The organism is Streptomyces sp. NBC_00005, assembly GCF_045160215.1.
In the GTDB taxonomy this organism is placed as follows: Bacteria; Actinomycetota; Actinomycetes; order Streptomycetales; family Streptomycetaceae; genus Streptomyces.
The window spans coordinates 9,764,878-9,821,105 of the sequence record NZ_CP108316.1; the positions used below are offsets into that span (position 1 = coordinate 9,764,878).

A 56,228-nucleotide genomic window follows, 5' to 3' on the forward strand; every position below is an offset into this window, starting at 1 on the left:
GCCTTCGTGGGCGTCAGCTCGGCGAGCAGCAGCGTGCGGTCGTCCGCGGCGACCGCGGTGGGAGGGGTGTGCAGCAGCCGTTGGCACAGGGATTGCAGCGGGTCCTGGCCGCCGGCGGCCGCGGGCTCGACCACGGCCGTGTCCAGGGTGTGCGCGAGGCGGATGATCTCCTGGTCGATGTCGGCGTCGCGGGACTCGACCAGACCGTCGCTGTAGAGCACCAGCAGGGCCGGTTCGTCCACGGTCAGCACGGTGGCCTCGTAGCTGCCCGTGCCCAGTCCGAGGGGCAGGCCCGGACTGGTGAGCGTGACCGGCGCGGTCCGGCCGTCGGAGCCGCGCAGCAGTGGGGGAGGATGGCCTGCTCCCACCAGGGTGCAGGTGTGCCGCCGGGCGTCCCACTCGGCGTATATGCAGGTCGCGAAGGAGGCTCCCGGGGTGTCGTACGCGAGCGCGTCGAGGCGCCGTACGAGATCCGCGGGAGGGATGTCGAGCCCCGCCAGGGTGCGGACGGCGGTGCGCAGTTGGATCATCGCGACGGCGGACTCCGGGCCGTGCCCCATGGCGTCGCCGACGACGAGGCTGACCCGGTCACCCGGCCGTTTCAGCACGTCGAACCAGTCGCCGCCGATGATGTTGCCCTGCCCGGCGGGGAGGCAGCCGTGGGCGATGCGGCACCCCTCGACCTCGTGGGCGGTGCCGGGCAGCAGGCTGTTGCGGATGGCCAGGGCGGTGCGGCGCTCGTGCTCGTAGCGGCGCGCGTTGTCCAGCGCTATGGCGGCCCGTGCGGCCAGCGCCTCCACGGCCACCACGTCCGCGGGCCGGAAGGGTGCCCGGTCCGGGCCGCGGGTGCAGGCGACGAAGCCGACCGCGGTGCCCCGCAGATGCAGCGGCACGACGAGAAAGGACGTCATGCGCAGCAGGTCCTCGATCCGCGCGTCGCCGCCCCCGGAGGCGACCAGATGGTCGGACGTGTACGGGTCGACCGCGTCGAGCAACTGCGCGTGCCCGGTGGTGAGAGCACGCGCGTACGGCGTCTCGCGCGGGAAGACGATCACCTCGCCGACCGGCAGCACGCCCTCCCAGTCCTCGGCCGCGTCCGTCCCCACGCGCAGCGCCAGGCGGCGCGCCTCTATCTGGGGCGCGTCCGCGGCGGTGTACGCGGTTTCCTCGCGCAGCCAGCGTTCCAGCAGGTAGACCGACGCCGCATCGCAGAATCCGGGGGTCAGCGCGTGCACGACATGGCTGCCGGTCAGCCGCAGGTCGAGCTCCGAGCCGATGACGTCCGCCGCGGGAGAGAAGGCCGACCGACGGGGTGAAGGCAGTGCGGCGGGGGTGGCGTCGGTGCGGCTGCGCGGTTCGTTCCGCAGGGGTCGTGCCTTTCCGGGTGGGGGCTCCGGGCGCACGGCGAAGAGGGTGGCTCGCCGCGCGTCCTCGGCAACTATATGATGACGCGTCAAGGCCCCTGGTCGGAAAGGGAGTTGTAGTGACCGACAACGAAGGAATTCCGCCCAGGACCGATCCGGACAAGGCCAGTGTCGCGCGCATGTACGACGCGATGCTGGGCGGACAGCACAACTTCGCCATCGACCGCGAGGCCCTGGCGGCCTTCACGGCCATCGACCCGCAGGTGCGCACCCTGGCCCGCGCCAACCGTGCCTTCCTCGGACGGGCCGTGCGCTTCCTGGTCGAGTCCGGGGTGCGGCAGTTCATCGATCTCGGCTCGGGCATCCCCACTCAGGGCAACGTCCACGAGGTGGCGCAGGCGGCGAGCCCGGGCGCCCGGGTGGTCTACGTGGACAACGACCCCGTGGCCGTGGCCCACAGCGCCTCGCTGCTCGCCGACAACCCGGACGCGGACATCGTCGACGCCGACATCCGGCGGCCGGCCGACGTCCTGGCCGCCCCGCAGGTGCACAAGCTGATCGACTTCGATCAGCCCGTCGCCGTACTGATGATCACGATCCTGCACTTCGTCACGCCCGAGGAGAATCCGGCCGGCATCGTGGCCGCCTTCCGGGACGCCCTGCCCGACGACAGCTGGCTGGCGCTGACCCACGCCACCAACCAGGACCGCCCGGACACGGCCGACGCCGTCGGCAAGCTGTACCGGTCCCGCGCCACCTCACCGGTCACCGCCCGCTCGCACGACGAGATCCACTCCCTCTTCGCCGGCTTCGACATGGTGGACCCGGGCCTGGTCTACGTACCCCTGTGGCGCCCGGACCCGGACGACCTCATCCCGGACAACCCGTCGGAGTACTGGGTGTACGCGGGAGTGGGCCGCAAGAACCCGTGAACGGGCGGCGCGGCCGCGCCACTTGCCCTGCGCTGAACTCCCGTCGGGGATCAGTCGGTCGAGTCGAGGAACGTGCCCACGACCCGGAGGTAGAGCTCCTCCTCCTCGACGTGCGGCATGTGGCTGGAGTGCTCGAACATGTGCCAGCGCACGTCGGGGATGTGGTCGGTGTAGGGACGGACGCTCTCGGGAGTCGCCTCGTCGTACCGGCCTGACACCAGCAGGGTCGGTACGTCGATGAGGTGCAGTCGGTCGACGACCGACCAGTCCTTGAGGGTTCCGACGACGTGGAACTCGTTCGGCCCGTTCATCGTGTGATACACGGTCGGATCCGCCGCGATGTTGTCCCAAGTGGCCTGGACCTCCGGGGGGTTGGGGGTCACACGGCACACATGGCGCTCATTGAAGACCTGTTCGGCCGCGCGGTAGTCGGGGTGGTCGGTGGTCCCGGCCGCCTCATGGGTGAGCAGGGTGTGCTGGACCTCCGGAGGCAGCGCGGCCCGCAGTTCGGTGCAGCCCGCCAGCCACAGCTTCATGGATGCGGGGGAGTTGGCGATGACCAGGCCGCGCAGCCCGGACGGACGCCGTACGGCGTGCTCGGCGGCGAGCATGCCGCCCCAGGACTGGCCGAGGATGTGGTACGAGTCGGCGATGCCCAACGCCTTGAGCAGGTTGTCGAGTTCGTCGAGGAAGAGCTGGACGGTCCAGAAGTCGGCGCCCTTGTCCGGCAGATGGGTGGACAGTCCGGTGCCGAGCTGGTCGTAGTGCACCACGGGGCGGCCCTGTCCGGCGATGCCCGCGATGCTCAGTGTGTAGTTGTGAGCGGCGCCGGGTCCACCGTGCAGGACGACCAAGGGGGTTCTGCCCTCTTCACCGGTGATCCGGTACCAGGTGGACCCGCCGTTGAAGTCGATGGTCCCGGTGTGGGTCGGTTCGGGGATCGCCACGGGTGAGCCTCCCAGACCGGCCGGAACGAGCCGACCGCTGTCTGCCGCGAGATTGGGTGTGTGCCGGATGGGGAGATAGTGATCGGCGAAATGATCAGGCACAAGACCCTTTGGCGGGGGCGGGGCAAGACGTAACGGCGCTTTTACGTGGCCCGCGCGCGTTAACAGAAGCTGCCTGAACGCGGGGGCCGTCGGTCACAGGAACGGCGTACCCGCGTCGAGGCCCGACAGGACCCGGCCGTACAGTTCCAGGTTGGTCGTGGGGTTGACGAAGGAGTGCAGGTTCAGGGCGTGCAGATCGCGTACGGCCCGTTGGACCGGTACCTCGCGGTGCAGGGAGGACGCTCCGGAGGCGGACGCGAGCAGGTCGACTGCCTCCTTGCACAGTCGCGCCACATAGCCGGTCTGCGCCCGGATGCGGGCCCGGTCCTCCTGGGTGTACGGGTCGCCGGTCCGCGCCCGTGACTCGATCCGGTCCACGAACTCCGCGGTCAGCAGCTCGGCGCACGAGATCTTCATCGCCGCCTCCGCCGCCTGCAGATGGGTGACCGCCGCTTCGTTCTGCCGCTCGTGGAAGGTGTACGTGATGCCCCGGCGATGGATGCGCTCGGTGAACTCCTCCAGCGTCGCCCGTGCCAGACCGAGTGCGTTGGGCGCCGTCCAGGCGCAGAACAGCAGCGGGACGGGCATCCGGTAGAAGGGGTCGTCAGCGTTGGTCTTCGAGGGGAAGTCACCGCGCAGCAAGGGCCCGACGGGCAGGACACGATGGGCGGGGACGACGACGTCACGGGCGACGACGCTATTGCTTCCGCTGCCCGCCAGCCCGGAGACGTGCCAGTCGTCGAGGATCTCCAACTCGGTCATGGGTACGGCGGTCCACAGCACCTCGGGCGGCCCGTCACCCGATTCGACGCGGGCCGTGAGGAGGTGCCAGTCGGCGTGCCGGCAGCCGGTCGCGAACCCGGAGGTGCCGTTGACGAGGTACCCGTCGGCGGTGGCGACCGCGGTGGCGTCGGGGATGAGGGTGCCGCCGACCCGTACGTCGGGACTGGTGAAGATCTCGTCCTGCGCCTCGTCGGGGAAGAGCGCCGCGATGTAGGAGCAGCCGGCCTGGATCAGGGCCGTGAAGGCGGTCGAGCCGCACCCGGCGGCGATCTCGGCCAGCGTGTCGACCTGGATGCGCAGCCGGGTCTCGTACCCGCCGAACCGCCGGGGCACGTTCATCCGGTAGATCCCGGCGTCCGTCAGCGCCGAGACGACCTCGTCCGGCACCCGCCGCTCCCGCTCGGTACGGAGCGCGTGCTCGCGGACGAATGGACGGATCGCCGTTGCGCGGTCGACGATGCCGGCGTCGGTACGAGGTGCTGAGGACGGAGCCATGGAGGACCTCCGGGCACGACGGGCCCTCACCGTTACCCGGATCGTGCGCAGTGTCAACGCCGTGTGCAGCAGCAGGAGTTGACTGCTGCCCGCCCGTCAACCGCTGCCGAGCCGATCCGCGAGGCAGGCGAGGTAGAGGGCCATGGTGGCGCGGTGCTCGCGCAGCGACCGGCCGGTGATCTGCTCGATCTTGTTCATCCGGTAGACCACGGTGTTGCGGTGGATGTGCAGGGCGGAGGAGGCCCGTACGAGGTTGAATCCGCTCTCGCACCAGGCGGTGATCGTGTCGCGCAGCGCCGGCCAGTCCGGCTGGTCGCGCAGGTCCCCGGTGGTGAGGTCGAGCAGGCGGGTGCGGGCGGACTGGTTCACCGCGGCCAGGACCTGGTGGACCCGCAGATCGGCGATCAGCTGCACGGGCGAGCTGTCCGCGGGACGCCCGCCCAGGCGCAGGGCGTCGCACGCGTCCTTGTACGAGTCGTGCAGGCCGCCCACGGAGGAGGCCGGTTCGCCGATGCCCACGCGGGCGGCGAGACCGTCCTGCGCGGCGATGACGTCGACGACCCGTCGGCAGTCCGTGACCAGGGACGCCGTGCGGCGCCTGGCCGGCAGGCGGTGCAGAACCCCGATCCGTCCCGGAGCCGCACCGGCGACGATGTCCTGCGGGTCGGCGAAGACCTCACGGACGGTGCGCAGCAGTTCCGTGCGGACCAGTGCCACGTCCTGGGTGGGTGCGCCCCGGCGTCGCGCGGCCCCGTCGGGCACGGTCACCTCGATGGCCACCGCGAGCCGGGGCAGCCGCAGGTCGAAGCCGAGCTCGGCGGCACGGAAGACGAGGAAGTCGCCCTCGACCACCTGGGGGTCGTACGAGGCGATGTCGGCGAGCAGCTTTTCAGCCGCGCGCTCCGAGAGCAGGCGGGAGCGCAGCATCACGGATTCCCTCAGCAGGATCTCCGTCTGGCGCTTCACGAGCAGTCCGAAGCGGCGCACCTGGGCGGGGGTGCCGGTGATCCCGACGGTGCCGACCGCCTGGCCGCCCGCGACCAGCGGCAGGGTGACGCCGGGGCGTACCCCGCGCAGCTGCTGGGCCTGCGAGGCGTTGTGCGTGGCGGGTTCCTGGGTGCGGACGACCTCGACCGACGCCTCGTGGAAACTGCCGACGCGGCTGTTGTCACCACTGCCGATGACCATGCCCTGCGCATCAGTGATCAGCACGTTGAAGCCGATGACCGCGGACGTGTCCCCGGCGATCTCCTGCGCGAGTGACGGGCTGAGCACAACTGTTCCTCCCGTCGGACGAACGGGCCGAGGTTGGACGCACCGTACAGGGGGACAAGCCATTCCAGCCACAACTTCGTACGAAGTGAACGGTGACGCATCACTGGACCGATCTCTAGCGTATGGCCCCAATCGATATCCCCGCCGGGGGCACAGTGCGGTGAACGGCGGGCTCCCCAGGCCGATTCGGAAGGCCCATGCCGATGATCCGTGTGCGCTCACTTGCGGTCGCATTGTCCGCGATGCTGATGATTTCCACCGTCGCCGCCTGTAGTTCGGACGGCGACGACGCTCCCAAGAACGTGTCCGCGAAGACCGCCGCCCTGGGCACGCTCACGCCCGGTGTCATCAAGGTGGCCGTCCAGCCGTACGCGCCGTACACCACCGTCCAGGGCGGCAGGATCGTCGGCCTGGACGGCGACATCCTCACCTACGTGGCCAAGAAGCTGGGCCTGCAGATCAAGCCGCAGACCACGGACTTCGCCGGCATGCTCGCCGGGGTGCAGTCCCGCCGTGTCGACATCACCATCGGCGGTGTCGCCTGGTCCGCCGACCGGCAGAAGCAGGGGCTGTTCACCGACCCGCCCTACTACTCGCCCCCGGCGATGGCCGTGCGCAGCGGAAAGACCTACAAGACCGTCAACGACCTCCAGGGCCTCAGCCTGGGCACCGTCGAGGGCTACGTCTGGGTCAAGTCCATCCAGGCGGTGCCCGGTGCCAAGCTGCACGCCTACCCGGACGCCACCGGCGTCTTCGACGACCTCGGCGCCGGCCGCGTCGACGTCGGCTTCCTCGACCCGCTGATCATCATCGCGGCGCAGAAGCAGCGCCCGGAACTGAAGATCAAGACGGAGTACCTGACGCCGCCGACCGCCGCCGAGGTCAAGGCCAAGCCCGCCTACGAGTACTTCCAGCCGTACCAGACGGGCTTCTACCTCCCCAAGAAGGCCACCAAGCTGGAGAAGGCGATCTCCGCGCAGATCGACGCCATGTACACCAACGGCGAGATGGCCAAGCTCGTGAAGAAGTACGGCGGCGACCCGGAACAGTTCCTCAAGCCGGCCGCCGACGTCGCCACCTCGCGCCGCGGCGTGGACCGGCCGAGCGACTGGACCCCGCCGTCCATCGGCCAGTGAATCCGCCAGTCAGCGGCCAGTGAGGAGATGACATGTCCGGCCTCTTCCAAGTCCCTTGGTCCGACTACCGGTCCGACCTGCTCGACGCGCTCTGGCGCACTGTTTCCTACACCCTGGTCAGCTTCGTCGGCGCGGTCCTCCTCGGCCTGGCCGTGGCGCTGCTCCGGCTGAACAGGGCCTGGCCCGCGCGGACCGTCGCCGCCGTCTACACCGAGGTGTTCAAGAACGTCCCGCTGCTGGCCATCATCTTCCTGACCTACTTCGGTCTGGCCTCGGCAGGCATCCGGCTGGACGTGTTCACCGCCGGATGCCTCAGCCTGATCGTCTTCTACGCCGCCTACCTGTCCGAGATCTTCCGCGCCGCGATCAGCGGTGTGCACGCCGGACAGACCGAGGCCGGCGAGGCGCTGGGGCTGGGCAAGGCGGGCATCTTCGCCCATGTCGTCCTGCCGCAGGCCGTCCGGCAGGCCCTGCCCGGCACCAACACCATGCTGGTCGACCTGCTCAAGTCCACCTCGCTGCTGGTCACCGTCTCGGCCGCCGAGCTGATGTCGGAGGGCCGGCTCATCACCTCGTCCACGTTCCGGGCGCTGGAGGTGTACCTGGTCATCTCGGCCATCTACTTCGCCCTGTGCTACCCGCTCTCCCAGCTCCTCCTGCTGCTGGAGCGGAAGGTACGCGCCGGCGTCCCCCTGTCCCCCTGGCGCCGGCGCCGGGTGCGCGCCGCCCGTGCGCTGCTCGCCGCCGACCTCGGTGCGACAGCCAACCCGAAGGAGGCGGCCGTATGACCGAGCCCGTGACCACGGCGAAAACGACGAAGACCGTCCCGACGGACCGCACCGAGGCGGTGGTCCGGATCGAAGGTCTGAGCAAGTCCTTCGACGGCCGCCTGGTCCTCGACGACGTGAACCTCGAGGTCGGCCGCGGCCGCATCGTCAGCGTCATCGGACAGAGCGGCGGCGGCAAGACGACCCTGATGCGCTGCGTCAACCTCCTCGAACGCCCCGACCGGGGAACGGTGGAGGTGGCCGGCGAGGTCGTGCACAGCGACGGCCGCATGGTCTGCCGCGACCTGCCCCGGCTGCGCCGCACCGTCGGCATGGTCTTCCAGCGCTTCAACCTCTTCCCGCACCTCACGGCCGTGGAGAACGTCGTCCTGGCGCAGCGCCGGGCCGGTGTGCCGGAGCCGGAGGCGCTGGAGCGGGCCGTCACGCTGCTGCGCCGGGTCGGCGTGGCGCACCGCGGTCTCGCCCAGCCCGACCAGCTCTCCGGCGGAGAACAGCAACGCGTCGCCATCGCAAGGGCGTTGGCGCTCCGGCCCGAAGTGCTGCTCTTCGACGAGCCCACCTCCTCCCTCGACCCGGAGGCCACCCGTGAGGTGCTCGGAGTGATGCGCGAACTGGCCGCCGACGGCATGACGATGCTGCTGGTCACCCACGAACTGCCCTTCGCCCGCGAGGTGTCCGACCACGTCGTCTTCGTCGACGGAGGCCGGATCGTGGAGGAAGGCCGACCGCGGGACGTCCTCGACCACCCCGCCCAGGTCCGCACCCGGGAGTTCCTCGCCTCGTACGAGTCGGCCTCATGAGCGCCCCCGTGGTGGTGCTGGGCGGCGGCGTCGTGGGCCTGTGCACCGCGTACTACCTGGCCGAGGCGGGCCTCGCGGTGGAGGTCGTCGAACGCCGCGGCCTGGGCTCCGGAGTCTCCCGGGGCAACGCGGGCTGGATCTGCCTCAGCCACTCCACACCCGTCCCGGCCCCGGGCGTCGTACGGTACGCACTGCGCTCGCTGGGCCGGCCCGACTCGCCCCTGTATCTACGACCCCTGCCCGACCCGGCGTTCGTCCGCTGGCTGTGGCGGTTCTGGCGCAGCAGCACACCGGCCGTCTTCCGGCGCGGCTACGCGGCGATCGCCGAGCTGAACCGCACCACCTTCGACCTCTTCGACGGCCTGCGCGAGGCGGGCGTCGACACCACCCTGACCCGTCCCGGCATGGTCCACGCCTTCCTGTCCTCGGCCGAGGCCCGCCACCATCTCGCCGTACAACGGGAGATGGCGGACGGCCGCTACCCGATGCCCGACGACGTCACCACCGGCGACGAGGCCCGACTGCTGGACGCTGCCCTGTCGCCCGGGGTACGCGCGGCCTACCTCGTCGAAGGGGAGGGCGTGGTCGACCCGGAGGCGTTCGCCCAGGGGCTCGGGCAGGCGCTCACCGCGGCCGGGGTGAAGGTCCACGAGAACGCGGAGGCGGTGGGGTTCAGGACCACCGGGGGCCAAGTCACCGCGGTGCGCACCAACTTGGGCGACATACCGTGCGCGTCCGTCGTGATCGCGGCCGGCATGCGCTCCTCCGGCCTGCTCGGGGCGCTGGGACACCGGCTGCCCCTCCAGGCGGGCAAGGGCTACAGCTTCTCGGTGGACCTGGACCCCGCGCCCCGGCACACGCTGTACTTCGGCGAACGCAGGGCCGTCGCCTCGCCGATCGGCGGTACGACACGGATCGGCGGCACGATGGAACTGAGCGGCAACAACAACCGTCTCGACTGGCGCCGCGTGGTCGCCGTCGCCCTCGCCAGCCGGCACTACCTGGGCCGCTGGTTCGACGACCCGGACGACCTGGTCGGCCTGATCCGCGACCCCTGGGTCGGCGGCCGGCCCTTCCTCCCCGACGGGCTCCCGGTCATCGACCGCGTCCCCGGCCACGACAACGCGTTCGTGGCCACCGGACACGGCATGCTCGGCGTCACCCTCGGCCCGGTCACCGGCCACAAACTCTCCGAGTACGTCGTCACCGGCCGACGCCCCGACGCTCTGACACCGTTCCGCTTCGACCGGCTACGGCACTGAGGGCAGCCCGCGCCAGGACACTGAGCGCCCCCGCAGAACGGCTCAGTGTCCCCGCAGCGGGTTGGCGCGGGCTGCCGCGAGCAGGTACCAGGCCGTGGCGCCGGTGTGCCGGTACGGGTAGTAGCCGAAGCCGAAGCCGGTGTCCAAGGGGCTGCTGGCCGACACCACGCCCGACCTTTCGGGCAGGGCTCTGCTGCCCACGGTCTGACCCGGGCCGAGCCGGTCCTGGGCCCGCTCGATGGAGGCGATCAGGCGAGCGGCACGCCGTTCGTCTCCGGCCGCGCGGCGTTCCCGCAGGGCCAGGGCGAGGTGGGCGGTGCCCTCGAACCACACGCCGTTGCGGTCCGGTTTGGGCTGGGAGGGTGCGATGGGGGAGTCCTCGTCGGCCACGAGGGACGCCGAGCTGAAGGTGAAGCCCTCGTACGACTGCCCGGCGGGGACCGTGCTGTTGGGCCGGTCCGCGGTGTCCAGCACCGCGAGCTCGTCCGCCGCCCAGTCCACCGACCCGGCACGGCGGCGGTCGTGGAGGGACAGGTAGCTCCAGGTCTGGGTGTCCTCCGGCACCGGGGAGGTGTTGATCGTGACGCCGTCGTTGGTGCCGGTGTAGAAGAACCCGCCGGACTCGTTCCACATCTTGCCGAGGAACGCCTCCGCGCGTGCCCGCCGCTCCAGCCAGACACCGTCCTTGGTGAGCCGGGCGAGGCGCCCGAAGAGACACGTCAGATCGATGTTGTGCTCGGTGGAGGTGAAGGGAAGCTTCTGATCGGCCCCGTCGACACCGAACTTGTAGCCGCCGAGCGGCTCATCGGTCCGACCGTGCGCCTCCACCCACTCGCCGATCCGAACAGCACCTGCCAGAAAGCGCCTTGCCCCCGTACGGCCGGCCAGCGCGGCCAGCGCGATGCCCGCCCATGCCATGTCCCCGACGGCCGTACCGGTGAAGCCGAACTGGGTGCCGACGTTCACGCTGCCGTCCGCGCGGACGAAGCCGTCCGGCTGCGCCGAGCCGTCGTAGAAGACGTACGGCCCCACGTTGTACGCCTGCCGCAACCTGCCGTCCGCGTATTGCGGGTCGTGGGCCTGCGCGTACAGCAGCGCGTCACCGAGCGCCACGGCTCTGGCGCGTGACGCGCGGCCGGGGTGGGCGAGGTGGGCCAGGATCGCGAGGGCGTTGTCGTAGGTGAACGCGGTGCTGAAGAGTCCGGCCTGATCGGCATAGCTCTGGGCCAGACGGATGCTGCCGTGATCCGGGTATCCGTCCATGGCCGCGTCGAGGAAGGCGTAGCCGCGCGTCCGGGCATCTCCCGTTCCGGCGGCGGGAGTTGAGCCGGTCGCCGCGCGCGCCGCGCCGCCGCCGAAAACGGTCAGGACGGTGGCGGCGGTCCCGGCCCCGATGATCGTCCGACGGTCGACGGCCATGGATGGTCTCCTCGAATCGATGACACCGCTCAATCTGAGAGCGGTCTGAGAGCGCTCTCAAGAGGGCACATTCTGCTGGTGCGGGCGGAGGCGGTCAAGGTCCGCGCGGGTCCCACCCCAGGCCAACTCGGGCCACCCCAGGCCGACCCGGGTCAGCCCAAGCCGACCGAGACCATCACCCAGGTCTTCACGGGCCGGGCACATTCGTGGAGGTGAGAGCGCTCTCAGTCGTAGCCATTGACGGCCCCCACGGCGAGGACCACAGTGACGGACGCGGTTTCTGTTGAAGCCGTTACCTCCTGTTCCCCCCACACGTGGAGGTCGTCCCGTGCTGCAGCGCAAGCATGCGAGGAAGACACACAGGCCGCTCAAGGCCGCGATCGGAGCGCTGAGCGGGCTGGTCCTGCTCGGCGGCGCCCTGTACGGCTTCGCCAGTGCCGACGTTCCGCCGACTCCCAACGGCTGGAACCAGGTTTGGAGCGACGACTTCGCCGGCGCGGCAGGCACCCTGCCGTCCAGCGACAACTGGATCGTCGACACCGGGACCGGTTACCCGGGCGGTGCCGCGCACTGGGGCACCGGCGAGGTGCAGACCTACACCTCGGACCCCGCCAACCTTCAGCAGGACGGCGCCGGGAACCTGAAGATCACCCCGATCAAGGACTCGGCCGGCAACTGGACGTCCGCGCGGATCGAGACCAAGCGCAGCGACTTCGAACCGCCGGCCGGAGGCAAGCTGCGCATCGAGAGCCGGATCCAGGTCCCCGACGTCACGGGCGACGCGGCCGACGGCTACTGGCCCGCGTTCTGGACCCTGGGCGCGGCGTTCCGCGGGAACTACCAGAACTGGCCCGGCATCGGTGAGTTCGACGTCATGGAGAACGTCAACGGAGTCAACAAGGTCTTCGGCACACTCCATTGCGGCACGAACCCCGGCGGCCCCTGCAACGAGACCAATGGCCTGGGCGCGAGCAACGCCTGCCCCGACACCGCCTGCACGGGCAACTTCCACACCTACGCCTTCGAGTGGGACCGCAGCGTCTCCCCACAGCAACTGCGCTGGTACGTCGACGGGGTCCAGTACCACTCCGTCAACTCCTCGCAGATGGACGCCGCCACCTGGAACGCCGCGACCGGACACGGCCACTTCATTCTGCTGAACCTCGCCATGGGCGGCGCCTTCCCCGACCCGCTCGCCGGGCACGCCACACCCAGCGCGAACACCCGGTCCGGCGTGCCGATGCTCGTCGACTACGTGGCCGTCTACAGCGGCTGATCGCGCGGCGCCTCCCGTCGGCCGTCGGGCGAGGGTCACCTCCACGGGCAGCTTCTTTCACGACGTTCTGCACCAAGCCGAACCAGTTCATCGACGACCCGGACGGAGTCGCCGGCAGGGAGCATGCGAACTCTCTTGACGTGTACGCGGCAGGGTGGCTTTATGGGAGCGCTCCCACACGTGCTCGCTTCCTTCCGATGCCTGAGTTTCTTGGCGCTCACTCCCTGGAGTCGCAGTGAGAAGAACAAGAAGCACGACACGCAAGACGCCCTTACCCCGCCTGCTGACGGGTCTGCTGACCCTCCTTGGGCTCGTCGGCTTCGGGGTCCTCGGCCCGGTCGACGCCCGGGCCGCCGAGCCGCCGGGCGCACAGGCCACCGGTCTCCACATCAGCGACGGCCGCCTGCTCGAAGGCAACGGCAACGACTTCATCATGCGTGGCGTCAACCATGCCCACACCTGGTATCCGGGCAGGACGCAGCAGTCCCTCGCCGACATCAAGGCGCTGGGCGCCAACACCGTCCGCGTCGTCCTCGCCGACGGCCACCGCTGGAGCGCGAACAGCGCCGCGGACGTGGCCGACGTCATCGCCCAGTGCAAGGCCAACCGGCTCATCTGCGTGCTGGAGGTGCACGACACCACCGGCTACGGCGAGGACAGCGCGGCCGGCACGCTCGACCAGGCGGCCGACTACTGGATCGGCCTCAAGGACGTGCTGGCCGGACAAGAGAACTACATCATGATCAACATCGGCAACGAGCCCTGGGGCAACACCAATCCGGACGGCTGGACCGCCCCCACCATTGCCGCGATCAAGAAGCTGCGCGACGCCGGGTTCGAGCACACGATCATGGTGGACGCGCCCAACTGGGGCCAGGACTGGCAGGGTGTCATGCGCGCCAACGCCCAGTCCGTCTACGACGCCGACGCCACCGGCAACCTCATCTTCTCGATCCACATGTACAGCGTCTTCGACACGGCCCAGGAGATCACCGACTACCTGAACGCCTTCGTCGACGCCAAACTGCCCCTCCTCATCGGCGAGTTCGGAGGTCCCGCCGATCAGTACGGCGACCCGGACGAGGACACCATGATGGCCACCGCGCAGCAGCTCAAGCTCGGCTATCTGGCCTGGTCCTGGAGCGGCAACACCGACCCCATCCTCGACCTGGCGATCAACTTCGATCCCACGCAGCTCAGTTCCTGGGGCCAGCGCATCTTCAACGGTGCCAACGGCATCGCCCAGACCGCCAAGGAAGCCACCGTCTACGCCGGCGGCTCGGACGACACCCAGGCGCCGACCGCCCCCGGCGCCCCCACCGCCTCCTCCGTGACGGCCACCTCCGCCACCCTCACCTGGACCGCCGCCACGGACAACGTCGGCGTCACCGGCTACGACATCGTCCGCGTCAGCGGCGGCTCCGAGACCAAGCTCGCCAGTTCCACCAGCAACACCGTCACCGTGCCGGGCCTGACCGCCGACACCGCGTACACGTTCGCGGTCTACGCCCACGACGCCGCCGGAAACCGCTCGGCCCGCTCGGCCACGGTGAACGTCACCACCGACAAGGCACCGAGCACCGCCTGCTCCGTCGGTTACCGCGTGGTGGGCGACTGGCCGGGCGGCTTCCAGGGCGAGATCAGCATCGGCAACACGGGCGCCACCGCCGTCAGCGGCTGGAAGCTCGCCTTCACCTTCGCCGACGGCCAGACCATCTCGAACATGTGGGGCGGTACGCCCACGCAGAGCGGCGGCACCGTCGGCGTCGCGCCCGTCTCCTACACCAACACCATTGTCGCCGGCGGTTCGGTCACCGTCGGCTTCATCGCGAACAAGGGCGGCACGAACTCCGCGCCGACCGCGTTCACGCTCAACGGCAGTGCGTGCACGACCACTTGACCCGACCGTCCCTTATGCCGTGCTCGCGCCCGGGCCGCCGTGTCGGTCCGGGTGTGGCATGTGACATAGCACTGGCCGGGGCTACGGGGCTACGGGGCTACGGGGCTACGGGGCTACGGGGCTTCGGGGCTACGGGGCTTCGGGCATACGACATACGGGCCTACCAGGTCACCGGCAGCTCATAGACGCCGTAGACGACCCCGTCGTCCTTGAACGGGATCTTCTCGATCTCGGTGGCCCGGCGCAGAGTGGGCACGCGGCGGAGCAACGTGCCGTAGACGACCTGGAGTTCGAGGCGGGCCAGTGGTTGGCCCAGGCACTGGTGGATGCCGAAGCCGAACGCCATGTGGCGGCGGGTGTCGCGGCGGACGTCGAGGCGTTCGGGGTCCGGGTAGAGGCCAGGCTCCCAATTGCCCGTGGCGCCCGGGATGATGACGCCCTCGCCGGCGCGGACGAGGTGGCCGCCGATCTCGATGTCCTCCAGGGCGACGCGCCGCTGGCCGTTGTGGACGACGGTGAGGTAGCGCAGCATCTCCTCCACCGCGTTGGAAAGCAGGTGCGGGTCGTCGGTGTCGCGGACGGCGGCGAGCTGGTCGGGGTGCTCCAGGAAGGCGAGAACGCCCAGAGCGATCATGTTGGCGGTCGTCTCGTGCCCGGCGCCGAGCAGCAACAGGCCCAGCATGGCGGCCTCGTGGCGGGTGAGGTCGCCCGCCTGCATCCGGGCGGCCAGGTCGGAGAGCAGGTCGTCCGCCGGGTCGGCGACCTTGGCCTGGAGCTGCTCGTCCAGGTACTGCAGAAGGGCGCCGGAGGCCGCCCGGGACTCGTCCAGTGAGGCGTCCCGGCGGACGCCCACCTCGCTCTTGCTCTGGAAGAACTCGTGGTCGTCGTAAGGAACGCCGAGCAACTCGCAGATCACCAGTGACGGGAGCGGCAGGGCGAGGGCCTCCACCAGGTCGACCGGCTTCGGACCGGCGAGCATGGCGTCGATGAACTCGTCGGTCATCCGCTGGACCGCCGGACGCATGGCCTCGATGCGCTTGATGGTGAACGGGGCGGTGACCATGCGGCGGATGCGGGCGTGCCCGGGGTCGTCCATGTTGAGGAAGGACGGCGGGGTCTGCGAGAAGGCCTGCTGGAAGGCCGCGCTGAAGTGGGGGAAGCCCTGCCGCCTGGGGTCGACGCTGAGGCGCTTGTCGCCGTACACGGTCCGCTGGTCCTCGTAGCGGGTGATGAGCCAGGGCGTGCTGCCGTCCCACAACCGGACCCGGGAGACCGGCTGTTCGGCGTGCAGCCTCATCATCTCCGGCGGTGGGGCGAACGGACATCCGGCCGCCCGGGGCATCGGGAACTCGGGAATCGTCTCGTCCGCGGTGCCGGCAAGGGAGTTGTTCATGTCACTCCTTCATGGTGGGGGAGGGGAGCCGCCGCCATGCAAACCCACGAACCTGACAACTCCCCGTCAGCAGGCTGACAAGCGATTGATCTGGCCGGATCCAGATCCAGATCCAGATCCGGATGTCGGCTACTGGTCCGGCGCGTCCAGGCCCGTTGCCGTCGCGGGGTCCGGATTGAACACCGGGTGGTAGCTCTCCGGCGGTGCGAGATACGTGGCGGGCAGGCCGCCGGTGTCGATGACGAGCTGGTCCACGGCGATCGCCGGGTCGACCATGAAGAGCCGTACGACATGCTCGCCGGGCGTGTCGACGGTCACCGTGGCGGTCAGCTTCTCGATGCCCTCCTCCACGTTACGGGCCCAGGCGTCGCCCCGGTTGCCGGTGGCGACGGCCTGTCCCGACAGGACGGTGACCGGGTGGTCGTCGAGGGCGAGGGCCAGGCGGCGGTGGCCGCGTTCGTCGAGCGAGGGCAGACGGAAGACGGTGACCGGAAATGTGCCGGTGCTGGTGAAGCGCACCCGGTAGCTCAACTCCGGGGCTCCGGTGGCGAAGTGCTCGGTGATCGGGGCCGCCATCGACGGCACCGCCTCCATGGCGCCACCGCGGCGACCGAGCCCGCGCACGGTCCGCCAGCGGCAGCCGCCACGCGCCACCTTCCGGTCGGCGTGCCGGGCGTCGATCGACACGTACCCGCCCGCTTCGACGAACCCACGGGCCCGTCTGCGCGCCCGCTCCCCGTCGTTGACCACCCGCAGCGGCACCTCGACACGCCGATCGGCCCCACTGACGGTGACCGTCGCGTCGTACGTCCCCTCCGGCACCCGATCCCAGTCGATCTCGACCCACAGGCGGACCTGCTCGCTGATCGTCCCGCCCGCAGAGCTCAGCCGTACCCACGGCCGGTTGGCCTCGGCCGCCCAAGTCACCGGCAGGAAGCCGCTGTTGAAGACGTCCAGGAATCGACGGTCGCGGGTGTAGGAGGAGAAGGACAGCGGACGGTCGGCTCCGGTCTCGTTCCCTTCCGCGGCCACGTCCAGCCCGGACGTCTCCTGCCGGGTGACCCTGGTGACGCTCGGGCGGCCCGGAGCCTTGGGGATCTGCGAAGGGTACGGGTTGATGAACCCGTCCCATTTCCCGCCCGCCACCTCGGTGTTGTACCGCGCGGTGAGTGCTTGCTCGTCGGTGTGGGCGGCCAGGGCGAGGTCGGCGAAGCGGTTGGTCCCGGCCCCGCGACCCTGACGCGCCGCGAGCGCGTTGCGGTCCGCCCAGTAGTACTTGAGATTCATCAAGTACGCGCCGTGCACCGGGTATTCGACCAGTTCGTAGAAGGCGTCACGGTAGGTCTCGGGTAGTTGGGCTCCCACTGCCTGCGCACGCTCGACCAGCCGGTCGTAGGCGGCCATGCGGCGCCCACCCTCGTCCCCGTGGTGGATCACGGAGAAGACGTCACGGTCGATGAACTCCGGGCGCCGCTCCGCCGCGAGGCGGTAGTACTCGGTGCGGATCGCGGCGATCTCCCGGCGGTGACGGTGCCCGAACTGCCGCCCGGCCCACTCGGCCATGAAGTCCTCGATCTTGTCGGCGCCCCGGCGGTCGACGTCCCAGGCCATGTCCATACAGAAGGACAGCCCGTTCTCGATCGACTTGAGATCACCGACATTGAAGATCCACATCCGGTCGACGCCGTGCTCGTGGACCCGCCGCAACTCCTGCCAGACCTTGGCCAGTTGGGTGGTGTCCAGCCACAGGTAGCTCCTCGGGCGGCCCCAGTAGGAGAGGTGGTAGTAGATCCCGTTGCCGCCCGAGCGCGCACGCTCCCCTTCGGTCGGCAGCTGGCGCATGTTGCCGTGGTTGTCGTCCGGCCAGATCAGCGTGACGTCGTCGGGAACCTGGACGCCCGCGTTGTACAGGTCCAGAACCTCCTTGTACGGGATGAAGATCTGGGGCTCGACGGCGGCGCCGACCTCCTCGGTCAGGATCCGGCGCTGGTCGGCGATGATGTTGTTCATCACCACGACCTTCTCCGGGATGGTGGTGGCGTACTTGGTCTCCAGCGCGGTGTCGTGCAGGCCGCGCATGCCGAGCGTCCAACTGCTTTCGTACGCGGCGTTCTCGCGCGCCCGCGCTCTCCAGTAGTCCGAGATGACACCGGGGTTCACCGTGTAGTCGTACACCGGCAGGCTGCCGTCGGCGTTCGGATGCTCCTGCGCCCACGGGTCCCACTCGTGGACCCCGTTGCGCAGCAGGGCCTCGGGGTGGCTGGAGCCGACGACGATGCCGTAGCGGTCGGCCAGTTCGGGGTTCTCGCGGTATTTGTTGAAGAAGTCGGAGTACGGATGCATGGCCGGCCAGAGGTAGTTGGCCTTGAGGCGGAGCAGCAGCTCGAAGACCCGCTTGTAGGTCTCGGGCCCGATGTTCTTGTCCGGCTCCTGGGTGCGGTGCGACCAAGTGGTCATGTTCTGCTCGTCGTTGATGAAGACGCCCCGGTAGCGGACGGAGGGCTCGTACCGCTTGAAGGGCCCCGCGGGCACCGTCACGGTGTCCTCGTGCTCGACCGGGACGTCGGCCCACCAGTACCAGGGTGAGACCCCTATGCGCTCCGAGGTGTCGTAGACGCCGTAGACCGTGCCGCGCCGGTCACTGCCCGCGATCACCAGGGCCCGGTCGACGCCGGGTGCCGGCCGGTCCACCACCTGGGTGACCGACGCCTCCCAGCGCCCTCGCACCCGGGAGACGTCGAGGCGCCCCTGCGCGACAAGCCGGTCGATGACGGGACTGGACCCGAGGGTGCCCACCAGGACCAGCCCGGCGGCCCGCTCGGGCAGCGCGTGCAGCAGCAACGGCCGTACGCCACTGACCCGTTCGACGTCCGCCTGCAAGTCGCCGGCGGCACGGATCACGGCGGGATCGTCCGCCGCGTCGACGAATACGGCGGCTGCCGTGCCGTCCTGCACCAGCGGGAAGCCGGGCCCGTCCGAGGAGGCGGCGGCATGTGCGGCGGCGGGAAGCATCCCGGGGAGCAACGGGGCCACCCCGACGGCTGCCATTCCCCGTAGGAACGACTTGCGGGACCACTGCTGCGACGAACCGTGTGATGCGCTGTGCGGCACGAGACGCTTCCCTTCCGCGGACGGGACGAGGGGAATGGCATGACCATGCTAGAAAGCGCTTGCCGACGCACCCTAGGACAGGCACGGTGGGACGTCCATATGGCGGCGGATTGTGGGAGTCGAAGCCGGACGGAACGTTTACTGCCGATGACCTCTGCGGCGATTACGACATCGACCCGTTCGTGCCGGAGGACGAGCCCAGGTCGGGATCGGGCACCTGGGAGGCCGAGGACTGGAAGGGGTGGACCAGTCTCACGGTGTCAGCGAGATTCGTACGGCTTGGGGAGGCGCATGCCCCGGTCGGCCATGATCTGGCGGACGTGGTTGGGGTAGTTGGTGATGATGCCGTCGATGCCCATGTCCATCAGTGCTTCCACCGTGGCCGGGTCGTCGCAGGTCCACGGGATGACCTTGAGGCCCCGGGCGTGCGCCTCCCTGACCATGGTCCGGTCGGAGTAGAAGCGGAAGTCCGGGTCGCCGACCTTGCCGCTCTGCGGGAAGCCGTAGTTGGGGGAGAGGGCCTTGACGCCGGGGATGGTGGCGGCCGCCTTCACGAAGTCGCCGCCGTAGTCGTCGGCGTCGATCCCGCCGAGCCACGGGGAGGCGCCGGGTTGGCCGACCTGGAGGAAGTCGTAGTTCGTGAGCGCGACGAGCGGCCACTTCGGGGCCAGCTTGTGCATCGCCTTCAGCGCGCCCCAGTCGAAGGACTGGATGGTGACCTGCCTCTCGATGCCCGAGCGGTGGATCTCCTCGTGGACCCGGCGCACGAACAGCTCGCGCGGCGCGGTCTGTTCGGGGGCGCCGGCCTCGACCTTGGTCTCGATGTTCAGCTTGAGCTGCTTGGCGCGGTAGCTCCTGACCAGGTTCAGGACGTCCTTCAGCTCGACCATCCGGAACCCCTTGACCACCTCCTGCTCGGGGAAACCGGGCAGTTGCTGGTAACCGCAGTCGATGGTCTTGATCTGGGCCAGGGTCAGGTCCTTGATGTACTTGCCGACGTACGGGTACATCGGGTCGCCCGGTGTGACGGGTGCGGTGTCACGGCACTTCTGGGCGTTGATCTGCCGGTCGTGGTTGACGACGACCTTCTCGTCCTTGGTGATCTGGGTGTCCAGTTCCAGGGTGGACACGCCGAGACGCATCGCCTTGCCGAATCCCTCGAGGGACTCCTCGGTCGTCATGCCGATGCCGCCGCGGTGGGCCTGCAGGTCGAAGTGCGCCTTCTGGGGCGGCACTCGGGAGCCGTCGTACGTCGTCGCATGGGCGGTTGCCGGGAAGGCGAGCACCGGAGCCAGCGCCAGGGTGGCGAGGGAGTGTCTTGAGGACATCGGAACCTCACTCGTGTCGGTTCGGGCTTCCCAAGACGCTAGTTGGGCCTCGGCAGGGCTCAACTGCCCCGACATGATGGTGGCGTGAAATGTGCGTGCGGTGCCGGGTGGTGCACCGGTGTGCTCCGAGGTGGGTGGGGACGTCCATGGTGGGCATTTGGTTGACGTAGGCAAGTACATTCGGCCTACTGGAAAGAGTCGATCCATTGTTGCGGCAGGCACTCTTGACAACATGCGTACTGTTTCGCGACGTTTGATCCCCTCCGGACAGTTCGGAACCGGAGGGTCAACCGCGGAACGACCGTGTACACGGCGTGGAATCGGCTGATACTCAAAGAAGTGGTAGGACGCGGACAGTGCGCCGCGGGGGGACGTCACGGGGGGAGCGGTCGCCGATGCGATCAATGAACAGGGATCCACATGCTCTACCGGCCTGTGCCGCGGTCGGGACGTCTCTCGCGGAGCCTGTGGAAGGGCGGTTGATCTGACGTGGACGTCACGATCCACAGAGTCGACGAACTGAGCGCCTCGCTGCGCGCGGCATGGCACGCGGCCATGGACGAGTCGCCGGAATACGCCAACCCTTTCCTGGCGCCGGAGTTCGCGCTCGGGATCGGCAGTTATCGCGCCGGAACGCGGGTCGCGGTCCTGCGTGAGGGCGGGTCGCCGGTCGGCTTCTTCCCGTACGAGCGCAACGCCTTCGGCGTCGGCCGGGCCCTCGGTCTCGGCCTCTCCGACTGCCAGGCGCTCGTGCACCGCCCCGGGGTCACCTGGGATGCCCAGGACCTGCTGAAGGCCTGCGGGCTGTCCATCTTCGAGTTCGATCATCTCGTGGAGGAGCAGAAGCCGTTCGGCAGGCATGTCACGGGGATGTTCTCCTCCCCGGTCGTCGATCTGAAGCCCGACGAGAGCGGCTATGCGCAGTGGCTGCGCGGCGCCTACCCGGGGCTGGCCAAGACGACGCTGAAGAAGGAGCGACGCATCGGGCGCGACGTCGGCGAAGTGCGGTTCGAGTTCGACGAGCGTGATCCGGAGATGCTGCGGCGGCTCATGCAGTGGAAGTCCGCCCAGTACCGCAGGACGGGGCGGATGGACCGGTTCGCGCGCCCGTGGATCGTCGACCTGGTGGACCATCTCTTCCAGGTCCGCGAGGAGCACTTCACCGGTGTGCTCTCGGTGTTGTACGCCGGCGACCGGCCGGTGGCCGCGCACTTCGGGCCCAGATCGCGCACGGTGCTGGCCGCCTGGTTCACCGCGTACGACCCCGACCTGCACTACTACTCGCCCGGGCTGATGATGCATCTGCGAACGGCCGAGGCGGCGGCTCGGCACGGGGTGACGCTGATGGATCTGGGGCGCGGCGACAAGGAGTACAAGGACTGGCTCAAGACCCGTGAGCTGCGCGTGGCGGAAGGATTCGCCAGCCGACCCCACCCGGTCGCGGCGGCCCACCGGCTGTGGCGCAGACCCGTGCGGGGCCTGCGGAACACGGTCAACGCCCATCCCGAGCTGCGCGCACCCGCCGACCGCCTGCTGAAGACGGTCGGCACACTGCGTACGTCGAAGCGGGTGGATTGACGCACCGCCCCGCGCACACTGAACAGGGGGCGGCCGGTCCGCCCGCCGTCGCCGCCCACCCCGGGCGTCAGCCCGCAGCGAAGTCCGGTCCGCCTGCCGATGCAAGGGTGTAAGCATGTAATACATGCCTTTGGGCAAGCGGAAAGGTCGACTCGTGGCCGAGACACTTTCCGAGCCCGACCGCTCCCGCGGGGAGCAGGCCGCGCTCGACTCCTACTCGCAGATCGTCACCTCCGTCGCCGCCGAGCTCACGCCGAAGGTGGCGGCCCTGAACGTCGCGCACCGCAGCTCCAGAGGGCGCTTCGTGAGGGGCACCGGCTCCGCGGTGGTGTTCACCGACGACGGCTTCCTGCTCACCAACGCCCATGTCGTCGGGCGCTCCGACGCCGGTACGGCGTCCTTCGCCGACGGCACGACCACCCCCTTCCACGTCATCGGCGCCGACCCGCTCTCCGACCTCGCGGTGGTCCGCGCCGACGGCCCGACCCCGCCCCCGATCAGGCTCGGCGAGGCCGACGCGCTCAGGGTGGGGCAACTGGTGGTCGCGGTCGGCAACCCGCTCGGGCTGACCGGCAGCGTCACCGCCGGCGTGGTCAGCGCGCTGGGCCGGTCGTTGCCGGCGAGCGCGGGCAGGGCGATCCGTGTCATCGACGACGTCGTCCAGACCGACGCCACCCTCCACCCGGGCAGCTCCGGCGGGGCGCTCGCCACGGCCGACGGCAGGGTCGTCGGCATCAACACCGCCATCGCCGACGTAGGCCTGGGCCTTGCCATCCCGGTGAACGGCACCAGCCGGCAGATCATCGCGACCCTGCTCTCCGAGGGCAGGGTCCGCCGCGCCTATCTCGGTCTCGCCGGCATTCCCGCACCGCTGCCACCGCCGCTCCGGGTGCGCACCGGCCGACGCACTGGCCTGCGGATCATCGAGGTCGTGCCCACGTCCCCGGCCGCCCGTGCCGGGCTCCGGGACGGCGACCTGCTGATCACCGCCCACGGCGATGCGGTGACCAGCGCGCAGGTGTTGCAGCGGCTGATGCTCGGGGACGCCATAGGACGGCCACTCGCACTGACCGCGCTGCGCGGCGACGCCCTGGTGGACGTCATCGCCACACCGGTGGAGCTGGTGGCGGACGACTGAGTCGGTCGGGTCCGTCGGGTCCGTCGAGTCGGTCGAGTAGTGCGAGTCGGTTGGGTTCGTTGGGTTGGTTGAGTCGGCCGGAGAGCGCGGGCATTGCTCAGGCGCCCCGGTAGCGGGCGGAGGGCTCGTACCGATTGAAGGGCCCCGCGGTGTTGCCGAAACGGCAACAGATGTCGCCTGCGTCGTGCCGGCCCCTGCATGATCGTAGCTCACGCCCTTGGCCACGCTCGCCCCGGGAGGGACCATGCCGCAGACCCCCGCCGCCGACCGCACCCACCGCCTGGTGCCCTCACCGGCCGGCCGCACGCACCTCGTGGAGCAGGGCAGCGGGCCCCTGGTACTGCTCGTGCACGGCTTCCCGGAGACCTGGTACTCGTGGCGGCACCAACTGGCGGCCCTGGCCGCCGCCGGCTACCGCGCCGTGGCCCTCGACGTCCGCGGCTACGGGCGCTCCTCCAGACCCGCGGACGTGCCCGCGTACCGGATGCTCGACCTGGTGGCGGACAACGCCGCCGTGGTCGACGACCTGGGCGAGCGGTCAGCGGTGATCGTCGGACATGACTGGGGCGCGACCATCGCCGCAACCTCCGCCCTGCTGCGACCCGACGTGTTCCGCGCGGTCGGGCTGCTGAGCGTGCCCTACACCCCGCCCGGCGGCCCCAGGCCCAGCGAGGTCTTCGCGGGGATGGGAGGCGAGGAGGAGTTCTACGTCTCCTACTTCCAGCAGCCCGGCCGCGCCGAGGCGGAGATCGAACCCGACGTCCGCGGCTGGCTCGCCGGCTTCTACGCGGCCCTGTCCGCCGACACCATGCCCGCGCCCGGCGCGCCCGATCCGCACTTCGTCGGCAGCGGCGGGACGCTGCGCGACAGGTTTCCGGTCGGCCGTCTGCCGGCCTGGCTCGGTGAGCACGAACTCGACGTCTACGCCGAGGAGTTCGAACGGACCGGCCTGACCGGGGCCCTGAACCGCTATCGGAACATGGACCGGGACTGGGAGGACATGGCCGCCCACCAGGGCGCCCCCATCACGCAGCCCTCGTTGTTCGTGGGCGGATCCCTCGACGCGTCCACCACCTGGCTGGCCGATGCGATCGAGGCGTATCCCACCACCCTTCCCGGTCTGACCTCCTCCCGCGTCCTCGACGGCTGCGGCCACTGGATCCAGCAGGAACGCCCGGAGGAGATCAGCCGGCTCCTGATCGACTGGCTCGACTCTCTTGAGCACTGACGTGCGTCAGCGTGCGCCGGTCCAGTTGTGGGCCACGTCCACGATCACGTGGCCGGTCACCAGCTGTACCCGGAACGGCAGCCGTGCCCGGACGCCGAGCCCGAGTTGGGTGTCGCCCTCGAAACTGCCGGCGAACCGGGTGTCCCTGAAGGTGCGGTACCCGGCGAGGTCGACGCCCGGAAGCGGGCGGCCCGCCCGTGCGGGATAGGTCGGTGCCCCGGTCGCGGGGTCGTAGGCGGGCGCGGTCACCCGCACTTCGAGGACGGCCCCGCCGCGCACGGGTATCACGCGACCCGAACCGTCCTGGCGGAGGCGGTCGACGTACCTGACGGAGTAGCCGAGGCTGCCCTTGCTCGCGCCGGGGATGTCGACGACCATCCGGTCATAGCAGGCGTGGCGGCCGGTCCTGACGTTCGTCACCGGCGTCGACGTGGACGCTGCCCGTGTCTTGGCGAGGCTGCTCCAGCCGGTGGGGCAGGCGGTGGTCCGGGCGGTGGCGAGCGGTGCGGCGTCGGCCGGGACCGCGGTCGCCCCCATCGCGGTACCCAGGAGCATGAGCGCTGCCCATGCGGTTCTGCTTCGTGTTGATCTGCTCGGTATTGCTCTGCTTGATCTCATCATGTCCCCCGAAGTGCGTTTAGTGCTGTTATTTAATGAGACACGCAAGATGGCTGGAAGGTTGCGGTTTCTGGCTGGATATCTCGGGGGAGCGGGCGGCCGATGGGGCAGCCGTTGACGGCTACCAGGTGGGTACGAAGCCCCCGTCGATCCGGATGTCGGCGCCCACCGTGTTCGCGGCCCGCGCGCCGGCGAGGAACAGGACGGCGTCCGCGACCTCGGCGGGCTGGGTGAACCGGCCGGTCACCATGGCACCCTCTGCCCCTTCCGTCACCGCCGACCGGTCGGCGCCGGTCGCCCTGCTTACCGTGGCCGCGACGCCGTCGTCGGCCAGCCACAGATCGGTGGCGACCGGGCCGGGACTGACGGTGTTGACCCGGATTCCCCGGGCGCCCACTTCCTTCGACAGGCCCTTGGAGAAGGCGGCGAGTGCCGCCTTGGCCGCGCTGTAGTCGAGCACCAGGGGATCGGGCAGGGCGGCGTTGACCGAGGCGATGTTCACGATGCTGCCGCGGCCCTGTGCGAGCATGACGGGAAGGGCCGCGCGGGTCGTCCGTACGGCTGCCAGAAGGTTGACGGTGAGCGAGGCCAGCCAGTCCTCGTCGGTGATGCTCAGGAATCCTTCGGGGCGCACAGGGGCGGCCCCGACGTTGTTGACGAGGATGTCGATACGGTCACCCGCCCGCGCCACCAGCCGGGCAGGAGCCGACTCCGTGGCGAGGTCGACCTCGACGACCTCGACCGCGCCGGTCTTGGCCAGCTCGTCCAGCTCGTCCGACGAGTGGCGGGCCCCCGCGACCACACGGGCCCCTGCGGCGGTCAGGGCCCGGACGACGGCGAGGCCGATGCCCCGGCTGGCTCCGGTGACGACGGCGACCTGGCTGTCGAGTTCCTGGTCCATGACCTGCTCCTGACGTGTCCGGGAGGGAGCCGGGACGCTCGCCGCCCACCGGCCCGACTCTACGAGGGAGGGCGGGAGAAGGCTTCGGTCAAGCGACTGTTCCACCGGCCACGCACCTGCCGTCACTCCCGCTCCGTGCGGAACACGCAGCGCCGGCACGGCTGCCACAGGATCTGCGGAGCTGAGCCCGCCCACGACACCCCGAGCGCGCCTACGAAACCCGCAACACGACCTTCCCCCGCCGATGCTCGGCCTCCAGTGCCGCATACGCACGCGCCGCGTCCTTCAGCGGTACCACCCGGTCGATGCGTGGTGTCAGGGTGCCGGTCTCGAAGAGTCGGGCCAGTTCGGTGAGGTCCGTGCGGTTCGGTTCGACCACGAAGAACGCTCCGCGCGTCCCGCCCGCCCGGCTCGTGTCGGGTGGGGCGACGATGCTGACGAGCACACCTCCGGGTCGCAGCACCTGCCAGGACCGGGTCTGGCTGTCGCCGCCGACCGTGTCGAAGACCAGGTCGATGCCCTTGACCTGGTCCTCGAACCGCTCACCCGCGTAGTCGACGACGTGTTCAGCGCCCAGCGCACGGACGAACTCCGCATCGGCCGCCGACGCCGTGGCGGTGACGGAGGCGCCGAGGGCTGCCGCGACCTGCACCGCGAAGGAGCCCACTCCGCCGGCCCCGCCGTGCACCAGAACCCGTTGTCCCGCTGTGAGGCCTCCGTGGTGGACGAGGCCCTGCCAGGCCGTCAGCCCCGCCAGAGTCAGCGCGGCCGCACCGTCGTGGTCCAGTTCCGCGGGTTTGACCGCGAGCACATCGGCCGGGACGGCGGTGAACTCGGCCGCCGCACCGTCCCGGGTGAAGGGGATCAGGCCGAACACGTCGTCGCCGACCGACAACCCCGTGACCGCCGGCCCCAGTTGGGCCACCTGGCCCGAGACCTCCTTGGCCGGCACGATCGGGACGCGCGGGCTGCCGCTGCCGTCGAAGCTGTCCGTCCAGGTCGCGTCCCAGCCCAGTTCGCCCGAGGTGATCGACGCGGACCGTACGGCCACGAGCACCTCGCCCGGCCCGGGTACCGGCCGGGGTGCCACTTCGTAGACGAGCTGGTCCGGCCCGCCGCGCTGGTGACCGCGGACCGCGTGCATGGTGTCCATGAGAGGTTCCCTTCGGCGCGGCGCCTGTCGCCGCCCACCCGACCATCGTGGTCCTCGGACTCCCGGCCCGCATCAGTCGTACGACTTCCTTCGTGTCGCCGGTCGCTCAGATCCGGCCCGCCCGCCGCTGTCGGCGCAGCAGCAGTCCCAGGTAGAGGCCTCCTACTACCGCCCACCACGCCGACCGGCAGCTGGGCCGTGTCGTGGATGCGTTGGGAGGCGAAGTCGGCGGTGACGACGAGGAGGGCGCCGGTGCAGGTGGCCGCCGCCAGGTTGGGGCCGGGGGCGCGGGTGAGGCGGCGGGCCAGCTGGGGGCGATGAGGGCGACGAAGGGGATCGGGCCGGCTGCGGCCGTGGCCACCGCGCAGGCCGCCGTGGCCACGACGAGGATCAGCAGCCGGGTGTGCTGGACGGGCACCCCGAGCCCGCCCGCCCCGTCGTCCCCCATTTCGAGGATCTTCAGCCTGCCCGCCACGAGGGCGACCAGCGGCAGGACGACGAGCAGACCGAGCGCGGCAGGGCGGACGTCCTGCCAGTCCCGGCCGTTGAGGCTGCCGTTGAGCCACACCATCGCCTGGGCGGCCTGGGTGAACCTGGCCTTCGCCAGGAGATAGGCGTTCACGCCCTGGAGCAGGGCGCTCACCCCGATGCCGACCAGGACGAGCCGGTAGCCGTGGATGCCGTGCCGCCACGCGAGCACGTACACCAGCAGCGCGGTCGCCAGACCACCGGCCACCGCCCCGAACGCGATCTGCCCGCCGGTGCCGCCGACGACCAGCACGACCAGCAGGCCTCCGGTGGCCGAGCCGTAGGTGAAGCCGACGATGTCGGGGCTGCCCAGCGGATTGCGGGTCAGGCTATGGACAGCGGGAGTGTCCAGCGCTGGTCGGCCCCGGCGATCATGCGGGCCATGTGCGGGACGGCGAGGCCGACGAAGACCAGGGGGCCGACGGCGGAGGTCGCCGCACCGCACAGCAGCGTCACGGTCAGCAGGCCCAGAAAACGGGTCCGGTCCAGGTGGGCGCCGAGGGCGCGGGCGGTGTCGTCGCCCAGGGCCAGCGCGTTCAGCGGCCGGACCAGCGCGAGCGCCAGCACCAGGCCGACCACGACGAACGGCGTGATCGTCGTCAGCGTCTCGCTGTCGGCCCGGGCCAGGGATCCCACACTCCAGAACCGCAGCTGGTCCAGGGCCTGGGCGTCGAGCAGCATCAGGGTCTGGCTGATGCCGGTGAACACGGCGGCGATCACCGCACCGCCGAGCGCGAGCCGTTCCGGCGTGGCACCGCCGCGTCCGCCCGAGGCCAGCGAGTACGCCAGCAGGCCCGCCACCACGGCCCGCGCCATGGCGAACCACACCGAGGCCCACATGCTGGTCAGCCCCAGCACCGTGAGGGACAGGACGACTCCGGTGGCGGCGCCCGCGTTGATCCCGAGCAGGCCCGGATCGGCGAGCGGGTTGCGGGTCAGCGCCTGGATCAGCGCACCCGCGACGCCCAGCGCGGCTCCGGCGGCGATACCGGCGAGGGTGCGGGGCACCCGTACGTCCCACACCACCGAACTCGCGGTCGACCCGTTGTCGTGGAGCAGCGCGTGCACGACCGTGGCCAGGGACCGTGAGCGTGATCCGATCGCCAGGCTGAGTGCGACGGCCGTGAGCAGCAGGAGCAGGGCGCCGAACACGGCCAGCGTGCGCGTCGAGGTCCGCCGCCGGGGTGGCGCCTGGTCGGACTGTTCAAGTGCCGCCGTAGCGGCCTTAGTTGCCACCGCCGGCCTCCGCGCGGAGTCGTTCGGCGATGCTGCGGCCGAGCGCCTTCTTGTCGATCTTTCCGACCGAGGTGCGCGGGAAGACGCCGACGGTCTCCACCCGGTCCGGCAGTTTGTACGCGGCGACGCCCCGTTCGGCCAGGAAGGCGGCGAGTTCCCGCTGCGTCGGGGCCGTCTCGCCGCGCGGCACGAGGTAGGCGCAGGTGCGCTCGCCCATGGTCTCGTCGGGCATGCCGACCACGGCCGCGTCGTGGATGCCGGGGTGGGCCAGGATGTGGTTCTCCAGTTCCTCGGCCGAGATCTTGTCGCCGCCCCGGTTGATCTGGTCCTTGGCCCGTCCCTCGACGACCAGATGGCCGGTGGGCAGGACCTTGACCAGGTCGCCGGTGCGGTAGAAACCGTCCTCGGTGAACGTCCGGGCGTTGTGCTCGGGCGCCTGGTAGTAGCCGCGCAGGGTGTAGGGGCCGCGGGTGAGCAACTCGCCGGTCTCGCCCGGGAGTACGTCGTGGCCGTCCTCGTCGACCACCCTGATCTCGTCGGCGGGGGAGAGCGGGCGGCCCTGGGTGCCGATCACCAGCTCCGAAGGGTCGTCCAGGCGTGTGTGGTTGAGCAGCCCCTCGGCCATCCCGAAGACCTGCTGATCGGTCCCCTCGCGCTCGCCTGGCCCAGGACATGTGGGGGCTGTCGCGTTGCAGGGGTGGCGAGTGGCACGACTCGCTCACGGCACGGCCTCCCGATCGGGCGCAGTGCTTAGGTTAGCCTCACCTAAGCGATGTTGTCGCCTCGGGTTGACCGGGAGTTCCATTCGCCGTCAGTAGGGGCCGTGGGTCCAGCGCCCGCCCAGCAGGGTGGCGTGCACCGGCATCTCGCGCAGCGTGCGCGCGTCGGCCTCCAGCGGATCCACGTCCACGACCACCAGGTCGGCCGCGTCGCCGACCCGGAGCTGCGAGCGTCCCCGTGCCGACGCGGCGAGCGCCGCCCGCACGGGGATCCGCTGTTCCGGATGCCAGGCGGGCCGCTCGTCGTGCGTGCGGTTCACCGCCGCCGCGATGCCCAGCCACGGGTCGAGCGGCGAGACGGGAGCGTCGGAGCCGAACTCCAGCCGGGCACCGGACGCCAGCAGGTCGGCATAGGCGAAGGCGCGCCCGGTGCGCCCGGCCCAGTGCCGGTCCGCCACATCGCGGTCGTCGGTGGCGTGCGCGGGCTGCACCCCCGCCGTGACCCCCAGCTCCGCGAACCGCGGCACGTCGGCGGCGGTCAGCAGCTGGGCGTGCTCGATGCGGCCCGGGCGGCCGACGGTCGCGAAGGCGTCGAGGGCAAGGGTGTTGGCCCGGTCGCCGATCGCGTGCACGGCGGGCTCGATGCCGTGCGCGACGGCCCGTCGCATCAGCCGTACCAGCTCGTCGTACGGCGTCTCCTCGATGCCGTACGCCTCCTTCGTGCCCTCGAGTCCGGGGTACGGGTCGCAGCACAGCGCGGTCCTCGTGTTGAGGGAGCCGTCCGTGAACAGCTTGAGCGGGCCGACCTGGACCAGGCCCCCGGCCCCGGGCAGTACGTCACCCGTGCTGAACCCGCGCTCGATCGCCGCGTCCAGGTGCCGGGGATAGACGGCGGCCTGTACGCGCACCGAGAGGGGCGAACTCGCCGCGCGGCGGCCCCAGTCGGCGAGGTTGTCGGAGAAGTGGAAGTCGATGAGGCCCGTCACGCCCCGCGCGGCCGCGTCCGTGCAGGCCTCCGCGATCCACCGGTCCAGGACGTGCGCGGGCACCTCGGGCAGGGCCTGCATCGCCTCGAAGCACTCGTGCTCGCGCAGCAGGCCCGTCGGGTGGTCGGCCCGGCCGATCAGCGCCAGGCAGGCCGAGTTGAGCCAGGCGGCATGCAGATCGGCGCTGATCAGTGCGACCGGCCGCTGCGAACACACCGAGTCCAGCAGCGACTTGTGGGGCACGTCGGGCCACAGCCCGTCCCGGAAGCCCTGTCCCGTCAGCACCTCGCTGCCGGGCGGGCCGGCCGAGTTCCGTCGTACGGCTTCGGCCACCGCCCGCGCCGAGTCCAGCCCCGACAGGTCCACCCGATGACGGTTTCCGGCCCACTGCCCGGCATGCACATGCGCGTCCCACAGGCCCGGCAACACGGTCCGCCCCTCCAGGTCGACCACCGGGCCGTCGAGGTCTTCGCCCTCCACCGCGACGGCGACGACCCTGCCGTCGGCGACGCGCACACTGCCCAGCGGCCCACCCGCACCCAGCCGAACCCGGGCCAACGTCAGTGCGGGCGTGGCGGGTTCGTCCGCCGAGGGGCCGGGAACGCCGTCGAGGCTCGTCATCGGGGCTCCTGTCGTGAGGGCACGTGCGGCAGGGTGGGACAGCCGATCGCTGCCCCACCCTGCCGGTGATCTGCTCCCGAGGCTACGCGGGGATCGAGCTTCGAACGCGCGTGGAGCTTCGGTAGGTGGAGATACCCACGGCCAGCAGCCAGTAGCTGAGGATCGCCCCCATCAGCGCTGTCGTGCCCCAGCCGTTCGCCGCGTAGAAGTGCGCGGGCGTGTTGCCGAAGAACAGGGACGGGACGAAGGCCAGGTTGAACGCGGCCAGGACGTAGGCCGAGCGGCCGATCCAGCGGGGCAGCAGGCCGGTGCGCGAGACGATGTAGCCGACCGTGGTGAGGAAGAGGCCCAGCATCAGCCGTGAGATCGTCCCGTAGAGGATGTACGTCCCGTTGACCGTGATCGTCGGGTCGATCGGATGGTCGGTGGCGATGACCGCGCCGGCCTCCAGTCCCATGGAGACCAGGGTGATCGTCGCGTAGACCAGTCCCGTGGCGAAGGCCAGCGAACCCGCCCACTCGTATGCGGGACGCGTGTGCTTGACCAGTTCGCGCAGGGCCGTCACGAACACGACCAGGCACGCGAGGGCGATGATCCCGAGGAGGAGCCTGGCCAGCACGTTCGCGTCCGGTGGCGGGCCCGAGTAGACGAAGTACAGGGGCACTTCGACGATGAGCGCGGCCGCGGTGGCGATGCCGGCGACGCCCGTCAGGCGCCTGGCGAAGGTTTCGTTCATGGTGTTCCCCCGAGTCCGTGAGGTGGATTCCGAGTCGGACCGTCTTCCGACGTCTTGAATCCTTCCGGGCGTGGGGCTCCCGGTCGCTGGGCCTGGGCGGCGGATGCGGGGTGGACCTGACAACACCCCCTGCCGGGTCCTGAGCCCAGGTCCTCAGCCCAGGGCCTTGTCCAGGTTGAAGGCCGCGCTGATGAGCGCGAGATGGGTGAACGCCTGGGGGAAGTTGCCCTGTTGCTCGCCGGTGTGGCTGATCTCCTCGGCGTACAGGCCCAGATGGTTGGCGTAGGTGAGCATCTTCTCGAACGCGAGCCGTGCCTCGTCGATGCGTCCGGCGTGAACCATGGCCTCGACGTACCAGAACGAGCAGATGGAGAAGGTGCCTTCGTCGCCGTGCAGTCCGTCGGGGCTGGCTATCGGGTCGTAGCGGTAGACGAGCGAGTCGGACACCAACTCGTGGGTGAGTGCGTCGAGCGTCGACAGCCACTTGGGGTCGGTGGGGGCGATGAACTTCGTCAGCGGCATCATCAGGACGGCCGCGTCCAGTACGTCGCTGTCCTCGTGCTGGACGAAGGCCTGGCGGGACTCGGACCAGCCCCGCTTCATGATCCGCCGGTAGATCGTGTCGCGGGACTCGCGCCAGCGGGTCAGGTCGGCGGGCAGGCCGCGCCGGTTGGCCATGCGGATGGCCCGCTCGATCGCCACCCAGCACATGAGCCGCGAGTACAGGAAGTTCTTGCGGCCGCCGCGCGTCTCCCAGATCCCCTCGTCGGGCTGGTCCCAGTGCTCGCACACCCACTCCACCAGCGTGCACACGTCGTCCCACTGGCCGCTGGAGATGGGCTTGGCCCACTTGTCGTAGAGGTAGATCGAGTCGATGAGCGCGCCGTAGATGTCGAGCTGGAGCTGGTCGGCGGCCGCGTTGCCGATGCGTACCGGCGCGGAGCCGTGATGCCCTTCCAGGTGGTCGAGTTCCAGCTCGGTGAGGTCGGTACGGCCGTCGATGCCGTACATGATCTGCAGGGGAGCGGACTGCCCGTCGTCGGACGGACTGACGTGACTGGTCAGGAACTTCATGAACGCCTCGGCCTCTTCGGTGAAGCCGAGCCGCAGCAGCGCGTACACGGCGAAGGCCGCGTCGCGCACCCACACGTACCGGTAGTCCCAGTTGCGTTCGCCGCCCAGCTGCTCGGGCAGGCTCGTGGTCGGCGCGGCCACGATCGCGCCGGTGGGCGCGTAGGTGAGCAGCTTCAGGGTGAGGGCGGAGCGGTGCACCATCTCCCGCCAGCGGCCACGGTATTTGGAGGCGGACAGCCAGCGCCGCCAGTACGCCACCGTCGTGCCGAACTGCTCCTCGGCCTCGGTCTTGGCACACCGGCGCGGCTGCAGGTCGCCGCCGACCTGGTCGAGTGCGAACACCGCCGTCTCGCCCTCGGAGAGCTTGAAGTCGGCCCGCGCGTCCAGGCCTTCGGCCTCCAGCGGCACGGTCGCCGTCAGCGCCAGTGACAGCCCCTCGGACTCGAAGACCGCCGCCTCCCCGACCATGCGTACGGTGTGCGGCCGGGCGCCGTAGTCGAACCTCGGGGCGACGCGCGTGCGGAACGGGATGGAGCCGCGTACGCACACCACCCGCCGGATCAGCCGATGCCGTTCGGCCTCCACGTCCCCGCCGTTGACGGGCATGAAGTCCTGGACCTCACCGACGCCGTCCTCGGTGAAGAACCGGGTGATCAGGACGTTCGTGTCGGGGAAGTAGAACTGCTTCGTCTTCGCCGGGACGGCCGCCACCAGCGTGAAGGACCCGCCGCGGTCCGCGTCCAGGATCGACGCGAAGACACTCGGCGCGTCGAAGGCCGGGCAGCAGTACCAGTCGATGGTGCCGTCGGTGCCCACGAGGGCCACGCTGCGCAGATCGCCGATCAGACCGTGCTCGGCGATCGGCAGATACCGGGGAGCGTCCGCCGGGACGTCCTCGTCGATCGCTCTCGCGCCCATCGCAGCCTCCCTGCCCCGACACGCATCCGCTCCCAGCCTAGGCCGAACCGGGGACACGAGCGCGAGGATCGCGGAGGCCGGGGCACACCGTCGCCCGTCAGACCGCGCCGACCGCGATCCCCGCCTCTTCGAAGCGGCGCACCGTGTCCGGGCTCGCCGACGTGTCCGTCACGAGAGTGTTCACGTCCTCGGCCGCGCAGATCCGGGCGAAGGCCCGCTGGCCCAGCTTGCTGGAGTCGGCGGCGACGATCACGCGCTCGGCACGCTCGCACAGCAGCCGGTTGATCGCCGCCTCCGCCTCGTCGTGCGCGGCGGCGCCGTGCGTGACGTCGAAGGCGACGACACCGAGCACGGCCACATCGATGGTGATCTGGCCGAGCACGCCGTCCGCGAGCGGTCCGATGAGCTCGTACGACTGCGGGCGCGCGACCCCGCCGGTCACCACGATCTTGAACTGGGGGCGCACGGCAAGCTCGTTGGCGATGTTGAGCGCGTTCGTGACGACGGTGAGCGCCGGAGAACCGGTGGCGAGATCGCTGCGCACGGCCAGGGCGCGCGCCACCTCGGTGGTGGTCGTGCCGCCGGTCAGCCCGACCGCCTCGCCGGGCGCGACCAGGTCGGCGACCGCCTTCGCGATCCGCTGCTTCTCGGAGGCGTGGCGGGCCGTCTTGTAGCGCAGCGGCAGCTCGTACGACACTCCGTGCACGACCGCGCCGCCCCGGGTGCGGACGAGCATCTGCTGCTCGGCGAGCTGGTCGAAGTCGCGCCGGATGGTCGTGGCCGAGACCTCCAGGTCGGCGGCCGCCTCCTCGACGTCCAGCTGGCCGCGCTCGACGAGCAGCTCCAGCAGCGCCTTCCAGCGCGCGTCCCGGGGCATGCCCACCCTCCGTTCCTCGATCTCCCGGCGACCCTAGCGCACCCCGTATGCGCTTGAATGCTTGATTCTGCTCGAAAGCTCGCTATATCTTGCAAGAATTAGCATGCCAGCGAACGGATCAAGGGAGTGGTCGGCATGACCCATGTCGAGGACGAGCTGACCAGCCAGCCCGAGTGCTGGATCCGGGCGGCGTCGGAGGCGGCCCGGCACGGCGGGACACTCCCGGCGCCCGGCGAGCGGGTCGCGATCGTCGGGTGCGGCACCTCGTACTTCATGGCGCAGGCGGTCGCCGCACTGCGCGAGGGCGCCGGGCAGGGCGAGACGGACGCCTTCGCCGCCTCCGAGTTCCCGTACGGCCGCTCGTACGACCGTGTCGTGGCCCTCACCCGCTCCGGCACCACTACCGAAGTCCTCGACCTGCTGGGCCAGTTGAAGGGGTGGACGCCGACGACCGCGATCACCGCCGACCCCGGCACACCGGTCATCTCGGTCGCCGACGAGGTCGTCGTGCTCGACTTCGCGGACGAACGATCCGTCGTCCAGACGCGGTTCGCGACCACCGCGCTGACCCTGCTCCGCGCCCACCTGGGCCTGCACACCGAAGCCGCCGTCGCCGACGCCCGCACCGCCCTCGCGTCCCCTCTGCCCGAAGACCTCGTCGCCTGCACGCAGTTCACCTTCCTGGGCCGGGGCTGGACGGTGGGCCTGGCCAACGAGGCCGGGCTGAAGATGCGCGAGGCCTCACTCGCCTGGACCGAGGCCTACCCGGCGATGGAGTACCGACACGGGCCCATCAGCATCACCACCCACGGCACGGCGACCTGGATGCTCGGCGACGCGCCCGAGGGGCTGGCCGAACAGGTGCGCGCCACCGGCGGGTTGTGGGTGGCCGGCGGACTCGACCCGCTCGCCGAACTGGTCCGCGCCCAGCGCCTCGCGGTCGCCGTCGCCGCGGCCCGCGGCCTCGACCCGGACCAGCCGCGCCACCTCACCCGCTCGGTGATCCTCACGCCCTGACCAGCCCGGAAGTTCTGGCCAGCTCGGAAGTTCTGGCCAGCTCGGAAGTCCGACCAGTCAAGAAGCCCTGACCAGCCAGGAAGGTGAAACCGTGTCCCTCGTAGCCACCGGCGATCTGGTCACCCGCGCCGCCGACGCCCACTCCGCCGTCGCCGCCTTCAACATCATCACCCTGGAGCACGTCGAGGCCGTCGTCGCCGGCGCCGAGGCCGCGCAGTCCGCCGTCGTCCTCCAAGTCAGCGAGAACGCGGTCAAGTTCCGCTACGGCCGACTGCTGCCGCTCGCCCGCGCGGCCGTCACCGCCGCCGAACGCGCCTGCGTGCCCGTCGCGTTGCACCTCGACCACGTCCAGAGCGACGACCTTCTGCGCCAGGCCGCGGACGCAGGATTCAGCTCCGTGATGTACGACGCGTCCCGCCTGCCCTACGACCAGAACCTCGCCGCGACCCGGGCCGCCGTCGACTGGGCACACACCCAAGGCCTGTGGATCGAGGCCGAGTTGGGACAGGTCGGCGGCAAGACGGGGCAGTCCGCGCTGGACGCCCATGCGCCCGGCGCCCGCACCGACCCCGCCGAGGCGCGCGCCTTCGTCGCCGACTCCAAAGTGGACGCCCTCGCCGTCGCCATCGGCAGCACGCACGCCATGACCACCCGCACCGCCACCCTCGACCACGACCTCCTCAAACGGCTCTCCGCCGCCCTGGACGTGCCTCTCGTCCTGCACGGCTCCTCCGGAGTGCCGGACGGCGAACTCGCCGCGGCGGTCGCGGGCGGCATCGCCAAGGTGAACGTCGGCACGGCCCTCAACATCGCGATGACGGGTGCCATCCGCGACTTCCTCGCCGCCCACCCCGAGGCGGTCGACTCGCGCAAGTACCTGAGCGTGGGGAGGGAGGCGATGGTGCGGGCCGTGACCGGCATCATCCGGACCGTGGGCCGCCCGTCCGCGTGATCACTTCTTGACGGCCTTCAGCACCACGAACTTCGGGTCCCCGGCGACCAGTTGACTGTTGCCGAACACCTTGCGCAACTTCACGTGGTACCCCAGGTGCCGGTTCCCGATCACCCACATCTCGCCGCCGGGCCGCAGCACCCGCCTCGCCCCGGTGAACATCCGCCACGCCGTCGAGTCGGTCGTCGCCTGGTGCGAGTGGAACGGCGGATTGGTGAGCACGAGGTCGACACTCCCGTCCGGCACCCCCGCCAGCCCGTCCCCGACCCGGAACTCCGCCTGCCCCGGCACCCCGTTCGCCCGGTACGTCGCCTCCGCCGAGGCCACGGCCTGGAACGACTCGTCCACGAACAGCACCTCGGCCGCCGGGTCGGCCAGCGCCACCGCCGTACCGACCACCCCGTTGCCGCAGCCCAGGTCCACCACCCGCTGTCCGGCGCGCGCGGCCGGCAGGTGCTTGAGGAAGAAGCGGGTGCCGATGTCGAGCCGATCGGCGCAGAACACGCCCGCGTGGTTGACCACGGTGCGCCCCGAGACCGGGCCGACGCCGTCGGGCAGGGCGTAGCTGTACGGCCACGGGTTCGCGGAGCGCTCGAGCGACGGATCCGGCGTGCAGAACACGAGCCGGGCCTTCTTCTCGGCGAGCGAGGTGCGGGTCGGTCCGAGGATCCGCTCGAACAGTTGCAGCGTCGAGGTGTGGATCTCCTTCACCATCCCGGTGCCGACGACGACCGTCCCCTCGCGCACCGCGGGCGCCAGCCGCAGCAACTGGTCCTCCAGGAGGGCAAGGCTCTTGGGCACCCGCACCAGGAGGACGTCGATGCGGTCGGGCGGCGGATCCTGGGTGGTGAGCAGCTGTACGGCACCGGTCTCGACGCCGGCCCGCGCCAGGTTCGCCCGGGTCGCCTCCTGCGCGAGGAACGAGTCGGTGATCTGCACGGGCCGATGCGCCGCGAGCGCGCTGACCAGGGCACCCCAGCGGTCCCCGAGGACCACGACCGTGCCGGACAGCGGGACCTTCTCGTCCGCGAGGTGCCTGAGCAGGTACTCGTCGGAGGCGTCCCAGGCACGCAGCCTCTCGCGCGGGTCCTCGGGGAAACGGGTCGGCGCGAGCTTGCCCCACGGCGTCTTCATACGGTCGTTCATCGTGTGCCAAGGCTAGCCGAGCCCCAGCTCAGGCCCGGTCGGGCGGCCCCGCCGGTAGCGTGCCGCGCCGGGGCCTTCGCTCGCCCCGGCCGTCCCGGGTGTCCCGGCCGTCCGTTCCGCGTGCGTGCAGGCACCGCGCCGCCCGAGTTGGGGATGACAGGACGTCCGAACATCACGCTTCGGGTCGGCGACCGGTCGGCCGACGCATTCGCGGATCATGGGAGACTCGCCCTCATGAGCGGCAAGGCGGACCCCCGGCCGACGGGGGATGGAACCACCTCGAGGACGCGGCTGGACCGGGGGCGCGGCGCGCTCGGGCCCGCGTTGGAGCTCGTGCACACCGGACGCGCACCCACCCGGGCCGTGCTCACCGCCGAACTCGGCGTCACGCGGGCCACGGCCGGTGCGGTCGCCGCCGAGCTGGAGGCGCTCGGGCTGATCCGCGTCGACGCGCGGCCCGGCGCGGCGGCCGGCTCGCAGGGCAGGCCCTCGCACCGGCTCGCGGTCGCCGAGGACGGGCCGGTCGTCCTCGCCGCGCAGGTGCACGCCGACGGGTTCCGGGCGGCGCTGGTCGGACTGGGGGGCCGGATCGTCGCCACCGCCCCGGGCTGCGAGACCGTCGACGCCGACCCGGCCAAGGTCCTCGGCTCGGTCGTGGAAGCGGGCGCCGAACTGCTGCGCTCCACGGGACGGCGCTGCGTCGGTGCCGGACTCGCCGTACCGTCCGCGGTCGCCGAACCGGACGGCCTGGCACTCAACCCCCTGCACCTGGCGTGGCCCGCGGGCGCGCCCGTCCGCCGGATCTTCGCGCAGTGCGTGCGCGAGGCCGGGATCACCGGACCGGCCTTCGCGGGCAACGACGTCAACCTCGCCGCCCTCGCCGAACACCGGCACGGCGCGGGCCGCGGCGCCCGGGACCTGCTGTGCGTGGCCACCGGCCACCGGGGCGTGGGCGGCGCGCTCGTGCTGGACGGCCGCCTGCACACGGGCAGTTCGGGCCTGGCCCTGGAGGTCGGCCACCTCACCGTCAACCCCGAGGGCCGCCCCTGCCACTGCGGCAGCCGCGGCTGCCTCGACGTCGAGGCCGACCCGCTCGCCCTGCTCACCGCGGCCGGCCGCGACCCCGGCCCCGAGGTCTCACTGCTCCAGCAGGCCATGGACCTGATCCGCAACCACTATGACGACCCGGCCATCCGCACGGCCACCGAGACCCTCATCGACCGTCTCGGCCTCGGCCTCGCGGGCCTGGTGAACATTCTCAACCCCGACCGCATCATCCTCGGCGGCCTCCACGGCACCCTCCTCGGCGCCGACCCCGACCGCCTGCGCGCCGTCGTCGCCGACCGCAGCCTGTGGGGCCAGAGCGGCGGCGTCCCCATCCTGGCCTGCACCCTGGACCACAACAGCCTGGTCGGCGCGGCCGAGTTGGCGTGGCAGCCGGTGCTGGACGATCCGCTCGGGGCACTCGGCTAGAACGCCTTCGCCAACTCCTTTGCCAGCGGGTCGAGTACGTGCCGCGTGTAGGGCAACGGCAGGTAGACGACGGCGAGTTCGGCACCCTCTGCGGCGAAGTCGGCCGCCCTCGCGGCGGTCCGCCCCGGATCACCGTCGAACCGCACCTGCGCGGAGAGCCGGATCTCCGCGGGATCGCGTCCGACGCGGCCGCAGTGCTCGTACAGCACCTCGCGCGCTCTGCGGAACTGCTCCGGCGTCCCCGTGTCGAAGTTCCAGTGCTGGGCGAACCGCGCCACGGTCCGCAGGGTGCGTTTCTCGCCGCTGCCGCCGATGCACAGGGGCGGATGGGGGCGTTGCAGCGGCTTGGGGTCGCAGCGTGCGTCGGTCAGCTCGTAGTAGTCGCCCTTGAAGGTGGTGCTCTGCTGCGGTCCGAGCAGTCCCGTCAGCACTTCGCACGCTTCCTCGAAGCGGTCGCTGCGCTGCTTCGGGGTGCCCAACTCGATGCCGTAGGCGCGGGATTCCTCTTCGTTCCAGCCGGCTCCGACGCCGAGTTCCAGGCGGCCGCCGGAGATGACGTCGAGGGTGGCCGCCATGTTGGCGAGCACGGCGGGATGCCGGTAGTGGATGCCGGTGACCAGCGTGCCCAGGCGCAGCCGCCGGGTCGCCTGGGCGAGCGCGGTCAGCGTGACCCACCCTTCGAGACGCGGTGTGGCCGGATCGGTGCCGTGCATGGCCTGGAAGTGATCGGAGGTCCAGCCGGACTCGAAGACCTCCATCTCGTCGGCGGTACGCCAGACGTCGAGCAGCGCGTCCCAGGTGGTGCCCTGTGGCGAGGTTTTGAAGGCGAAGCGCATCGCGCCAAGCTAGTGCCGCGACAGGCAATAGGGCAGCGGCCGCAAGGCTGCCAGACGGTTTCCCCGCCCCGCGCGAGTCCGCTCCTCCACACCTGCGCACTGGGGGCGTGGGCCCCGCGGGGTTACGCTCCGGACCATGCGGATCTCCGTCTCCTCCGACATGGACGAACCCGTGGCGCGCTCGCTCGTCGCGGACCTGCGCAGACGCGGCCACGAGGTCGTGTCCTACGGGGCGCTGAGTCCCGGTGACGATCCCCAGTGGGCCGCGTGCTCCGAGGCCGCCGCCCGCGAGGTCGCCGCAGGGACCGCGGACCAGGCGGTCGTGTGCTGCTGGACCGGCACGGGAGCGTCCATTGCCGCGAACAAGGTCCCCGGCGTACGGGCGGCCCTGTGCACGGACGCGTACACCGCGGACGGCGCCCGCCGCTGGAACGACGCCAACGTGCTGGCGCTCAGCCTGCGACTGACGTCCGAGCCGCTGCTCAAGGAGATCCTCGACGCCTGGTTCGCCGCCGAGGCCAGCGAGGACGCCGAGGACCGGGGGAACGTGGAGCGTGTGGGACGGCTCGACCTCGGCAGGAGCACCGGCTGACCGCCCAAGCCCCTGCCCAAGACCCCGGCAGACACCTCTTGCTTACTTCAATAAAGACGCTTTAGTTTAGTCAGCATGATGTTGACCCAGCGGGAGCGCGAGATCATCGCGCTGCTGCGCCGCGACCCGCTCGCCGGTCCGCAGGTGATCGCCGACGCCCTCGGCAGCACCCGGGCCGCGGTGAACGTGCACCTGTCCAACCTGGGCAAGAAGGGCGCCATCCTCGGCCGCGGCTACATCCTCCGCGAGGACAACGCGGTCGTGGTCGTCGGCGGGGCCAACGTCGACGTGAAGGTGCGCAGTCTGGCGCCCGTACGGCAGCGGACGAGCAATCCCGGGCGGGCCGGCACCACGGCGGGCGGCGTGGGCCGCAACATCGCCGAGAACCTGGCGCGACTGGGAACCCCCACGCATCTGATCGCCGCCGTCGGCCGGGACGCGGCAGGCGAGCGGCTGCTCGCGGAGACCGCGGCCGCGGGCGTGCGCCTTGGCCACGTGCATCGCAGTGCGCACCCGACGGGGACGTACACGGCGGTCCTCGACGCCGACGGGGACCTGGTCGTGGCGGTGGCGGACATGGCGGCCACCGAAGCGCTCGCTCCGGAAGACCTGCTCCCCGCCCGCGAGTTGATCGCTCACGCCGACATGCTGGTCCTGGACGGCAATCTGCCCGCCGACGTGCTGGCCCACGCCATGGACGTCGCCCACCCCGCCGACGTACCGGTGGTGATCGACCCGGTCAGCGCCCCCAAGGCGGCCCTGCTCGCGCCCCTGCTCACCGCCCGGCGCCCGGTCTTCGCACTGACGCCGAACCTCGACGAACTGCGGGCCCTGCTCGGCACGGACGTCCGCGACAGCGAGGCCGAGGTGACGGCCGCCGCCGGCGTGCTGCACGCGCGCGGAGTGCGGCATGTATGGGTACGGCTCGGCGCGCGCGGCAGCGTGCTGAGCACCTCGGGCGAGGACGCGAGGGTCCTGGCCGCACCACCCGCCGAGGTGGCCGACGTGACCGGCGCCGGGGACGCGATGCTCGCTGCGTTCGTCCACGCACTGCTGGCCGGTGGCGACCCGGCGGACGCCGCCCGCTACGGACATGCCGCCGCGGCCCTGACGGTCGAGAGCCCGGCGACGGTACGCCCCGACCTGACCCCACGCCTGATCGAGGACGCGCTGACCGGCCCGTACGACCTGACGGAACGGACCGGCCAGACCCGTTCGGACGACCTGACCGACTCACCGGCCTGACCGAACGATCTGAACCGCCCGCCCGGCCGCCCCGAATCCTGTACGACCCGAGTCCTGAACCCCCGACCCTGAACGACCCGATGCGGAGCCAGAGATGACCACGCCCACCCCTGCCCCGACTCCCGCGACCGCAGTCCCGCATCCGCGCCTGGTGCTGACCGACGAGGTCCGCGAGGCGCTGCGCGACGGGCGTCCCGTCGTGGCGCTGGAGTCGACGATCATCAGCCACGGCATGCCGTACCCGCAGAACGTCGAGATGGCCGTGGAGGTCGAACAGATCATCCGTGACGGCGGCGCCGTCCCCGCGACGATCGCGGTCCTGCACGGCCGGCCCCACGTCGGGCTGACCCAGGCGGACCTCGAACTCCTGGCGACCGCGCCGGACGTCACCAAGGCCAGCGTCCGCGACCTCGCGTACGTCATCGCGCGCGGTGCCCACGGCGCGACGACCGTCGCCGCGACCATGCGGCTGGCCGCCCTCGCCGGCATCCGTACCTTCGTCACTGGCGGCATCGGCGGCGTGCACCGCGGCGCGCCGACGACGTTCGACATCAGCGCCGACCTGACGGAGCTGGCCGTGACCGGCGTCGCGGTGATCAGCGCGGGCGTCAAGAGCATCCTCGACATCGGCCTGACCCTGGAGACCCTCGAGACCCTGGGCGTTCCGGTCCTGACCTACGGCACGGACGAGTTCCCGGCGTTCTACTCGCGGCGCAGCGGCTTCACCTCGCCCATGCGCGTGGACTCGCCGGCCGAGATCGCCGCCGTGATGCACGCCCGCTGGGACCTCGGCATTCCCGGCGGCGTCAGCATCGCCAACCCGGTGCCCGAGGACGAGGAGGTCCCCGCCGAGCACATGGACGGCGTCATCGCCCAGGCCCTGGCCGAGATGGACAAGGCCGGCATCACCGGCAAGGACACCACTCCCTACCTCCTCGGCCGGATCGTCGAGCTCACCGGTGGCGAGAGCCTGCGTACGAACATCGCGCTGGTCAAGAACAACGCCCGGCTCGGCGCGCGGATCGCCGTCGAGTACGCCGCGCTCGGCGCCCCTCAGCGGTCCGAGTCCCCCTGACACAGGCTCCACAGGGCCGCCACCAGTGGCCGCCGCAGATCGGCCCGCCGGACGCACAGCCCGATCGGGAACGGCTCCGGCGGCGGATCGGCGGGAATCACCGTCAGCCGGTCGCGCACCGCACTGTGGTCCAGTACGAGGCGGGGGACCACGCCCGTGCCGCAGCCCAGGGCGACCAGCGTCAACAGCCCCTCGTGGCCGTCCGGTTCACAGGCCGGCTCGGGTGTCGTGCCGCGGGTGCGGAACCAGCGGTCGGCGGCCTCGCGGACCAGCCCGCGGTGGGGGAGGACGAAGGGGCCGTCGAGATCGGCGTCCGGGCGGTCCCGCGCGGTGACGAGGACCAGCTCGGTGACCGCCACCGTGCGGCTCACCAGGCCCTCGGGCAGCCGCGCCGGGATCCCCGCCACGGCCACGTCGACCTCGCCCTCGTCGAGCCGGGCCAGCGCGGCCGCCGCGTCACCGGTGCGCAGGTCGAGGAGGACCTGGGGGTGGGCGGTGCGGAAGGGGGCCAACAGGTCGGGCAGCAGCGCCTGGCAGGCGGTCACCGTCGCGAACAACGCCAGACGGCCGGTGAGTTGGGCCGGGTCGGGGTGCTCCTCGCGGTAGGAGCGCCACAACTCCAGTGCCTGGACGGCGTATTCACGGAAGCGATGCCCCTGAGCCGTCAGTGACACCCCGCGCGGCCCGCGCTCGAAGAGCCGATGCCCGAGGTCCGTCTCCAGCCGCTGCACCGTGCGCGTCAGCGTCGCCGGACTGACGTGACAGTCCAGGCTCGTCCGCCCGAAGTTCAGCGTTTGCGCCAGATGCAGGAAAAGACGCAGCTCCCGATGGTCATCACGCACCCTGTGACCTCGCTCTTTCACTTCATGCAACAGCCCGCTGCATATGTTGCGCTTGCTGCAACACTCTCGCGGAGCCTACAACTCGACCATGACCTCGACCACGTACACCTCCCGCGTCTTCCCCCTCGAAACGATGGACGTGCCCGGCGGCACCGAGACCATCCTGCGCGGCGGCCGGCACCTCTTCCCGCTGCTGCCGCAGGCCTTCGCCGGCGTCCGCCGCATCGGTGTCCTCGGCTGGGGCCCGCAGGGCCGCGCCCAGGCCCTCAACCTGCGGGACTCGCTGGCCGCCACGGACATCCGGGTGGCCGTCGGACTGCGCCCGGGATCCGGTTCGGCCGCCGACGCCAGGGCCCACGGCTTCACGGAGGAGGACGGCACGCTCGGCGACTGGCTTGCCGTCGCCGCCGAGAGCGACCTGGTGATCCTCCTGATCGCGGACGCCGCACTCGCCGCGCACCACCAGGAGATCTTCGCGACGCTCGGGCCCGACGCCGTCATCGGCCTCTCGCACGGCTTCCTGCTAGGCCATCTCCGGGAAACGGGAGGGGAGTTCCCGCCCGGGCACGGAGTGATCGCCGTGTGCCCCAAGGGCATGGGCGACTCCGTGCGGCGCCTTTACCAGCAGGGCGAGGAGATCAACGGCGCCGGAATCAACAGCAGTTACGCCGTCCACGCCGACCCCGACGGCCGGGCCACCGACCTCGCGCTCGGCTGGTCGGTCGCGCTCGGATCGCCGTACACCTTCCGCACCACGCTCGAGAGCGAGTACCTCTCCGACATCGTCGGGGAACGCGCCATCCTGCTCGGCGCCGTGCACGGCATCGTGGAGAGCCTGTACACCCGTGGCCGCCTGGCGGGCGACGACCCCGTCACCGCGTACGAGAAGGCCTGCGAGAACATCACGGGACCCATCGCCCGCACCATCTCGCACACCGGGCTGCGCGCCGTGCGCGAGGGACTCGACGCGGCCGGCCGGGACGCCTTCGACCGCGTCTACACCGCGACGTACCGGCCCGCCCGGGAGATCGTCGCCGAGATCTACGACGAGGTCGCCGACGGCACCGAGCTGCGCAGCGTGATCCTCGCCGAACGGCGCCTCGGCAGCCGCCCGATGAGCGAGATCGGCGGCTCACCCATGTGGTCGGTCGGCGACGAGGCGCACCTCCGGCGCGGCGAACGCGAGCTGCCCGTCGACCCGTTCACCGCCGGCGTCTTCGTCGCCACCATGACCGCCCAGATCGACGAGTTCGCCGAACGCGGCCACCCCTGGTCGGAGATCGTCAACGAGTCCGTCATCGAGGCGGTCGACTCCCTGCTGCCCTACATGCACGCGCGCAACGTCGCCCACATGGTCGACAACTGCTCCCGCACGGCCCGCCTCGGCGCCCGCCGCTGGGGCCCGCGCTTCCAGGCGGCGTACGAGCAGATCGCCTACCCGGCCGCCGAACACCCGGCGGACGAAGCCCTGTTGACGGCATTCGACACCCACGCCGTGCACGAGGCCCTGGCCGCGGCGGCGAAGCTGCGGCCTTCCGTGGACATCTCCGTCGCCTAGTCGCGACCCGGCTGCCGCCTCCTTGCCGACAAGGGCCGTCAGAGCGGCGAGAGGCGGGCCTTGAGCAGGCAGAACTCGTTGCCTTCGGGATCCGCGAGAACGTGCCAGGGCTCGTCCCCGGTCTGGCCGATGTCGGCCGGGCGCGCCCCGAGCTTCAGGAGGCGTTCGAGCTCGGCGTCCATGTCGCGGTCGGTGGCGTTGACGTCGATGTGCAGCCGGGACTTCCCGGGCTCCGGCTCGTCCCTGATGCTGAGGAAGATCGTCGGCTGCGGTCCGCCGAACCCTTCGCGCGGCCCGATCTCGATGCTTCCGTCGTCCTCGCGATCGAGCACCACGAAGTCCAGGACCTCGCACCAGAACCGAGCCAGCACCTCGGGGTCGCGGCAACCCAGTACGAGCTCACTCATACGGCATGCCATCGATGAAACCTGCTCTCGGCGTGGGGACTGCCGGGGTGGTCGCGCGCCTGTCTCAGGGGCTCCCAGCAGTGAGGACACTCTCGCGACCGTACCGAGCGAGGCGAGCAGGGGCGAATTTGATTTCCGCGGCCAGAAGCGTTGTCAGTGGCGGCGGTTAGCCTGCGGACATGATCGAGACGACCGGCGACGACCACCGCTTCCTGCCTGCCCTGGCCGACGTGGCCCGAGTGGAGTTCGACTACGACGAGGGCGAGGGTGTCGACTACGAGCCGTACGCCGCTTTCGACTCCGCAGAGGAGACCACCCACTGGCTGCGCCAGTGGACCGGCAACCACGAACTCGACGGCGATGCGTACCGGGTCTTCGGACAGGACGGCACCGGCGGTCTCGCCGCCCTCTGGTGCGTGCGCCCGGGGCGGCCCCTCGCCGACCAGCCCGTGGTGTTCCTGGGCTCTGAGGGCGACCGCGGTGTGGTGGCCGGGAACCTGTCCGACTTCCTGTGGGTGCTGGCCGACGGCCTGGGGCCGATGGAGGTCGTGGAGCACGAACAGTACGAGGGACGCCCGAACGCGGCGCTGACTGAGCTCGCCGAGCGGCACGCGACCACCCCGCGCCGCGCCGTCCGGGAAATGGTCACCGAGGCACAGGCCGAGTTCGCCACATTCTCCGAGGACCTGGACAAGCTCTGCCGCTGAGGCGGCCGGTCAAGAGCCGCTCGCATCGAGGTACTGGGCCACTCCGTTCCCGAGCGACCAGTTCGCCGACTCGTTCTCGGTCACGGTGACGAACACGTTCCGTGGCTCGGTCCCCGCGTAGGCGTGGGCGAGTTCGGCGATGCGCCGGTACAGCGCCTGCTTCTGCGCGGGCGTGCGGCCGGAACGCATGGTGATCGCCACGTAGACGATGCCGTCGTCCCGGTGCACACCGAGGTAACCGCCATAGCGCAGCGTGCTGTTGAGGCCGTCGTGGCCGACCAGGACCTGGAAGTGGTCGTCGGGCGGGATGCCGAGGGTCTCGACCAGGGCCTCGTGCACGGCGCGGCCCAGCGCGTCGAGGCGTGCCGGGTCGGCCCGCAGGGCGTCGATGCGGACAAAGGGCATGTCGGCGATTCTCCGTTCCCGCTCAGCGCCACTCCACGGCGAACGCCCGGCCGGGGTTCACCGTGAGGACACGGTCCGTCAGTTCCTCACCCAGCTCCAGCGCGAGCCGCGGCCGGACTCTGCGCAGCAGATACGGCATCCCCGGCCCACCGTCGACCGACCGCGCCCCGGCCACCACGGTGTCTCCGCCGAGCAGCAGCCGGTGCCCGAAACCCGCCTCGGCGAGGGCCCGTACGGCGTCCGGCATGCGCCAGTCGGTGGCGTGATGGGAGCGGGACGGGCCGTCGAACGCCAGCCAGCAGCCCGCCTCGGCGGCCTGGCGCTGCACCACGAGGTCGGGGGAGCGGTTGAGATGGCCGAGGATCACGCGGTCCGGCGGGACCCCCAACTCGCCGCACAGCAGCTCCAGTACGTCGAGTGCGCCCGTGCCCAGCTCGAGGTGCACGGCGATCGGCGCGCCCGTCGCGTGGTGTGCCTCGGCCGCGGCGGTCATCGTCCAGCGGGCGTGCGCGTCGAGGGCATGGAAGCCTCCCGCCACCTTGACGAGCCCGGCGCGGACCCCCGACGTGCCGATGCCCTCGGTGAGTTCGGAGACGAACACGTCGGTGAGCCTGCCGCGCAGCTCGTCCAGCAACTCCGGTGAGTAGTGGGCCGCCTGGTGCAGTCCGGTCGCGCAGACCACGTGCACGCCGGCTGCCCGGGACAGCAACGGCAGGTCGGCGACCCGCCGCCCCATCCCGTACGGCGTCCACTGGACGACGCTCGCCCCGCCCGCCGCGTGGAACGCCTCCAGCTCGGCCCGTGCGGCGTTGGCGTCGTTCAGTTCCTGGCCGGGCAGTTGGGGGCTGCGGAGGAAGAGGTGGTCGTGCGCGTCGCACACGCCCAGGTCCTCGGGCCGCACGTCGCCCAGCACCGTACGGACGCTGCTCACCACTGCCGCCCGCGCGGCAGCCGGTCACGCCCCGGCGCCGACATGTGCAGCACCTCGAACACGTCGCCTTCGGCCTTCGGCGCGTCGTGCTCCCACAGCGAGAAGTGGACCAACTCCCAGCGGCTCGAGTCCACGGCTGCCGCCGCGAGCACCGCGCCGTCCTCACCGGCCAGCCGCTCGGTCTCCCGCGCCGCATCCGTCATGACTCCGGCCAACTCCACGCCCTCCGGCACCGGTTGGCGCCTGCGCACCGCGAACCTCGCCGGGAGGCCGGCGGTGCCGCCCTCCTCGTAGGCCAGTCCCGTCCACTGTCGGACCGACGGTCGCCCGAAGTCGTTGCTGAGTCCCTGGAAGGCGCCGCCCCAGAGGAAGGTGTTCATGCCCTCCATGGTGTTCCAGAGGTAGAACGGCGCGTACTGGTTGACCGGCGAGCCGTTCACCCCGCGCTCGCGCAGGAGGTACGTCTTGAAGCCGAGGCCCTCCCAGTCGTCCAGCAGATGCCGGACGCGGGCGACGCGGCTGCGGATGATGCCCGTGTCGTAGTCGGCGGGCAGGGTCAGCTCGTACTGCATGGCGTGCATCGGATGCCTCCTCAGGCAGGGGAGCCGTTCGTGGGGTATTCCTCCGGGCCCACATGCGCGGCCCACTCCGTCGTCGTGCCGTCCTCGGCCGCCTCGACGACCGCGAGATGCGTCATGAAGGTGCGCTGCCCGGCGCCGTGCCAGTGCCACTCCTCCGGCTCGATCCACACCGTGTCGCCCGCGCGGATCGCCTCGACGTCACCGCCCTTGCGCTGCACCAGCCCCTCGCCGTCCAGGACGTGCAGGACCTGACCGTGCGGATGACGGTGCCAGGCGGTGTGGGCGCCGGGCGTGAAGTGGACGTTGAACATGCGCAGTCGGGACGGGGCCGCGGGCGCGGCGATCTCGTCGAGCCACACCGAGCCCGTGAAGTTCTCCGCCGGGCCCTGCCGGGTGTCGGGGCGCTTCCTGGTGATGTGCACAGACCTGAACTCCTAACGAGGGGCGAGAACGGAGAGCAGCCCCCGGACAGCGGCGTCGAAGGCGGTGGGGGAGCCGGAGGCACGCGCGAGGACGTAACCGCCCTGGACGGTCGCGAGGACGGTCGCGGCGATCTCCTCGCCGTCCAGCGAGGGCGCGAACTGCCCCTGCTCCTTGCCCTCTTCGACGATCCCGGCGATCAGCTCGCGGATCGCGTCGAGCGTGTCGTCGACCGGGGCGCGCAGCTCTTCGCTGGCGATGATGTCCGGATCCATCGTCAGCCGCCCGATCGGGCAGCCACGCAGCACGTCACGCTCGCGCCGCAGATACGCCTCGATGCGCTCGTACGGCGTCCCCGGACCGCTGAGTACTCCCTCGGCGGTGGTCCGCAACTCCTCGGCCGTCCGCCGGATCGCCGCCAGCGCGAGATCCGGCTTGCCCTTGAAGTGGTGGTACATGCTGCCCTGCCCGGCACCCGAGCGCTCCAGGATCGCCTTTGGGCTGGTGCCCACGTAACCGCGCTCCCACAGCAGCTCACGGGTGGACTCGATCAGTCGCTCCGAGGTGCTCTCCGAGGTGCTCATGCGGTCACTGTACATACTAGTAGTTACAGAAGTCGAGCCGAATCAGCCATGGAGCGGGAGCAGCGGAAACCACCCCCGTGTACTCCCCGGGAGGTACGCGCAGTGCCGCTGGCCGTACGACGACCCGGACCCCTCCCCGGCGGGAGTCTCGAAGGCATCACCACCCGACCCACTCAGGAGATGACTCGAGATGCAGACCTTCGCAGACTGGCACGGCGGACCCGGCCCGTGGATCCTCTTCTTCCCGCTGATCTGGGCAGCCGTCGTGATCGGCGTCGTGACCGTCCTGCGCCGCACCCTGTGGCGCGGCCGCCGTGGCCCGTGGCGTGCCATGGAGGACAGCCGCCCCACCGGCGACTCGCCTCTCGCAGTGCTCGGCCGCCGCTTCGCCTCCGGCGAGATCGACGAGGACGAGTACTGGCGTCGGCTGTCCGTGCTGGACGAGCAGTTCGGCCGTACGAAGGGCGGTGCGGCGTGACCACCACGACCGCCCTGCGGACGGCCGCCCGGGTCGTCGAGGCCGTGAAGGTGTACGGCCGTGGCGACACCGAGGTGAGGGCCCTGGACGGGGTGAGCGTCGACTTCCCGGTCAGCCGCTTCACCGCGATCATGGGGCCCTCGGGCTCCGGCAAGTCCACGCTCATGCACTGCGCGGCCGGTCTCGACACACTCAGCTCCGGTGCCGCCTACATCGGCGACACCGACCTGGGCGGTCTCGACGACCGCCGCCTCACCCTCCTGCGCCGCGACCGCGTCGGCTTCGTCTTCCAGGGGTTCAACCTGGTGCCGACGCTGACCGTCGCGGAGAACATCACGCTGCCCCTGGACCTCGCCGGCGGCAAGGGGGATCTGGAGTGGATCGACGCGCTGGTCGACGTCGTCGGCCTGCGCGACCGCCTCCACCACCGTCCCTCCGAACTCTCCGGCGGTCAGCAGCAACGCGTCGCCGTGGCCCGGGCGTTCGCCGGGCAGCCGGACGTCGTCTTCGCCGACGAGCCGACCGGCAACCTCGACTCGCGCTCCGGCGAGGAGGTGCTCGGCCTGCTGGGCCGCGCCGTGCGACAGACCGCCCGCACCGTCGTCATGGTCACCCACGACCCGGTCGCCGCCGCGCACGCCGACGAGGTCGTCTTCCTCGCCGACGGACGCCTGGTCGACCGCATGGATTCCCCGACCGCCGACCGGGTCCTGGACCGCTTGAAAGCCTTCGAGGTGCCGTCATGAACGCCGCCGTGCGCCTGAGCGTGTCCTCCCTGCGTGCCCACAAGCGGCGCTTCGCCGGCACCTTCCTCGCCGTGTTCCTCGGCGTGGCCTTCCTGGCCGGCACCCTGGTCATGGGCGACACCCTGCGCGCCAGCTTCGACTCGATGTTCGGCAACGCGACCAGCGGCACGGGTGCCGTGGTGCGCAGCGCCGACGCCATCACCACGCCCGGCGAGAGCGAGGGCGTGCGCCGGCCCGTCGACACGGCCCTGGTCGGCACCCTGGAGAAGGTGCCGGGCGTCGCCACCGCCGCGCCCGACATCGAGGGCGCCGGACAGCTCGTCGGCAAGAACGGCAAGCCCATCGGCGGCCAGGGCCCGCCCACCCTCGCGGGCAACTGGATCACCGACTCCGAGCTCAACCCGTACCGGCTCGCCGGGGGCCGCGCCCCGCAGAAGTCCGGCGAGGTCGTGGTCAACCGCGGCGCCGCCGACAAGGGCGACCTGAAGATCGGCGACACGACCATGCTGCGTACACCCGACCCGGTCAAGGTGACCATCGTCGGCCTGGCGACCTTCGGCGGCGAGGACGGCATGGCGCAGGTGACCTTCACCGGCATGACCCGCGCCGACGCCGAGAAGTACCTCACGGCCAGGCCCGGCGAGGCGGCGAGCATCAAGGTGCGGGCCGGGCCCGGCATCAGTGAGAAGGAGCTCGTCGACCGGCTGACTCCCGTGCTGCCCAAGGGCGTTGAGGCCATCACCGGTCAGGAGTCGGCGCAGGAGAACACCGACATGGTCTCCAGCCAGTTCCTGAGCATCTTCACCACCTTCCTGCTCGTCTTCTCCGGCATCGCCCTGCTCGTGGCGACCTTCTCCATCCACAACACCTTCGCGATCGTCGTCGCCCAACGCACCCGCGAGAACGCCCTGTTGCGTGCCCTCGGCGCCTCCCGCCGTCAGGTCACCGCGACGACCCTCGTCGAGGCCACTGTCGTCGCCGTGACCGCCTCGGCGGCCGGTCTTGCGGGCGGCATCGGTATCGCCGCCGGGCTGCAGGCGCTGTTCCCGGCCATCGGATTCCCCTTCCCCGACGGCAACTTGGTGATCAGCGTCCTGTCCATGGTGCTGCCGCTCGCAGTCGGCATCGTGGTCTGCCTGGGCTCCGCGCTCCTGCCGGCCGCCCGCGCCGGTCGTACCGCTCCGCTGGCCGCACTGCGCGAGACGGCCGTCGACGCCTCCGGAGCCTCCCGCCTGCGTGCCGTCACCGGCCTGGGCCTCGCCGCCCTCGCCGTCGCGGTGACCCTCACCGGCGTCCTGGTCTCACCGTCCATATGGCTCGCGGGACTTGGCGCCGTAGTCGCCCTGGTTAGCTTCGTGGTCCTCGGCCCGGTCGCCTCCTCCACGGCCGTACGGATCCTCGGCGGCCCCCTCGACAGACTGCGCGGCGTCACCGGCTCACTCGCCCGGCGCAACGCCCTGCGCAGCCCGAAGCGGACGGCCGCCACCGCGAGCGCCCTGATGATCGGCGTGGCCGTGGTCTCGCTGTTCACCGTCTTCGGCGCCTCGCTGAAGGCGACCATGGACCAGACCGTGTCCCGGTCCTTCGCCGGCGACGTAGCCGTCAGCACCCCCTCGTTCGGCGCGGGCGGCAGTGGCCTGAGCCCCCGGCTCGCCGGCGCGATCCAGCAGCTGCCCCAGGTCGACACGGCCGTAGGACTCGGCCGAGGAGTTGCCCAAGTCGACGGCAAGGGACGGGCGTTGACCGTCACCGACCCGGTCGCCCTGGAGCGCACCTTCGACCTCGGCAAGGTCCAGGGCTCCCTGCGCGACCTCGGCGCCGACGGCATCGCCATCACCCGGACGGAGGCCGACAAGCAGCACCTCGCCACCGGCGACAAGGCACAACTCGCCTTCACCGACGGCAAGAAGGAGACCTTCACGGTCCGCGCGGTCTACGGCCAGTCCGAACTCGCCGGGGATTACGTCATCACCCGCACCGCCTGGGCCCCGCATCGTATCCAGGACTCCGACACTCTCATCGCCGTCTCGTTCAAGGACGGCGTGAGCACCGACGCGGGCAAGGCGGCCGTGACCAAGGTCGCGGCCCAGTACGGCAACCCCGAGGTGCAGACCCGCGACGACTACGCGCAGTCCTCGGCCGGCGGCATCGACATGATGCTGACCCTCGTCTACGCCCTGCTCGCCCTCGCGGTCCTCATCGCGCTCCTGGGCATCGCCAACACCCTGACCCTGGCGATCCACGAACGCACCCGCGAACTGGGCCTGCTCAGGGCCGTCGGTCAGACCCGTTCCCAGCTGCGGGCCATGGTCCGCTGGGAGTCGGTCCTCGTCGCCGCCTTCGGCACGGTCGGCGGGCTCGGCCTCGGCGCCTTCCTCGGCTGGGTGCTGGTCAAGGCCTCGGACGGCGCCAGCGACAGCGCCTTCGCCTTCGCGATCCCGCCCGTGCAACTCGTGATCGTGGCCCTGGTGGGTCTCGCGGCCGGAGCCCTCGCGGGCCTGCGCCCGGCCCGGCGGGCGGCCCGCCTGGACGTGCTGCGCGCCATCGCCACCGAGTGAGACACCGGGGAGGAGGTCACCGCCCGGTCAGCCGGCAACGGCCGACCGGGCGGGAGCGTGTGCGGACCTGAGCCCGTCGACCGCGTGCTCGACCTCCGCGAAGCGGTGGACCGGCTTGTCGGCCGTACGGCGTGGAGGGCGGGCCGGCGCCGCGACCGGAGCCGGAGCGGTGGGCAGCGTGAACCAGACGACCTTGCCCGACTCGCCGTCCGGACGCACTCCCCAGCTCTCGCTCACCGCGGCCACCATGGCGAGCCCGCGCCCGGTGGTGTCGGAAGGCTCCACGTCCCGCACCTCGGGCAGCCGGGGGTCGTGGTCGTGCACGGAGACCGTGAGCCGGTCGAGCAGCAGTTCTATCTCCACGGTGCACAGCTTGTCGGGCTGGGCGTGCAGGTGGACGTTGGTCAGGAGCTCCGTCACGCCGAGCGCGGCCCGGTCGATGAGGGAGTCCATATGCCAGTAGCGCAACTGCGCAGAGACGATTCTGCGGACCTGGCCGATCCGCGACGGCAGGGCTTGGAGCTCCACCGTGCAGTGCCTGCTTGGGTGAGTGATCACGGCTGCGACTCCCCGACTGAAGAGGTCCGGAAGAACACGGAAGACGGATCCGGCAGAGTGGCTGACGAACACGGCCACCTGCCGTCGTGCCCGGCGGCTGGTTCGCAGCGTTATCGCCGGTAAACCCAGAGTGACGTGAGAACAGCGTGACTCAGGGGGCGCGGTACCGCAACTCGCGGTCGGCTCCGTCGACCGCGGGGTGCAGCTCGCCCCGCTGTCCTGCGGGATCTGTCAGCCGCCGCGCCCCGCCGCTTTCCGTACGGCCTCGATGAACCGGCGTGCCGCGGGCGGCCCGGGCTCGCCCGGTGCGGGGTCGTGATCGCCCAGAGTCAGCAGGTACCGCTTGCCGTTGAGGTCCGCCAGCGCCCGGTCGTCCGCCGCGAACCAGGGCTTGGAGGCGCGCACCGCCTGCACCGGTGCGCTGTCGATCTCGGTGCCGTAACTGGTGAGCAACGCAAGCCTGCCGTCGCTGATCCGGACCTGCCCGGCCCGGGTGAGCGAACGCAGCCGTTTCCCTATCCGCACGCCCGTCGCCGTGAACTCCGGCTCCGCCATGCCGCCCGCCCCCTTGTACGCGTCCGGTGCGCCGGACCGGCCGCCTGCGTGGGCCGTGATCCAGCTCCTGTCGTGCTCCAGTGTGCGCCCCCGTTTCGGTGCAGTCTGCCCGCACCCGGCGTCGAGCACCAGTACGCACGGCACCCACGGACCGAGCGCCCGGAGCACTCGCGCGAATGCGCCCCCACACCCTGGTACACCGCTGCCCCAGGTCGCTCTTTGAGGTTCCCAAAGAGATGTTTATGCAGGTGAGAAGCGTGCGGAAGGTGTCTATGATCGATGAGTCGGCCGCGCGACGCGCCGTCGGCGCACAGCGTAAGGAGCCCCCGTCGTGAGCACCCCCCAGCAGACCCGGACCGGCGAAACCCTCGACGTCGACCACAGCGACGCCGCCTACCGTGCCTGGCTGAAAGAGGCCGTCCGCAAGGTCCAGGCCGATGCCAACCGCTCGGCCGACACGCACCTGCTCCGGTTCCCGCTGCCGGAGAAGTGGGGGATCGATCTGTACCTGAAGGACGAGTCGACCCACCCCACCGGCAGCCTCAAGCACCGGCTCGCCCGCTCACTCTTCCTCTACGGACTGTGCAACGGCTGGATCCGGCCCGGCCGCCCGGTGATCGAGGCGTCCAGCGGCTCGACGGCCGTCTCCGAGGCGTACTTCGCGAAACTGATCGGCGTGCCCTTCATCGCCGTCATGCCGCGCACGACGAGCGCCGAGAAGTGCCGCCTCATCGAGTTCCACGGCGCTCAGTGCCACTTCGTGGACGACTCACGCAGGATGTACGAGGAGTCGGCCCGCCTGGCGGTGGAGACCGGCGGCCACTACATGGACCAGTTCACCTACGCGGAACGTGCCACCGACTGGCGCGGGAACAACAACATCGCCGAATCCATCTTCCGCCAGCTGGAGTTGGAGCGGTTCCCGGAGCCCGCGTGGATCGTGGCGACGGCCGGCACCGGCGGCACCTCCGCGACCCTCGCGCGCTACGTCCACTACACCCAGCGCGACACCCGCATCTGTGTGGCCGATCCCGAGAACTCCTGTTTCTTCGAGGGCTGGACCACCGGCGATCCGGACGTCACGTGCGACTGCGGCTCACGCATCGAGGGCATCGGCCGCCCCCGCATGGAACCGAGCTTCGTGCCCGGCGCCATCGACCGGATGATGAAGGTTCCCGACGCGGCGAGCGTCGCCGCCGTACGGGCGCTGGAGCGCACCATCGGGCGCAAGGCGGGCGGCTCGACGGGCACCGGACTGTGGAGCGCGCTGAAGATCGTCGCAGAGATGGTGGCCGAGGGGCGCCGGGGCAGCGTGGTGACGCTGCTGTGCGACCCGGGCGACCGGTATCTGGACAAGTACTACTCGGACGCGTGGCTGGCCGAACAGGGCCTGGACATCGAGCCGTACACGGCGGCGATCCACTCGCTGCTGGCAACGGGCGTCTGGCCCGACTGAGCGCCGGCGTCCGAGGCCCTAGGACGCGAGCCGCCGGTCCAGCGAGGTCACCGCGTCCCGGAAGGCCCGCCCCAGGCCCGCCCGAGCCGCCTTGAGGACGAGCCGGAACGGGCCCGTCCCGTCAGCGGCGAAGGTCCACTGCACGCGCGTGCCGGTGCCGGCTGCCACGAGGCGCCACTCCTCGACCAGGGCCCGCATGCCAGGAGCGTTGGTCACGTCGGCACGGTAGGCGTACACCTCCGCCTCCTTCGCCGCGAGCACCGTCTCCTCGAAGCGCGTGCCGCCTGTCAGCAGGACCTCGCGCCGGGCTCCGTCGTCGAGCGGCCGGGCCAGCCTCACTGCAGTGAACCACTCGGCCCAGCCCGGCACGTCCTCGGCGAGTGCACGGAACACCGCCTCCGGGGCGGCGGAGACCTCCCGCGCGAAGACGAGACGTACGGGCGCGGTGTCGACGAAGTCGAGCCCGACGGGGCGCAGACGGCGA

At 71.0% G+C, this 56,228-nt stretch carries 51 protein-coding genes and 1 pseudogene (2 of these 52 only partly in view); 22 read left to right on the top strand and 30 right to left on the bottom strand.

All coding sequences use genetic code 11. The features are described 5' to 3' along the window. Nucleotides 1-1,403, bottom strand: the 5' portion of a protein-coding gene (locus tag OG303_RS44550) for a PP2C family protein-serine/threonine phosphatase (protein ID WP_405875698.1). It extends 4 nt beyond the left edge of the window; 1,403 of the gene's 1,407 nt are visible here — the first part of the coding sequence; the start codon lies at nt 1,401-1,403; its stop codon lies beyond the left edge, outside the window. An 80-nt stretch (nt 1,404-1,483) separates the two neighbouring features. On the opposite strand from OG303_RS44550, the gene OG303_RS44555 reads away from it, so the two are divergent. Further along, nucleotides 1,484-2,296 carry an SAM-dependent methyltransferase gene (locus OG303_RS44555; RefSeq protein ID WP_405875699.1) on the top strand — a complete coding sequence of 271 codons (813 nt, stop codon included), beginning with the start codon at nt 1,484-1,486 and terminating at the stop codon, nt 2,294-2,296. Nucleotides 2,297-2,346: 50 nt separating this feature from the next. Here the strand turns inward: OG303_RS44555 and OG303_RS44560 are convergent, their stop codons facing one another. The 3 genes from OG303_RS44560 to OG303_RS44570 all read right to left on the bottom strand — a co-directional run bounded on the left by OG303_RS44560 (nt 2,347) and on the right by OG303_RS44570 (nt 5,898). Further along, nucleotides 2,347-3,243, bottom strand: a complete 897-nt coding sequence (locus tag OG303_RS44560; protein ID WP_405875700.1) for a proline iminopeptidase-family hydrolase — start codon at nt 3,241-3,243, stop codon at nt 2,347-2,349. Nucleotides 3,244-3,438: 195 nt separating this feature from the next. Further along, on the bottom strand, nt 3,439-4,623 hold the full coding sequence (locus tag OG303_RS44565) for a flavin-dependent monooxygenase (RefSeq protein ID WP_405875701.1): 1,185 nt from the start codon (nt 4,621-4,623) through the stop codon (nt 3,439-3,441). Between the two features lie 96 nt (nt 4,624-4,719). Next, complete coding sequence (locus OG303_RS44570) at nt 4,720-5,898, bottom strand: CdaR family transcriptional regulator (RefSeq protein ID WP_405875702.1); 1,179 nt, start codon at nt 5,896-5,898, stop codon at nt 4,720-4,722. A gap of 242 nt (nt 5,899-6,140) precedes the next feature. Here OG303_RS44570 and OG303_RS44575 point away from each other — a divergent pair, with 242 nt between their 5' ends. The 4 genes from OG303_RS44575 to OG303_RS44590 are packed head-to-tail and all read left to right on the top strand — an operon-like array spanning nt 6,141 to nt 9,884. Next, nucleotides 6,141-7,034 (top strand): substrate-binding periplasmic protein, encoded by an 894-nt coding sequence (locus tag OG303_RS44575; RefSeq protein ID WP_405875703.1) that lies wholly within the window; start codon nt 6,141-6,143, stop codon nt 7,032-7,034. Between the two features lie 32 nt (nt 7,035-7,066). Continuing rightward, nucleotides 7,067-7,822, top strand: a complete 756-nt coding sequence (locus tag OG303_RS44580; RefSeq protein WP_405875704.1) for an amino acid ABC transporter permease — start codon at nt 7,067-7,069, stop codon at nt 7,820-7,822. Then, a complete protein-coding gene (locus OG303_RS44585) occupies nt 7,819-8,622 on the top strand; it encodes an amino acid ABC transporter ATP-binding protein (protein ID WP_405875705.1) in 804 nt (267 codons plus the stop codon). The genes OG303_RS44580 and OG303_RS44585 overlap by 4 nt, the downstream gene beginning before the upstream one ends. Then, nucleotides 8,619-9,884 carry an NAD(P)/FAD-dependent oxidoreductase gene (locus OG303_RS44590; protein ID WP_405875706.1) on the top strand — a complete coding sequence of 422 codons (1,266 nt, stop codon included), beginning with the start codon at nt 8,619-8,621 and terminating at the stop codon, nt 9,882-9,884. The genes OG303_RS44585 and OG303_RS44590 overlap by 4 nt, the downstream gene beginning before the upstream one ends. Before the next feature lie 42 nt (nt 9,885-9,926). Here OG303_RS44590 and OG303_RS44595 read toward each other — a convergent pair whose 3' ends face one another. Further along, nucleotides 9,927-11,303: a Tat pathway signal sequence domain protein gene (locus OG303_RS44595; protein ID WP_405875707.1), complete on the bottom strand. Its 1,377-nt coding sequence runs from the start codon at nt 11,301-11,303 to the stop codon at nt 9,927-9,929. A 328-nt stretch (nt 11,304-11,631) separates the two neighbouring features. Here OG303_RS44595 and OG303_RS44600 point away from each other — a divergent pair, with 328 nt between their 5' ends. Beyond that, on the top strand, nt 11,632-12,579 hold the full coding sequence (locus OG303_RS44600; protein ID WP_405875708.1) for a glycoside hydrolase family 16 protein: 948 nt from the start codon (nt 11,632-11,634) through the stop codon (nt 12,577-12,579). A 235-nt stretch (nt 12,580-12,814) separates the two neighbouring features. Beyond that, the gene (locus OG303_RS44605; RefSeq protein ID WP_405875709.1) at nt 12,815-14,479 is read left to right on the top strand and encodes a cellulase family glycosylhydrolase; all 1,665 of its coding nucleotides are present in this window, start codon (nt 12,815-12,817) and stop codon (nt 14,477-14,479) included. A 160-nt stretch (nt 14,480-14,639) separates the two neighbouring features. On the opposite strand, the gene OG303_RS44610 is transcribed toward OG303_RS44605, so the two are convergent. From OG303_RS44610 to OG303_RS44620, 3 genes are all read right to left on the bottom strand, one after another. Further along, nucleotides 14,640-15,872, bottom strand: a complete 1,233-nt coding sequence (locus tag OG303_RS44610) for a cytochrome P450 (protein WP_405875710.1) — start codon at nt 15,870-15,872, stop codon at nt 14,640-14,642. Between the two features lie 129 nt (nt 15,873-16,001). Continuing rightward, nucleotides 16,002-18,920: a glycosyl hydrolase 115 family protein gene (locus tag OG303_RS44615; RefSeq protein ID WP_405875711.1), complete on the bottom strand. Its 2,919-nt coding sequence runs from the start codon at nt 18,918-18,920 to the stop codon at nt 16,002-16,004. Between the two features lie 323 nt (nt 18,921-19,243). Then, nucleotides 19,244-20,311: a glycerophosphodiester phosphodiesterase family protein gene (locus OG303_RS44620; RefSeq protein ID WP_405875712.1), complete on the bottom strand. Its 1,068-nt coding sequence runs from the start codon at nt 20,309-20,311 to the stop codon at nt 19,244-19,246. A 489-nt stretch (nt 20,312-20,800) separates the two neighbouring features. On the opposite strand from OG303_RS44620, the gene OG303_RS44625 reads away from it, so the two are divergent. From OG303_RS44625 to OG303_RS44635, 3 genes are all read left to right on the top strand, one after another. Further along, nucleotides 20,801-21,889 (top strand): GNAT family N-acetyltransferase, encoded by a 1,089-nt coding sequence (locus OG303_RS44625; protein ID WP_405875713.1) that lies wholly within the window; start codon nt 20,801-20,803, stop codon nt 21,887-21,889. 154 nt (nt 21,890-22,043) lie between these two features. Continuing rightward, the gene (locus OG303_RS44630) at nt 22,044-23,027 is read left to right on the top strand and encodes a S1C family serine protease (RefSeq protein ID WP_405875714.1); all 984 of its coding nucleotides are present in this window, start codon (nt 22,044-22,046) and stop codon (nt 23,025-23,027) included. Between the two features lie 244 nt (nt 23,028-23,271). Beyond that, nucleotides 23,272-24,255: an alpha/beta fold hydrolase gene (locus OG303_RS44635; protein ID WP_405875715.1), complete on the top strand. Its 984-nt coding sequence runs from the start codon at nt 23,272-23,274 to the stop codon at nt 24,253-24,255. A gap of 6 nt (nt 24,256-24,261) precedes the next feature. On the opposite strand, the gene OG303_RS44640 is transcribed toward OG303_RS44635, so the two are convergent. The 10 genes and pseudogenes from OG303_RS44640 to OG303_RS44685 all read right to left on the bottom strand — a co-directional run bounded on the left by OG303_RS44640 (nt 24,262) and on the right by OG303_RS44685 (nt 34,622). Next, complete coding sequence (locus OG303_RS44640) at nt 24,262-24,810, bottom strand: hypothetical protein (protein ID WP_405875717.1); 549 nt, start codon at nt 24,808-24,810, stop codon at nt 24,262-24,264. 184 nt (nt 24,811-24,994) lie between these two features. After that, nucleotides 24,995-25,774 carry an SDR family NAD(P)-dependent oxidoreductase gene (locus tag OG303_RS44645; RefSeq protein ID WP_405875718.1) on the bottom strand — a complete coding sequence of 260 codons (780 nt, stop codon included), beginning with the start codon at nt 25,772-25,774 and terminating at the stop codon, nt 24,995-24,997. A 211-nt stretch (nt 25,775-25,985) separates the two neighbouring features. After that, nucleotides 25,986-26,927, bottom strand: a complete 942-nt coding sequence (locus OG303_RS44650; RefSeq protein WP_405875720.1) for an NADP-dependent oxidoreductase — start codon at nt 26,925-26,927, stop codon at nt 25,986-25,988. A gap of 106 nt (nt 26,928-27,033) precedes the next feature. Continuing rightward, a complete protein-coding gene (locus OG303_RS44655; RefSeq protein WP_405877786.1) occupies nt 27,034-27,807 on the bottom strand; it encodes a FecCD family ABC transporter permease in 774 nt (257 codons plus the stop codon). Beyond that, the gene (locus tag OG303_RS44660; protein ID WP_405875722.1) at nt 27,780-28,691 is read right to left on the bottom strand and encodes a FecCD family ABC transporter permease; all 912 of its coding nucleotides are present in this window, start codon (nt 28,689-28,691) and stop codon (nt 27,780-27,782) included. Before OG303_RS44660 ends, OG303_RS44655 begins: the two co-directional genes overlap by 28 nt. Further along, nucleotides 28,681-29,337: pseudogene (locus tag OG303_RS44665) on the bottom strand (AMP-binding enzyme); the annotation flags it as partial. The gene OG303_RS44660 and the pseudogene OG303_RS44665, both read right to left, overlap by 11 nt. 165 nt (nt 29,338-29,502) lie before the next feature. Beyond that, a complete protein-coding gene (locus OG303_RS44670) occupies nt 29,503-31,017 on the bottom strand; it encodes an amidohydrolase (RefSeq protein WP_405875724.1) in 1,515 nt (504 codons plus the stop codon). Between the two features lie 82 nt (nt 31,018-31,099). Continuing rightward, nucleotides 31,100-31,753 (bottom strand): hypothetical protein, encoded by a 654-nt coding sequence (locus tag OG303_RS44675; protein WP_405875725.1) that lies wholly within the window; start codon nt 31,751-31,753, stop codon nt 31,100-31,102. 153 nt (nt 31,754-31,906) lie between these two features. After that, nucleotides 31,907-33,745: a glycoside hydrolase family 15 protein gene (locus OG303_RS44680; protein ID WP_405875727.1), complete on the bottom strand. Its 1,839-nt coding sequence runs from the start codon at nt 33,743-33,745 to the stop codon at nt 31,907-31,909. Nucleotides 33,746-33,842: 97 nt separating this feature from the next. Then, a complete protein-coding gene (locus OG303_RS44685; RefSeq protein ID WP_405875728.1) occupies nt 33,843-34,622 on the bottom strand; it encodes a DeoR/GlpR family DNA-binding transcription regulator in 780 nt (259 codons plus the stop codon). Nucleotides 34,623-34,757: 135 nt separating this feature from the next. Between OG303_RS44685 and OG303_RS44690 the strand changes: the two genes are divergently transcribed. Both OG303_RS44690 and OG303_RS44695 read left to right on the top strand, forming a co-directional pair. Continuing rightward, entirely contained in the window at nt 34,758-35,639 is an 882-nt protein-coding gene (locus OG303_RS44690; RefSeq protein WP_405875729.1) for an SIS domain-containing protein, read from the top strand. A gap of 91 nt (nt 35,640-35,730) precedes the next feature. Continuing rightward, the gene (locus OG303_RS44695; protein WP_405875730.1) at nt 35,731-36,591 is read left to right on the top strand and encodes a class II fructose-bisphosphate aldolase; all 861 of its coding nucleotides are present in this window, start codon (nt 35,731-35,733) and stop codon (nt 36,589-36,591) included. On the opposite strand, the gene OG303_RS44700 is transcribed toward OG303_RS44695, so the two are convergent. Beyond that, a complete protein-coding gene (locus OG303_RS44700) occupies nt 36,592-37,737 on the bottom strand; it encodes a methyltransferase (protein WP_405875731.1) in 1,146 nt (381 codons plus the stop codon). It abuts the gene before it with no gap. Nucleotides 37,738-37,971: 234 nt separating this feature from the next. On the opposite strand from OG303_RS44700, the gene OG303_RS44705 reads away from it, so the two are divergent. Beyond that, nucleotides 37,972-39,210: an ROK family protein gene (locus tag OG303_RS44705; protein ID WP_405875732.1), complete on the top strand. Its 1,239-nt coding sequence runs from the start codon at nt 37,972-37,974 to the stop codon at nt 39,208-39,210. Here the strand turns inward: OG303_RS44705 and OG303_RS44710 are convergent. Further along, nucleotides 39,207-40,046 carry an LLM class F420-dependent oxidoreductase gene (locus OG303_RS44710; RefSeq protein WP_405875733.1) on the bottom strand — a complete coding sequence of 280 codons (840 nt, stop codon included), beginning with the start codon at nt 40,044-40,046 and terminating at the stop codon, nt 39,207-39,209. The two genes, OG303_RS44705 and OG303_RS44710, sit on opposite strands and share 4 nt — an antisense overlap. A 136-nt stretch (nt 40,047-40,182) precedes the next feature. Here OG303_RS44710 and OG303_RS44715 point away from each other — a divergent pair, with 136 nt between their 5' ends. The 3 genes from OG303_RS44715 to OG303_RS44725 all read left to right on the top strand — a co-directional run bounded on the left by OG303_RS44715 (nt 40,183) and on the right by OG303_RS44725 (nt 42,958). After that, nucleotides 40,183-40,638 (top strand): RpiB/LacA/LacB family sugar-phosphate isomerase, encoded by a 456-nt coding sequence (locus tag OG303_RS44715; protein WP_405875734.1) that lies wholly within the window; start codon nt 40,183-40,185, stop codon nt 40,636-40,638. 75 nt (nt 40,639-40,713) lie between these two features. Then, nucleotides 40,714-41,883: a PfkB family carbohydrate kinase gene (locus OG303_RS44720; RefSeq protein ID WP_405875735.1), complete on the top strand. Its 1,170-nt coding sequence runs from the start codon at nt 40,714-40,716 to the stop codon at nt 41,881-41,883. A gap of 94 nt (nt 41,884-41,977) precedes the next feature. Beyond that, a complete protein-coding gene (locus OG303_RS44725) occupies nt 41,978-42,958 on the top strand; it encodes a pseudouridine-5'-phosphate glycosidase (RefSeq protein WP_405875736.1) in 981 nt (326 codons plus the stop codon). Here the strand turns inward: OG303_RS44725 and ilvY are convergent. Then, nucleotides 42,937-43,800: an HTH-type transcriptional activator IlvY gene (gene ilvY / locus OG303_RS44730; RefSeq protein WP_405875737.1), complete on the bottom strand. Its 864-nt coding sequence runs from the start codon at nt 43,798-43,800 to the stop codon at nt 42,937-42,939. The two genes, OG303_RS44725 and ilvY, sit on opposite strands and share 22 nt — an antisense overlap. 88 nt (nt 43,801-43,888) lie before the next feature. Here ilvY and OG303_RS44735 point away from each other — a divergent pair, with 88 nt between their 5' ends. Further along, nucleotides 43,889-45,358: a ketol-acid reductoisomerase gene (locus OG303_RS44735; RefSeq protein ID WP_405875738.1), complete on the top strand. Its 1,470-nt coding sequence runs from the start codon at nt 43,889-43,891 to the stop codon at nt 45,356-45,358. Between the two features lie 38 nt (nt 45,359-45,396). Here the strand turns inward: OG303_RS44735 and OG303_RS44740 are convergent, their stop codons facing one another. Continuing rightward, entirely contained in the window at nt 45,397-45,777 is a 381-nt protein-coding gene (locus OG303_RS44740; protein WP_405875740.1) for a VOC family protein, read from the bottom strand. Nucleotides 45,778-45,944: 167 nt separating this feature from the next. Here OG303_RS44740 and OG303_RS44745 point away from each other — a divergent pair, with 167 nt between their 5' ends. Next, entirely contained in the window at nt 45,945-46,472 is a 528-nt protein-coding gene (locus OG303_RS44745; protein WP_405875741.1) for an SMI1/KNR4 family protein, read from the top strand. A gap of 9 nt (nt 46,473-46,481) precedes the next feature. On the opposite strand, the gene OG303_RS44750 is transcribed toward OG303_RS44745, so the two are convergent. Genes OG303_RS44750 through OG303_RS44770 form a run of 5 tightly spaced genes read right to left on the bottom strand, consistent with a single transcriptional unit; the run spans nt 46,482 to nt 49,393 of the window. After that, nucleotides 46,482-46,877 (bottom strand): tautomerase family protein, encoded by a 396-nt coding sequence (locus tag OG303_RS44750; protein ID WP_405875743.1) that lies wholly within the window; start codon nt 46,875-46,877, stop codon nt 46,482-46,484. A 22-nt stretch (nt 46,878-46,899) separates the two neighbouring features. Continuing rightward, entirely contained in the window at nt 46,900-47,808 is a 909-nt protein-coding gene (locus OG303_RS44755; RefSeq protein ID WP_405875744.1) for a phosphotriesterase, read from the bottom strand. Further along, nucleotides 47,805-48,389, bottom strand: a complete 585-nt coding sequence (locus tag OG303_RS44760) for a DUF4865 family protein (RefSeq protein ID WP_405875745.1) — start codon at nt 48,387-48,389, stop codon at nt 47,805-47,807. The genes OG303_RS44755 and OG303_RS44760 overlap by 4 nt, the downstream gene beginning before the upstream one ends. A gap of 11 nt (nt 48,390-48,400) precedes the next feature. Further along, nucleotides 48,401-48,811 carry a cupin domain-containing protein gene (locus OG303_RS44765; protein WP_405875747.1) on the bottom strand — a complete coding sequence of 137 codons (411 nt, stop codon included), beginning with the start codon at nt 48,809-48,811 and terminating at the stop codon, nt 48,401-48,403. Between the two features lie 12 nt (nt 48,812-48,823). After that, nucleotides 48,824-49,393: a TetR/AcrR family transcriptional regulator gene (locus OG303_RS44770; RefSeq protein ID WP_405875749.1), complete on the bottom strand. Its 570-nt coding sequence runs from the start codon at nt 49,391-49,393 to the stop codon at nt 48,824-48,826. Between the two features lie 190 nt (nt 49,394-49,583). Here OG303_RS44770 and OG303_RS44775 point away from each other — a divergent pair, with 190 nt between their 5' ends. From OG303_RS44775 to OG303_RS44785, 3 genes are read left to right on the top strand one after another with little or no spacing between them, the layout of a single operon-like run. Next, nucleotides 49,584-49,871: an SHOCT domain-containing protein gene (locus OG303_RS44775; protein WP_405875751.1), complete on the top strand. Its 288-nt coding sequence runs from the start codon at nt 49,584-49,586 to the stop codon at nt 49,869-49,871. Then, on the top strand, nt 49,868-50,617 hold the full coding sequence (locus OG303_RS44780; RefSeq protein WP_405875753.1) for an ABC transporter ATP-binding protein: 750 nt from the start codon (nt 49,868-49,870) through the stop codon (nt 50,615-50,617). Before OG303_RS44775 ends, OG303_RS44780 begins: the two co-directional genes overlap by 4 nt. Further along, nucleotides 50,614-53,175, top strand: a complete 2,562-nt coding sequence (locus OG303_RS44785) for an ABC transporter permease (protein ID WP_405875755.1) — start codon at nt 50,614-50,616, stop codon at nt 53,173-53,175. The genes OG303_RS44780 and OG303_RS44785 overlap by 4 nt, the downstream gene beginning before the upstream one ends. 27 nt (nt 53,176-53,202) lie before the next feature. On the opposite strand, the gene OG303_RS44790 is transcribed toward OG303_RS44785, so the two are convergent. Both OG303_RS44790 and OG303_RS44795 read right to left on the bottom strand, forming a co-directional pair. After that, the gene (locus OG303_RS44790) at nt 53,203-53,733 is read right to left on the bottom strand and encodes an ATP-binding protein (RefSeq protein ID WP_405875757.1); all 531 of its coding nucleotides are present in this window, start codon (nt 53,731-53,733) and stop codon (nt 53,203-53,205) included. Between the two features lie 231 nt (nt 53,734-53,964). Further along, nucleotides 53,965-54,288, bottom strand: a complete 324-nt coding sequence (locus OG303_RS44795; RefSeq protein WP_405875758.1) for a hypothetical protein — start codon at nt 54,286-54,288, stop codon at nt 53,965-53,967. Between the two features lie 331 nt (nt 54,289-54,619). Between OG303_RS44795 and OG303_RS44800 the strand changes: the two genes are divergently transcribed. Then, nucleotides 54,620-55,744 carry a PLP-dependent cysteine synthase family protein gene (locus OG303_RS44800; RefSeq protein ID WP_405875760.1) on the top strand — a complete coding sequence of 375 codons (1,125 nt, stop codon included), beginning with the start codon at nt 54,620-54,622 and terminating at the stop codon, nt 55,742-55,744. 18 nt (nt 55,745-55,762) lie between these two features. Here the strand turns inward: OG303_RS44800 and OG303_RS44805 are convergent, their stop codons facing one another. After that, a protein-coding gene (locus OG303_RS44805) for an SRPBCC family protein (protein ID WP_405875761.1) crosses the window boundary here: on the bottom strand, nt 55,763-56,228 show its 3' portion. It continues 5 nt past the right edge of the window; the window shows 466 of its 471 coding nt (coding positions 6-471); its start codon lies beyond the right edge, outside the window; its stop codon occupies nt 55,763-55,765.

What these genes read in the sequence shown, in the direction of transcription:
- OG303_RS44565 (WP_405875701.1), bottom strand. Translation starts at nt 4,623, where the DNA reads ATGGCTCCGTCCTCAGCACCTCGTACCGACGCCGGCATCGTCGACCGC.
- OG303_RS44575 (WP_405875703.1), top strand. Translation starts at nt 6,141, where the DNA reads ATGCTGATGATTTCCACCGTCGCCGCCTGTAGTTCGGACGGCGACGAC.
- OG303_RS44580 (WP_405875704.1), top strand. Translation starts at nt 7,067, where the DNA reads ATGTCCGGCCTCTTCCAAGTCCCTTGGTCCGACTACCGGTCCGACCTG.
- OG303_RS44585 (WP_405875705.1), top strand. Translation starts at nt 7,819, where the DNA reads ATGACCGAGCCCGTGACCACGGCGAAAACGACGAAGACCGTCCCGACG.
- OG303_RS44590 (WP_405875706.1), top strand. Translation starts at nt 8,619, where the DNA reads ATGAGCGCCCCCGTGGTGGTGCTGGGCGGCGGCGTCGTGGGCCTGTGC.
- OG303_RS44595 (WP_405875707.1), bottom strand. Translation starts at nt 11,303, where the DNA reads ATGGCCGTCGACCGTCGGACGATCATCGGGGCCGGGACCGCCGCCACC.
- OG303_RS44610 (WP_405875710.1), bottom strand. Translation starts at nt 15,872, where the DNA reads ATGAACAACTCCCTTGCCGGCACCGCGGACGAGACGATTCCCGAGTTC.
- OG303_RS44615 (WP_405875711.1), bottom strand. Translation starts at nt 18,920, where the DNA reads ATGGCAGCCGTCGGGGTGGCCCCGTTGCTCCCCGGGATGCTTCCCGCC.
- OG303_RS44620 (WP_405875712.1), bottom strand. Translation starts at nt 20,311, where the DNA reads ATGTCCTCAAGACACTCCCTCGCCACCCTGGCGCTGGCTCCGGTGCTC.
- OG303_RS44635 (WP_405875715.1), top strand. Translation starts at nt 23,272, where the DNA reads ATGCCGCAGACCCCCGCCGCCGACCGCACCCACCGCCTGGTGCCCTCA.
- OG303_RS44640 (WP_405875717.1), bottom strand. Translation starts at nt 24,810, where the DNA reads ATGCTCCTGGGTACCGCGATGGGGGCGACCGCGGTCCCGGCCGACGCC.
- OG303_RS44645 (WP_405875718.1), bottom strand. Translation starts at nt 25,774, where the DNA reads ATGGACCAGGAACTCGACAGCCAGGTCGCCGTCGTCACCGGAGCCAGC.
- OG303_RS44650 (WP_405875720.1), bottom strand. Translation starts at nt 26,927, where the DNA reads ATGGACACCATGCACGCGGTCCGCGGTCACCAGCGCGGCGGGCCGGAC.
- OG303_RS44670 (WP_405875724.1), bottom strand. Translation starts at nt 31,017, where the DNA reads ATGACGAGCCTCGACGGCGTTCCCGGCCCCTCGGCGGACGAACCCGCC.
- OG303_RS44675 (WP_405875725.1), bottom strand. Translation starts at nt 31,753, where the DNA reads ATGAACGAAACCTTCGCCAGGCGCCTGACGGGCGTCGCCGGCATCGCC.
- OG303_RS44680 (WP_405875727.1), bottom strand. Translation starts at nt 33,745, where the DNA reads ATGGGCGCGAGAGCGATCGACGAGGACGTCCCGGCGGACGCTCCCCGG.
- OG303_RS44685 (WP_405875728.1), bottom strand. Translation starts at nt 34,622, where the DNA reads ATGCCCCGGGACGCGCGCTGGAAGGCGCTGCTGGAGCTGCTCGTCGAG.
- OG303_RS44690 (WP_405875729.1), top strand. Translation starts at nt 34,758, where the DNA reads ATGACCCATGTCGAGGACGAGCTGACCAGCCAGCCCGAGTGCTGGATC.
- OG303_RS44700 (WP_405875731.1), bottom strand. Translation starts at nt 37,737, where the DNA reads ATGAACGACCGTATGAAGACGCCGTGGGGCAAGCTCGCGCCGACCCGT.
- OG303_RS44705 (WP_405875732.1), top strand. Translation starts at nt 37,972, where the DNA reads ATGAGCGGCAAGGCGGACCCCCGGCCGACGGGGGATGGAACCACCTCG.
- OG303_RS44710 (WP_405875733.1), bottom strand. Translation starts at nt 40,046, where the DNA reads ATGCGCTTCGCCTTCAAAACCTCGCCACAGGGCACCACCTGGGACGCG.
- OG303_RS44715 (WP_405875734.1), top strand. Translation starts at nt 40,183, where the DNA reads ATGCGGATCTCCGTCTCCTCCGACATGGACGAACCCGTGGCGCGCTCG.
- OG303_RS44720 (WP_405875735.1), top strand. Translation starts at nt 40,714, where the DNA reads ATGATGTTGACCCAGCGGGAGCGCGAGATCATCGCGCTGCTGCGCCGC.
- OG303_RS44725 (WP_405875736.1), top strand. Translation starts at nt 41,978, where the DNA reads ATGACCACGCCCACCCCTGCCCCGACTCCCGCGACCGCAGTCCCGCAT.
- OG303_RS44735 (WP_405875738.1), top strand. Translation starts at nt 43,889, where the DNA reads ATGACCTCGACCACGTACACCTCCCGCGTCTTCCCCCTCGAAACGATG.
- OG303_RS44740 (WP_405875740.1), bottom strand. Translation starts at nt 45,777, where the DNA reads ATGGCATGCCGTATGAGTGAGCTCGTACTGGGTTGCCGCGACCCCGAG.
- OG303_RS44745 (WP_405875741.1), top strand. Translation starts at nt 45,945, where the DNA reads ATGATCGAGACGACCGGCGACGACCACCGCTTCCTGCCTGCCCTGGCC.
- OG303_RS44750 (WP_405875743.1), bottom strand. Translation starts at nt 46,877, where the DNA reads ATGCCCTTTGTCCGCATCGACGCCCTGCGGGCCGACCCGGCACGCCTC.
- OG303_RS44760 (WP_405875745.1), bottom strand. Translation starts at nt 48,389, where the DNA reads ATGCACGCCATGCAGTACGAGCTGACCCTGCCCGCCGACTACGACACG.
- OG303_RS44770 (WP_405875749.1), bottom strand. Translation starts at nt 49,393, where the DNA reads ATGAGCACCTCGGAGAGCACCTCGGAGCGACTGATCGAGTCCACCCGT.
- OG303_RS44775 (WP_405875751.1), top strand. Translation starts at nt 49,584, where the DNA reads ATGCAGACCTTCGCAGACTGGCACGGCGGACCCGGCCCGTGGATCCTC.
- OG303_RS44785 (WP_405875755.1), top strand. Translation starts at nt 50,614, where the DNA reads ATGAACGCCGCCGTGCGCCTGAGCGTGTCCTCCCTGCGTGCCCACAAG.
- OG303_RS44795 (WP_405875758.1), bottom strand. Translation starts at nt 54,288, where the DNA reads ATGGCGGAGCCGGAGTTCACGGCGACGGGCGTGCGGATAGGGAAACGG.